Origin of the sequence: Methylacidiphilum caldifontis, assembly GCF_017310505.1 — a bacterium.
GTDB classification, from domain to species: domain Bacteria; phylum Verrucomicrobiota; class Verrucomicrobiia; order Methylacidiphilales; family Methylacidiphilaceae; genus Methylacidiphilum; species Methylacidiphilum caldifontis.
The window spans coordinates 1,440,263-1,497,933 of record NZ_CP065957.1; the positions used below are offsets into that span (position 1 = coordinate 1,440,263).

Genomic DNA, 57,671 nt, shown 5'->3' on the forward strand with positions numbered 1-57,671 from the left:
AATTGCTCTATGTTGGCCGGTCCTTAGTGAAGGAGCCTCCTGAGTTCAATCTTAACCCTAAGGTCAGAAGAATACTTGCTGAAAGAAAAGAGATGATTGAGGGCAAACGGCCCATTCTTTTACCTTTTGCAGAAACGTTGGCTTTCGGCACACTTCTTTACGAAGGCATTCCGGTTAGACTATCAGGTCAAGATAGTAGACGGGGAACATTTAGTCAAAGGCATGCTGTACTCTACGATACAAAAGTGGCTAAAAAATATATTCCTCTTGAACATATTCATCCCAATCAGGCTATTTTCTGCATCTATAACAGTCCACTTTCAGAGTATGCGGTTTTGGGTTTTGACTATGGCTATTCTTTAGATTACCCTGAAGCTTTGATTATCTGGGAGGCTCAATATGGGGATTTTGCCAATGGGGCACAGGTGATAATCGATCTTTATCTTGTCAGTGCGGAATCGAAATGGGGCGTTACATCGAACATTGTTTTGCTTTTGCCTCATGGATACGAGGGACAAGGGCCTGAACATTCGAGTGCTCGGGTTGAAAGATTCCTTCAGGCATGTGCAGAGGACAACATGGTTGTTGCCCATTGCACTACTCCAGCTAATTATTTTCATGTTTTAAGAAGGCAAGTGTTACGTGGTTTTTCTAAACCCCTTGTTCTATTTACTCACAAAAGCTTGTTGCGTCATCCTCAATGTTCATCCGAAATTACAGACTTTGTTCAAGGTTCCTTCGAGGAAGTGTTGCCTGACCCCCAAGTTAACCAGCCTGCTCCAAAGGCTATTCTATGTTGCGGAAAAGTTTATTACGACTTAGTGGAGTTTAGAAAAAGCATAGGCAAACCGGATATTCCCATCATTCGAATTGAGCAACTGTATCCTTTGCACGAGAAAAAATTAAAAGAAATCGTGTTACGTTACCAACCTCGATCGCTTGTCTGGTGTCAAGAAGAGCCTAAAAACATGGGTGCATGGAGTTATATTTTACCTAGGCTGCAGGAAATATTTTCTCTTCCTATATCGTATGCAGGTAGGGAAGCTTCTGCGAGCACCGCTACAGGGACTATGGCATACCACCGGATTGAACAACAAAAGTTGCTTTCAGATGCCTTTGAAGAATGATTTTTATAACCTATCCAATATTAATTTAATCGAGGAGTATTATGGCCATAGATATAAAAATGCCCTCTGTGGGAGAATCGATTGAATCAGGAATAGTGGGTAAATGGATCAAAAAAGAGGGTCAGAAGGTACAACCGGGTGAAGCTTTATGTGAAATTGAAACCGAAAAAATCACAACCGAGGTTTATGCTGAGCAAGAGGGAATATTGCACATCTTGGTCGAAGAAGGCAAAGAGGTTAAAGTGGGTCAAGTCATAGCTCAGCTTGAGGAAGTAGTTCAAAAAGTTGCTGAAGAAATACAAACGCAGCTTCCCACCGAAAGAGAAGAAAAGAAAGCCGATCTGATTTCTGAGCCTACTCTTGAAGAACCCAAGGAAACTTTGGAGCTGGAGAGAAAAGAAGAAGTTATTGAGAAAACTCCATTCAAGGAACCTTTAAAACAGCCGGCCAGGATGACCAGAGAAGAATCCTTGCGTCATTTGACTCTAGAAGAAGAAATCAAGGAAGAAATAAAAGAAAAAAAAGAGATCACTGCTAAACCTCAAGCTCAAAAAGAAGTTCAACCTCAGGCATGGGAACTCAGAGGAGTAAGAAAACCGATGAGTCCCCTCCGGATGAAGATTGCACAGCGATTGCTAGAAGCCCACGTGGGGACTGCTCATTTGACCACTTTTAATGAAGTGGATATGAGCACAATCATTGAACTCAGAAAAAATTATGGGAAACGATTCGAAGAAAAATATGGGGTTAAGCTCGGCTTCATGTCCTTTGTTGTTCGAGCAGTAGTTGAAGCTTTGAAAAAAATACCTGAAGTCGGTGCACGGATCGAGGGCCAGGAACTTGTTTATCCCTTAACTTTGGATTTGGGAATAGCCGTTTCTACTGAGCGTGGGCTTATCGTTCCTGTTCTTCGTGGGGCAGAAAACCTTAGTTTTGATGAAATTGAAAGGGGAATCCTCGATTTAGCTCAAAAAGCCAGGAATGGCAAAATTTCTCTGGAAGATATTGAAGGGGGAGTTTTTACGATAACCAATGGAGGAATATTCGGCTCTTTGCTTTCCACTCCTATTATTAATCCTCCTCAAAGCGGGATACTTGGAATGCATGCGATTAAAGAAAGACCAGTAGCCGTGGGTGGAAAAGTTGAAATTAGACCCATGATGTATCTGGCTCTGACTTATGATCATCGCGTCATTGATGGGAAAGAAGCGATAAGTTTCCTTGTACTTATCAAAGAATTTTTAGAACAACCCGCTTCTATTCTTCTTGGATTGTAATCAATTTTAACCCTTTTTTATCATCATAATGGATATATTTGATGTCGTTGTTATTGGATCAGGTCCTGGCGGATATGTTGCTGCCATTCGTGCTGCACAGCTAGGACTTAAAGTGGGCATTGTTGAAAAGGAAAAGAGCCTTGGAGGAACCTGTCTTAATGTCGGTTGTATTCCAAGCAAGGCACTTCTTTCTTTATCCGAATATTACCATTTTGCCCGGCATAAGTTTGCTGATAATGGGCTAATCATAGAAAAGCTGAGTTTTGATATCGAAAAAATTATGGCTAAAAAAGACCGCATTGTAAGCAGGCTTGTGCGCGGTGTCGATTTTCTGATGAATAAAAATGGGATCGAGAAGTTTCATGGTAAAGCTTCTCTTGCTGATCCACAAACTGTGATTGTGGAAGAAGAAAAGGGTGGAGAAATCAAAATAAAAGCCAAGAACCTTATTCTTGCCACTGGGAGCAGGTCAGCCACCCTTCCTTTTTTGTCTTCTTTTGATTCTCAAATCGTGGATAGCACGATAGCTTTGAGTTTTAAATCCGTTCCTGAAAGCTTGGCTATAATTGGCGCTGGAGCTGTCGGTTTAGAACTAGGCTCGGTGTGGAACAGGTTTGGATCCAAGGTTTATGTCATAGAACTTCTTCCCCGGATATGTCCGTTTATGGATTGGGAAGTTTCCAAGACTTTGGAAGCTTTTCTTAAGAAACAAGGCATTGAGTTTTTCCTTGAAACGAAGCTTTTGAGTGCAAAGAAAGAGAAAAATGAAGTAGTTCTTGAATTGATTTCGAAACTCAAAACTTTTTCCTTAAGTGTTGAAAAAGTTCTCGTTGCCGTGGGAAGGATCCCCTACAGCGAGGGGCTGAATTTGGAAAAAATAGGTATCAATAAAACCAAAAAAGGTTTTATCGAAGTTAATGCCTATTGGCAAACCAACCTTGAGCATATCTATGCAATTGGAGATCTCATAGAGGGCCCGATGCTTGCTCATAGAGCCCAGCAGGAAGGAATAGCCGTAGCCGAGATTATTGCTGGCCTAGAGCCAACTCCAATTGACTATTCAGCAATTCCTTCTATTATCTATACTTTTCCTGAGGCTGGAGGCATCGGTTTTACAGAAGAAGAACTGCAGGCTGTAGGCAGAAAGTATAGGGTAGGCCAATCGCGGTTTGTCTCCAATGGAAGGGCTTTGGCAGGAGATATTGCCGAAGGCTTTGTAAAGATTTTAGTCGATGATCTAACCGATAGAATTGTGGGGATACATGCGGTTGGACCTTCGGTTTCAGAACTTATATCCATGGCGACAATTCTTGTTGCAAAAAAAATAATGGCCAAGGATTTTATGCAGCTGCCTTTAGCCCATCCAACGCTTTCTGAAGTATTTCGAGAGGCAACTTTATCCGCTTACAAACAGGCGATTCACTCATAAAGGGAACATTCGTTTGATCGGGAGAGAAAATGACGGTAATTTCTGCGCACATTAGCATGGATGTTGGTAATAATTTCATAAGAAATTGTTCCGGAGAGCTTGGCTAATTCATCTGCCGTAATACTCTCTTTACCCTGAGTGCCGATTAACACCGCTTCGTCACCCACTTTACAAGAGGGAAGCTCGGTGACATCTACCATCATAAGGTTCATGGTTATGGCACCTCTTATTGGACAACGTTTCCCTTTAATAAGGACATAGGCTTTGTTGGATAGAGTCCTGAAATAGCCATCACCATAGCCTACAGACAGCACAGCTATTCTGCTGGGTTTTTTAAGTTTATAGCTTGCCCCATAACTGATGGGATGGCCTCGAGGGAGATCCTTTATAAGAACAACCCTGCATTTCCATGACATAACGGGTTTTAAAAATCTTCTGAGAAAGGTCATCGGGGCTATTCCATAGAGGGCAAGGCCAATTCGGACATAATCGCAAGCATATACACTTTTCCTCCATAAAGCAGCACTGTTGGCTACATGAATAGGAAATCCTTTAAAATAAGATCGGAATTTAAGCATTTCCAACCACTGTTTTTCTGTAAACTCGATATCTGTATCGGCTTGTGAAAAATGGGTGCAAATGGCAGCAATAGAAAGAGAAGAAAGTTTTTTTATTTTTTCCATCTCTTGGATGAATTGAAAGGGCATAAATCCTAACCTTCCCATACCGGTATCGATTTTAAGATGGACAATCGCCCTTTTCCCTTGGCGTTCTGCAGCTTCATTTAGCCACAAAGCTTCATGATAAGAAGAAATCACTACCCCTATGTCATGGGCAACAATGAAAGGAGCATCTGGGGCTAAAATTGGACATAAAATCAACAGAGGGGTTCTTATGCCTGCGTTACGCAGTTCTATCGCTTCATCAATATTATTTATACCTAGAATTTCAATGCCTGATTGTACAAGTTCTTTAGAGATGGGGATAAGACCATGACCGTAGGCTTCGGATTTGACAACGGCAATAATTTTGGTTTTTTTAGGAATTCTTGTCCTGGCTACTCGAATGTTAAACCGTAGAGCCCTTCCATCTATGTCTACCCAGCTTCGAAGATGGGGAAGAGGTGGGTAAAGAGGATACGACTCCTTGCTCATTTTCAAATAGGCCCCCTCAAATAAATAGGTTCTGGAAAGGGAATGTCATTAAAGGGAGGACATAAATCGGGCAAGAGAAAGAAATCTTCGGCTCTTGGATAAGCACGGATAATCTTTTCATGAATATCCTCAGGACTTACAGCTAAATCGAGGGTTTGCAGTGTTTCTAATAATTGATTTTTTGCGATAAGATAAGGTCCCTTGGCTAATTTTCCATAAGAAAATAGAGAGCAGAAAAGTTCTCCCCTTCGTGCATCGGAGAACACCCCCAAGGAGGGGACTTGAGCAAACTGTAAACCTATGGACCATACACTAGGAATGGAAAAAAGAGGGGCTTTTTTGGCTATTCCTAAGCCCTGAGCAGCGGCAATAGCTACTCTGATCGAGGAAAAAGAACCTGGTCCTATTCCAATCAATATTTTTTCAATATTTGACGTTGAAAGACTAAGTTCTTCCAAGCAACTGAACAGGGAAGAGAAATGGCGTTTACCCTTAAAAGAAGAGCGCCAAACAACGGTCCGGTTTTCCGCTAGTGCAACACTACCGATTTCAGAAGAGGTCTCTATCGAAAGAATCATAACTCAATCATGGTTAATATATTTGTAAAGGGAAATAAAAGAAAAGAGCGATCAGCGAAGGCGTATAATTTTTCTCTCATTTTCCGAAATGATGCTTATTTGCCAATATTGTGTCCAGGGAGGTAAAAGCTGTTCAATGCTTCCAGGCCATTCGATAAAACATATTTCTTTTGAATGTAAGATTTCTTCTATATAGAGACGCAAACTCCCCTCCAATTTTTCGATTCTGTAAAGATCGATATGATAAAGTGTTTTGTTTTTAGCTTCATAGCAGTGAACAATATTAAAGGTAGGGCTTGTCACTTCAGCTTCAATTCCTAAAGCGATCGCAGCCCCCTTGACAATTTGAGTTTTTCCTGCTCCCAACTCTCCTATCAAAGCAAAAACTTCTCCTCCCCTGGCATCTTGCACAAGGCTTTTCCCAAATTCGATAGTTTCTTTAGGACTTCTGGAAATGATCGAAACCTCTGAATTCATCAGGAAAGTCCAGTTTTCCTTTTTTGCTGAAAAAGCCAATTTTCTTGAGGGGAATTTCAAAAGGCCAATTTTCTAAAAGTTTTTCTTCTTTTTCTTTAGCAACAGAAAAGAGCAGTTCATAGTCTTCCCCGTCCGTTAAAGCGTTTTTGATGGAATAACCTTTGCGGACGGGAACTTCATCAAAGTCGATTTCGAATCCTATTGCTGAAGCCCTTGCCATTCTAGGCAAATCTTTGGCTAGTCCATCGCTTATATCCATCATTGCCGTTGCCCACTGCCCCTGTGCAAGCCACTTGCCTTCTTTTATTTTGGGTATGAATAGAAGGTGATGACCGCAGTCAAAACTTCCACCGAGAACTCCTGTGACAAAAAGACTGTCTCCATCGGTTGCTCCCGATCTTAATATCGGCTTATAGCCTTCGGTTTTCCCCCAGATACTGATGACTAAAAAGAGTTGTTCAGAAAGAGTGGTTTCGCCACCAATTATAAGAAGTCCAAAGGATTGGGCTAAAGCATTAATCCCCTCGTAAATTTTTTTTATTTTTCCTATTTTCTCATTTTTATTTATGCCTATCCCAACTAGGACATAAAGAGGATCACCACCCATGGCTGCGATATCCGAAAGAGCCCTTGCTAAGGCTTTTCTACCTATTAACTCGGCAGGACTACTCGGTTCGAAATGCACATTTTCCAAAGTGGCATCCACTTTGAATAGATAATAAAGGTTGTCTTTCTCAGCCCTGACCACGGCACAATCATCTCCTATCCCCACAATTCCAGGGCCTGGTTTGTGCATATCCTTAAAGAGAATTTCTAGAAGCTGATCTTCACTAAGTTCACTGAGGAGAGACTCAGTAGAAAAAGAAAGAAAAGAATGGCTATGTTGCACTTAAGAAATGAGCTTTTTTTTTAACAATTCCTATTGAATCGGAGAAGTCAAGCCTCAATCTTCAACCATATTTTGCCAATAACAGAAGACAGGCCGTAAAACCATTAAACCAGAAATGAACAGCCATGGATAGAATCAGACATCCGCTAAATTCATAGACTGTAGCTAAAATCATCCCAAAGATGAAAAGAGGAAGAAAAGTTATCCAGTGAATGTGAAGCAGGGCAAATACAAGTCCGCTGATGACTATTGCCTTGCTTCGGCTGAAATGATACCTCAGAAACTGATACAAAAATCCTCTAAAAAGCAGTTCTTCTCCAATAGGGGCAGCTACAAGGATCAAAGATAAAATAATAGCGATATCGATCGGTTTTGAAGCGTGCAAGAAAAGATCAACGGCGGGTTGCCTGGGAACAGGCAGATGCAAGGCCTTGCCGATGGTCTCGCTCAATCCGGCTAGCATTTGCAAAGGAAGATAGGCTGAAAGACATATCCAGAAGCTCAAGACAGCGATTTTTAAGGGGTTAAAAAGTGAAGCTCCAAAATATTCTGAAAGATTGTATCCATGTAATCGCACTAAAAGGATGATAAGAAGAATAGAAAAAATGCTTAATCCAGCGCTAACTCCAAGGAGAATCCCAGAAAAAAGGAAAAGACATACAGCCAACAACTCCCACCAGCTAAAAGGAATCACAACAAAATATCCAAAGGGATTAAACCCTTCTTTTTTCCAACGCAAAAGAAAAAGACCCATGAAGAGATCAGCCAAAAGGGTAAGAAAAACGAAACTGACAATAAGAGGCTTGTAATGAACGACAAGTCGTTGTGTTAGTTCATCCACTTTTTTCTCCTCGATTTACGTGGGGTTTATAAAAACCTTTTTTTAAAGCTTAGCTGGCTTGTTTAGCCTTTTAGCATCTTCTTAACTGAGAAGAAGTCACATTAACCCTTTATTTTCAATTTCGCCAGAGAGGATATAAAACCAGTCATATTGTTTTCAGGAGCTTAGTCCAAAAGCTTGTGGATATAAGTAGTAAAGTTGGCCAGAGGATAAGGGGAACCGGATCCCCGGATAGTTAAGCTCGATTTTTGGAGTCATTCCTCTGGAGAACACTCGAAACAAATTGGATATCCTAAATGGAGGGGTATAACGGATGAGACGAGCCGATTGCACTTTGGAAAGTTCCTTGCACTTGTTAAAGGCATCTTCAAAGTAGCCCAATCCATCAATTAACCCATTTTTTAAAGCATCTTGTCCCATGAAGATCCTTCCGTCGGCAAGATTGTTTTTAAGCTTGTTGATGTCGATATGTCTTTCTTTGGAGACGATCGACACGAACCGGTTGTAAGTTTCATCGATAAGCCCTTGAACAAAAGTTTGTTCTTCAGGGGTCATTTCTCTTGTAGGATTAAGCAGATCTTTCATTTTACCCGATTTAAATACGAAGGCTTTGACCCCTACTTTTTCCATCAAGTCCTTGACAAGAAACGACTCCATGATTACACCGATGCTTCCCGTAATGGTTAAATCATTGGCCATGAGATAAGTACCTCCCACAGCTGAATAGTATCCTCCAGAAGCAGCCATCGATTCCATGTAAATGACAACAGGCTTTACGTTACGGGTAAGTCGAATTTCATGATAAATAACGTCGCTTGCGTTCACTTCTCCACCAGGCGAATTAATAGCAATAATAATACCTTTGACTTTTTTGTCTTCTCGAGCGGCTTTAAGTTGAACTTTTATGTCTTCTACACTGTTTTGTGTAAAAGTCCCTGCTTCGTCCTGGCTAATCAAACCTCGGAGATGTATAAGAGCAATTTTGGAATCTTTTATGGCAAAATCTCCTCCTACAAATTCTTCTTCCAAGCTCGTGGGAGCACCCGTTGCTTTTTTAGATTGCAAAATCGATAAGAACATGAGGTTTAAAAGTAAACTGAAGCTTAAGATCAAAACTAAAAAAACGCTGAAACAGCCACCTTTCTTATTCATCGTGCATATCCTTCATTTGGCAGAGTAAAATATTTAGACTGTTCTGCAACATTAAAAATCGGATAATCAAAGCATTAATTTCTCATTCGTGGAAATAAGGGTGAGGAAGCTTTTATCCTTTTTCCAGCCAAATCCAGAGAATGAAAACTGCTATCTAAGTTCAAAGTCTTGTTTTCTACATCTAAAAGATCGAGTATTTTTTTACTGGTTTCGGGCATAACCGGCTCAATGAGCAGTGCATATCTTTTGATACATATACTAGAGACGAACAGAATGCAATCCAACCGTTGAGATTCTTTTGGATTTTTGGCCAATGACCATGGCGAACTCATATCGATGTATCGATTGAGCTTTCTAATATGATGCCAAATTTCTTGTAAAGCAGTGGCGATATCATATTTTTCAAAATGTAGGCAATATTTCTCAAGCAGGCCGTTTTCGAGCAGTTCTTTTTCATTTTCTCCTCTCATTGATTCCGTGCAGGAAGGAATGATTCCTGATCTATACTTGTGAATCATGACTATGATCCTTTGGACAAGATTACCCAGGTCATTGCAAAGATCACTTGAATATCGAGCAGCCATTTTTTCATCAGCAAAATCAGCGTCTTGGCCAAAAGCCATTTCCCTCAAAAGATAATAACGCAAAGCATCGGCTCCAAAGGATTCGAGGTAAGGGAGAGGATCAATAAAATTGCCCAGTGATTTGCTCATCTTTGCTCCCTTGTTCATCCACCATCCATGAATTAAAATGTGATGGGGCAGTTCTAAGTCCAAGGCCTTCAGAATAATCGGCCAGTAGATAGCGTGTGCAGGAATAAGGATATCTTTTCCAATGACCTGCAATTGAGCTGGCCACCAGCTTTGGTTCTCATTTTTTCTAGCAAAAGAAATATAGTTGAGTAAGGCATCAAACCAGACATAGGTCACATAATTTTCATCGAAAGGCAGGGGAATACCCCAAGACAGTCTACTGATGGGCCGAGAAATACAGAGGTCAGATAACGGCCTTTCTAAAGCCCCTAAAAGTTCTTTTCTTTTAACTTGAGGAATAAGCCAATTTTCATTGGATTTTATGAAATCATTTAGCCAGGGTCCAAAAGCGGATAATTTGAAAAAGTAGTTTGGTTCTTTGGTCTTGATGACTTCACCGTAGATTTCAGGCCATTTGCCATCAATTAACTCTTTTTCGGTAACAAATTGTTCCTGTCTTAAACTGTAATAGCCTTCATGTTCTTTAAAATAGATAAGTCCTTTATTTGCTAGTTTTGCGAGTGCCTCGCGAACATACTGGATGTGGGAAGGGTTGGTAGTTCGGGCAAAAGAATCATAACGGATATGGAGTTTTTCCCAGAGTTTAACGAACTTTTCTGTTTGGATATCGCAAAATTTTTTAACTTCTATTTTTTCCTTTTCCGCAGACTGTTGAACTTTTTGTCCATGTTCATCGACCCCGGTAAGGGAAAAAACCGAATAGCCCCTGTTTCTATAGTACCTAGCTATAGCATCGGCCAATATTTTTTCATAAGCATGACCGAGATGAGGAGAACCGTTAACATAATCGATAGCTGTGGTAATGAAAAAAGAATTGGGCATGGTTTAAGAAAAAGAAACTTTACTTTTTTATATTCAATATCCCTTATTCATAAAATTTTTTTGGAATCATATTGAGAACAAGGAAAATATGTTATCTTTTATTTTGATCATTATCAGTTTAAGCATAGTCTAAATAAGAGAGGGAAGAATCCATCAGAAAAGAAGAAGGTAATATGATATGGGGAATTTGACAAGAAGAGATTTGGTTGTCAAGGTTTCAACGAAAACAGGTTTGCCGCAGCAAGAGGTAGCTAAGGTCTTTGAGGAGATTCTTGACGTATTTATGGAGGTATTTAAGAAAAAAGAAACAATCGAGCTGCGCAATTTTGGGGTTTTTGAAGTGACTTTGAGAAAGGCCCGAATTGGCAGGAACCCAAGAAATCCAGAGCGAGACATCCTTATACCTCCAAGGGCTGTAGTTCGATTTAAGCCAGGCAAGGAAGTTAAAGGCATTCTTAATGCGATTACGAAGGATCTCCTCAAGGAAGAAGAAGCAAAAAAGAAAAAAAAGGCTTAACTTCTTTTTTGCTTTTTGAAAAACTACACCCTGGTCTATAAGCCTCTTATTTCTATGCAGCCATTGCCAGGATTTCGTGATTTTTATCCTCCTGATTGTGCTTTCAGGAATTTAATTTTCTCTCGTTGGAGAGAAAGTTGTAGGCGTTTTAATTTTGTTGAATATGACGGTCCTTTGCTTGAACCTATAGAACTTTACCAAAAAAAATCTGGGGATGAAATTTTTGGCCAAATTTATCACTTTATCGATAAAGGCAGCCGTGCTGTGGCTTTGAGGCCAGAGATGACTCCAACCTTAGCGAGAATGATTGAAGCTCATTTTAAAGAATATCGAAAACCGATCAAATGGTTTTCCATCCCCCAACTTTTTCGTTATGAACGAGCCCAGAGGGGACGATTGCGTGAGCATTATCAACTGAACTGTGATATTGTGGGTGAAGCGGGTTTAGAAGCAGACATCGAGCTTATCAATCTGGCTATTGATATTCTTCTTTCTTTTGATTTAGGCAAAGAAGATTTTGTTGTACGCATTAGTGATAGACATTTCTGGACGGAGTTTTTGAGAAAAAAAGGGATCTCAGAAGATAATTGGTATGCTTTTTTCCAAGCCATTGATAAGATCGAAAGAGAGCCCAAAGAAGAGATAGAAAAACGATTGGGTGCCTTGGCCAAAGAGGTGTTTGAGATTCTTGAAAATCCTCCCTGTTGGGAAAGATTTGATATCATTCTGGAGGGACTTCATAATAGAGGACTTGGAGAGTTTGTCCGCATCGATCTTGGTATTGTTCGTGGACTCGCTTATTATACGGGAGTCGTTTATGAAGTTTTTGATAGGTTGGGAAAATTCAGAGCAATAGCCGGGGGAGGAAGATATGATGATCTTCTTAAACAGATTGGGGGAGAAGACATAGCCGCTAGCGGATTTGGAATGGGAGATGTTGTTCTAGGTGAAATTCTAAGGGAAAAGCAAATCATCCAACCCTCTTTTCCAAGGTTGGATGTTTACGTGGTGTTCCCAGAAGGGGAAAAAATACCAAAAGGGTTACTGCTCATAGAAAAATTAAGAAGAAGTGGATTTTCAGTAGATTTTTCTTTCTATCCATCGAAATTAAAAAAGCAGTTAGCTATTGCCCAATCCCTAAATGCACGTTTTGCGCTCTTTGTGTCTGAAAGCATAGAGGAAGGAGTTGTTGAGATTAAAAATATGGATGAAAGAACCCAGTTTTCCCTGCCGGTTGATAAGCTTATTGAGTGGCTTAATCAAAGGGCTACATAGAGGGGCTGGCTTCATTTTAATTTTTGGCTAAAAGGTTGAAGCCAAGGGAATGATCAAGCTATAAAAGCGTATTAATAAAAAGAAAAGTCATTCATAAAATGATCTTAGGAAATATTGAGGTTTAGATGAAAAAAGGAGATTTTAAAGCTTACAGAACTCACCATTGCAATGAACTCAATATAAAATGGGTGGGCAAAAGGGCTAGGCTTTGCGGTTGGGTTCATTCGAAAAGAGATCATGGAGGTCTTTTATTCGTCGATTTAAGGGATAGAGAGGGGCTTACGCAGATCGTTTTTCATCCTGAGAAAGATCCCTCTCTTTTTGCTTCGGCAAAACAGCTTAAAGATGAATATGTCATAAAAGTTGAAGGACAGGTCGTGGAGAGACCCGCCGGGACTAAAAATGAGGCTTTAGCTACGGGAGAAATTGAGTTGGAAGTCGATTTTCTTGAAATACTTAATCCTTCCCAGCCGTTACCTTTTAACCTGGATGAAGATATAGAAAATGAAGAATTAAGACTTTCGTTTCGTTTTCTTGATTTAAGAAGGAAAAAGATTCTTCATTGTTTGAAGGTACGTCATCAAGTCTCATCACTAGTCAGGGAATATTTGTCGAAGGAAGGGTTTCTTGAGGTCGAGACTCCTATTTTATCTAAGAGTACACCTGAAGGTGCTCGAGATTTTCTTGTTCCAAGCCGGCTTTCACCGGGCAAATTTTATGCCTTACCCCAAGCTCCTCAACAATACAAGCAGTTATTGATGGTAGCGGGCATAGATAAGTATTTTCAAATTGCACGCTGTTTTAGAGATGAAGATCTCCGTTCAGACCGTCAACCGGAGTTTACCCAGATAGACCTCGAAGCCTCATTTGTGCAAGTCGAAGACATTATGAACTGGATTGAGGAGATGATTCAGTTGATTTTTTTAAAGGTTCTTGGCATTGAACTGCCTTTGCCTTTTGTCCGACTGAGTTATGATCAGGCCATAGACAATTATGGATCGGATAAACCAGATTTAAGAGTCGAGTGGAAAATTCAAGATGCAAGCCAACTGTTCAAAAATACCGAATTTAGATTGTTCCGGGAAGTTGTCGAGAAAGGAGGAGTAATCAAAGCTCTGAATGCCAAAGGAACAGATCCAATGATCAGTGCATCTGTACTCGAAGAGCTAGTAGCTATTGCAACCTCTCTTGGAGCAAAGGGCTTGGCTCATATCAGGGTGGAAGGGGAGCAATGGAAATCGCCCATCGTAAAATTTTTCTCGGCAGAGGAACGCAAAAACCTGCAACTGCTTCTCAATATGGAACCTGATGACTTCATTTTGTTTAGTGCCGGACCACGGGAGCAGGCTTGTTCAATTCTAGGTAAGATTCGTTTACGGCTAGCCGAGATAACCCAAAGTATTGCTAAAAACCAATGGAAATTTGTTTGGGTCACAGATTTTCCCCTCTTTGAGTACAGCCCATTAGATCAGAAATGGAATAGTGTACATCACCCTTTTACCCGGCCTCATTCCGAAGATTTGACTAAATTAGATGATGGTCGCTACAATGAAATTAGGGCTCTTGCTTATGATATTGTGCTTAATGGAGTTGAACTGGGAGGAGGAAGTATCCGTATACATGAAAGAGAGCTACAGGAAAAGATCTTTTCCATTCTAGGGATAGATAAACAAAGACAGGAGCTTCTTTTTGGTCATCTTCTGAAAGCTTTTCAATATGGCGCTCCACCACATGGTGGCATTGCCTTGGGACTCGATAGATTCGTGATGTTGTTAACGGGATCTGAATCCATAAGGGATGTTATCGCCTTTCCTAAAAATAGGCATGGAGTAGATCTTCTTACTCAATCCCCATCCGAAGTTGAATATCAGCAACTTAAAGAGCTTAACATTAAATTGAGTTTTCCTTCCTTGAAAATAGAACCTTAAATTTATATTGGATCAACCCTTAAAAGAAAAATCGAATTATGATTCCTTTTAAAAACTGGAAACGGCGTACTAAAATCATAGCTACTTTGGGACCTGCTACAGAGTCTGGGGAAAAAATTTTTTCTCTTATAGAAAAGGGAGTTGATATTTTCCGTTTCAATATGTCTCACGGAAACCCGAACTGGGTAAGGGAAAAAGTGGGGATTATCCAGGAATTTTCAAAACGCTTAGGTAAATATGTAGGGCTGCTTCTGGATACTCAAGGTCCAGCTATCAGAACGGGTGATCTTCCCGACCCCATGCAATTAAAACCAGGAGACATTTTTACTTTTACGGTGAGAGGAGAGAAAATAGAGGATCTTCATTCGGTTTCGGTTAATTATGACGATATTGTCAATGACATTCATGTGGGAGATGTAGTGCTTGTTGATAATGGGAACATCCAGATGAAGGTCATATCAAAGGAAAAAAATCTTTTGCGTTGTGAAGTTTTAACAGCGGGAGTAATGAAAAGCAGGCGCCACATTAATATTCCTGGAGTAAGAATAAATCTACCCCCGCTTACCAAAAAAGATCTCAACGACATCCAGCTAGGCATAGAATGTGGGATGGATTTCTTTGCTTTGTCTTTTGTCAGGGAAGCCAACGATTGTGATCTTTTAAGACAAATTCTTATTTCTAAAGGATCCCAGGGAAAAGTGGTTGCGAAAATAGAGGACCAGCTTGCGGTAAAAAACCTCTCCCAGATTATCGACTCTTCAGATGCGATCATGATCGCCCGAGGGGATTTAGGCATAGAATGCCCTTTTGAGGAGTTGCCTATCATCCAAAGGCGAATTGTAAAATCCTGCATCCAGAAAAGAAAGCCAGTCATTGTCGCCACACATCTTTTGGAAAGCATGATCATGAATCCTGCGCCCACGCGTGCTGAAATCACGGACATAGCTAACGCCGTTTATGAACAAGCTGATTGTATTATGCTTTCTGGGGAAACAGCTTCCGGGAAATATCCTTTGGAATGTATCTATATTCTGGATCGGGTGGCCGTGAGGACTGAAAAAAGTGGAGGGGCAGGGTATGCTTCCCTTGTTGAACTGGTTAACGACGAAGAAAAGTTAGCCAAAATCGCTGTGCATCTTGCCGATGACGTAGGTTCTCCTGCTATATGCGTGTTTACCCGTTTCGGACACCTAGCCACCTTGATTGCTGGATTGCGTCCTCGTTACTCTATAATCTATTCTTTCTGTCCCGATGAAGAAGTTTGTAGGAAACTTACCCTCCATTACGGGGTTGAACCTTGTTTGGTGGTGTTTCCTAAAAGCCAGGAAGAAAGTATTGAGATGGTTGAACAGCATTTAAAGAAAAAAGGAATAGAAAGTGGCCAAAAGATTGTCTTGATTTCTGAAATTCCTTTAAGAGGGGAAAGGGATCGGTATATTTTACTCCATCAGATTCACTAGGCTTGAGCTTTGATTTATGAAATCCTTCAGAGGAATGACAGCTTTAGTTACGGGAGCTTCTTCTGGATTAGGTTCGGAATTTGCGCGGCAACTTTCTTTAGAAGTAAGTCAACTGTTGATTACCTCTAGAAGAGTCGATCGATTGCAAGCACTTTCCGAAGAAATTCAAAAGAAATCTCCCCACCTTAAGGTTTTTTATATGCCCGCTGATTTAAGTTGTCAGGAAGGAAGAGATATTCTTTGCGATTGGTTAACCGCAGAAAGAATGGACATAGACATTCTCATCAATAATGCCGGCTGTGGAGATTATGGACTTTTTGAAGAATCTCGATTGGATCGGCTAAGGTCTCTGTTGGAACTGAATGTGATTACCATGACTTATTTAACCCGGTTAGTCTTGCCTCAAATGATTCGAAAAAAAAGGGGAGTTATTATTAATGTGGGATCTATTGTGGGCAGGAAACCGATTCCCATTTGTGCAGCCTATTCTGGATCCAAAAGCTTTGTTCATGCTTTTTCTGAGGCTTTAAGGCTAGAAATCGAAGGCAGAGGGGTGACCGTGACGGTTATAGCTCCTGGACCATTAAATACAGAGTTTTTCTATAGAGCTTCCCGGAATAATGTCGATGAGAAACCTTTTGTGCCTCCATTCATGTGGGTTCCACTAGAAAAAGTGGTTAATGATGCATTAGCTGCGGCTAAAGCGGGTAAACCCTTTTATGTCCCTGGATTTTATACCCGTATAGCTTCTTTTTTACACTCTTTAACCCCTTCTTTTTTGTTAAGACCTATTTATCGAATCCTTTTGCCAATACAATGTAAAAGGAGTACTTCAAAAAAAGACAACTTAAGCTGTTCTCTACATCAATAATAAACGCTGAATAAAAGGTTATTCTTTGAGAGAGACTTGACAGCCAATTTTCCTCTCGTTAAAAAAGAAGCAATATGAAACATACAATTCCTTCAGAAATTCGAAATGCTCATGGAGAACGGTTGGATTTTGTTTATACACCTGGATCTGCAGATAACAATACCCTTGTTATTATTGCTCATGGTATCACTGCACATAAAGACCGGCCAATGCTCGTTACATTATCTAACTGTCTCGCAAAAAATGGGATACACTCCGTTCGGTTCTCATTTTCAGGACATGGCAAATCTGAAGGGAAATTTGAAGAATTTAGCCCAACTAAGGAAGTTGGGGATTTGGAATCGGTGTTTAATGCTTTTGCAGGATGGACAAAATATGGGTATGTGGGGCATAGCTTGGGAGCTGCTGTGGGTGTATTATTTGCAAGTAAAGACCCAAGAGTTTCTTTTTTGATCTCATTAGCAGGAATGGCTTACACCGCTGCGTTTGCTCAACGTGAATTTGGAACAGTTACCCCAGGTCAAGGTTACATGTGGGACATGCCGGAGTTTCCTCTTTCCAAAGTCTTAATAGAGGATATGAATCGTATAGACAATGTGAAGGAAGCAGCAAAGAAAATCCGTATTCCTTGGCTTTTTATTCATGGTCTGGCTGATGATGTTGTTCCTCCCCAAGATTCCAGGGATCTTTTTGCTCTTGCTTCTGAACCCAAAAAACTAGTTGAAATTCCAGACTGTGATCATCTTTTCCCTCCTCCCCATGACTCTTTCATGGCTGAAACGGTGGTCAATTGGATAAAAGAGCTGAAGTTGATAGCCTAACTAGTCGTTTTATTCGAATTCCAGGGTAAAAACCCTCAAGAAGTTAAGGTCCAAATAGATGATTGCCAATAGCTTATAGCGTGGAAATCGATTTGGAAAAAAGATTTTTGTAATTGAGAAGAAAAGGAAGAAAAAGTAATGGGAGTACATTCCGATGATTGGATCAGGCAAATGGTAAGGCAACATCGGATGATCGAGCCTTTTGAAGAAGGGCAGGTAAGAAAAAAAGTTGATGGGTCAGCTGCGATAAGCTTTGGTCTTTCAAGTTACGGATATGATTTGAGAGTTTCTAGGGAGTTTAAAGTATTTACCAATGTTTTTAATAGCATTGTTGATCCTAAGGCTTTCGATAACCGCTCTTTTGTTGAAATAGAGGCAGACAGCTGCATTATACCGCCTAATTCGTTTGCCTTAGCTAGAAGTGTGGAATACTTTAGAATACCCAGGGATGTGATTACAATTTGTTTGGGAAAATCCACTTATGCCCGCTGTGGTATTATTGTCAATGTTACTCCTTTTGAACCTGAATGGGAAGGCTATGCCACACTGGAAATTTCAAATACCACCCCTCTTCCTGCAAAAATCTATGCTGAGGAAGGTCTTGCCCAGGTCATTTTTATCCAGGCCGCTGAGCCCTGTTCTATATCTTATGCTGAGAGAAGGGGAAAATATATGTATCAGAAAGGAGTTACTGTCCCGCGGTTATAGTTTGATCTTTTAGTTGTTTTTATCAAATTCTAATAGGTGAAATTCTTTCTTGATCAATTACCCTCTGAATGGGATTTTTTCAGTTCTCAACCTGAATATAGGGCAAAACAAGTCTCGGAATGGATATTCAAAAGAAAAGTATTTTGCTTTTCTTCGATGACTAATCTTCCCAGTGAGTTGAGGAAAAAGTTAACTGAAAACTATCAAATTAGATCCTTGGAATTAATTCAAGAAAAACAATCACAAGATGGGACAAGAAAATTTTTATGGCAACTTTTCGATGGTTATACGATAGAAACCGTTCTTATCCCCTCAATAGATACAAGGGAAGGAGCAAGGCGACTAACGCTTTGTGTGTCTACCCAAGTGGGATGTGCTTTAAGATGTGGCTTTTGTGCTAGTGGCCTTTTTGGATTCGAGAGAAATCTTTCTTGTGGGGAAATTGTTGAGCAGATTCTTCTTTGCGAATCCACTATTAAAGAAAGAATCAGTAATATTGTGTTTATGGGTATGGGGGAACCCCTTCTCAATTATGATCAACTGATTAAATCCATCCGACTCATTTCTTCTCCATTGGGTATAGGAATGAGCCCAAGGAAAATAACCATTTCTACCAGTGGTGTGGCTCCGCGTATTAGAAAACTAGCTAATGAAACTTTGCCTTTTCGTCTTGCTGTTTCTCTTCATGCCACGACTGATGAGTTGCGCAGCAAGATCATGCCCATAAACCTAAAATACCCATTAAGTGAGCTTATTAAAAGCTGTGAAGAGTTTTGTTCCAAAAGAAAACAGAAAATAACCCTGGAATACATTCTTATTGCTGGTTTTAATGATAGCTTAGATGATGCGGACCGACTAGCTGGAATAGCTCGGTCTCTTAGGGCTAAAGTAAATCTTATTCCTTATAATAGAGTTAGCCTGTTCCCCTGGAAATCACCAGATAGAAAAGAACTTCTCTGTTTTTTGCGTTGGATCGAAAATAAGGGCGTTGAGGTGTCTGTAAGAAAAGAACGAGGCAGGGATATCGATGGAGCCTGTGGGCAACTGAGACTTCGTTATATCTCGAAAGAAAAAGCAAGTTAATGAGGATAGTAGGGGTAAAGACATCGCTATTTGTGCTTTTTTGTTAAAAATGGGCTCTTGGGATTTTGTAAACTTTTGACAAATATAAAGCTATTTCTTCAGGTTCATTGAGGAAAAATCTGTTCCCATATTGGTGGACTTTGAAAGGCAAAGAAAAACTGGGAGTCTTATCGAAAAGGATAACTGGGCAAGACTGGTTTTCTTCCCCAATGAGTTCGATAATTTGGTGTCTGGGTTTTACGAAATCCACGTGACGGACTTCTAATTCTTGGGTTAATTGTGGATAAACTTTTAATACGCCTTCAAAAATCATACAATAGGGACAATAAAAAGGATCACCTAGTCCGTCGTAAAACCCTGGTTTTAAAAGAAAAAGTATGGGTTTCATAATTATTTTTTATTAACAATCTAACTCTTTAGAAGCTATAGACAAACTCCAAGCCGACGAAATAAACCGGTCCATTCGACGTTCCTAGGAGAGCTGTTGGGCTACCCGTGGGGTTTTGGAAAGGATAACCGTAGTAACCGAGCACTCCTTTACCCCAATCCATCCGGTACTCAAGCCTAATCATGAAGTTATCCGCTAAATCAAACGCCATCGTCGCCGTGTACGCCCATATGTCAGTCGGTGCGTTATGCCCAGCCAGAATCGAGTTCCATCCCGACTCCATCCAGTCCATCCTTTGCGCTATGCTGATAATATCCGTTATCTGGTATTTCATGTGCACTGATGCCCCATACCAGTTCGATGGTCCACTGGATAAATCCAGCGGCAACCCACTCACAGCCGCCGGCACTACCGTCACGTTGTTGTTGTAAAATCCCCCCGTAAACTCAAACCCCAAGAGCAGCCGATCATGCGCAAACTTCGGCGCCCACGATCCCCATACATCCCCTAGAAAAAATGCATTGTTCTGGTTAAATGGCCCTTCTCCCCTTATCCCTTGCGCTATCCCATAAGGCTGCGCTACCCCATCTATCGGTGAGGCTCCAAAACCCGGAGGATTTACCCCGTTAAACCCATACATCAACGTCGCACTAAGCGTCGCATTCTTCCCCTTCGCATCCCACTGGCTGTTCAAAAATAAAAGGTAAGCATCGTTGTTATTGATCATGTTGTTGAGATAACCAAAATATTCCATCCCCCCACGCGACACATTAAACCCTCCATCGGCTATCCCAAACCGGCTCGTCCATTGATCATCCCACCGGTAAATCGCTTGCATCCCCGTTAGCGTCGTCGGCAAAAGATTGGCAAACAACAGTCCATAGGTAAAATCAAGGTTCACCGGCCGCTCCACCACCTCGTAACCCGCTGGATCCACAAACTTCCCAATCTTTATGTCCAACCCGTTACCCACCGGTGCCCGGAATATCACGTAAGCTTGTTCAAGCCAAAAACTTGAAGTGTTAAACGAATACCAGGAACTGAAAGGTACCCCAAGACCCGTGATCGCATCCGGAGCTCCAACAACCGCATCCTGTCCCACGATGAGATCAGCCCTAAAACCTGCCTGCCAACGGTTTTCATCGGTTAGCGGCTTTTCCAAGGCAAGCTTGAAAGCGTTCATGTTAAAGCCTCCCCCCGGTATCGCATCCACCGGTTCCCTGCCCGGTATCGCCGGGTAACCCTGGGCAAACCCTGCCGTATTGGTCGGTCCTACATAGCCCGGTGGAGGAACAAAACCGGGTACCTTGTTAAAAGCCGGTGCGTTAATGAAATTGTAGGTGTAGCTAGCGTCCACATAGCCACTGAGCACTATCCCCTTGGTGTTCGCCTGCACCGGTATACCTTGGTCTTCAAGTTTCTTTGTCAACTCCTCGATCTGCTTGTCCTTCTCCTCAATGATGGCGTTATCTATAGAGTTGTTAGGGTTGTTTTTCCTTTTGTCTTTCTTGGAAGTTTTCTTTTTGGCTTGAGGAGGGTTTTGTGGGTTTGAATCTTGGCCTAGGGCAGATAGGGAAAAGCTAAGAAGAAGGATTAGACCCGTGCAAGCATAGAAAGAGGATAAAAGAAATCGGTAGGTAAAATTAAAAAATAAATGCTTCACGGCGATTTGCTTTTAAAAAAATCTCAAACTAAGAGCCTAGTTGTCAATACGGAAATGAAACATTAATGACCTAGAACTATGTTAGGAATAAATTAAAAAGAGAGATTTAATTATAAAAGAAATCTTTTTTGAAGTACCCATGATAGGATTATTCCGCATGAACAAAAAGATGGGTGCGTGCAGATTGGCGGTATTCTGTTTAGGCTTTTTTTCCCTTTGTTTTTCTTTTCTCCAAGCGCAGACAGTAAAAACGGAGAAGGAAAAAATCATTTATGTTATACCCATTAAAGATGAGATCGAACAATCCATGGTTTATGTCGTCAAACGAGCTGTCAATGAAGCGATCAGGAGTGGAGCTCAGGCATTAGTTGTTGACCTGGATACTCCAGGAGGTCTGGCTCAGTCAATGGAAAAAATCATTAGGGAAATTGAACGGTTTCCTGCCCAAGAAAACACTTATGCATTCATAGATCACAAAGCTTATTCGGCTGGGGCTTTTATTGCTGCTTGTTGTAGGCACATCTATATGGCTCCAGGTTCTGTCATTGGAGCGGCTAGCCCTGTTCTTTTTTCCCCTCAAGGAGGAGTACAAAACCTGCCTGAAAGTTATGAAAAAAAAATTCTTTCTGCATACCAAGGACTGATCCGTGCTATTGCAGAGCGGCATGGTCATAATCCAGCGGTTTTCAATGCCATGGTGGATAGGGATAGCGGGCTTGTTATCGATGGGATTGAAATTCTTCCCAAGGGGAAAATTTTGACTTTAACCGACTCCGAAGCTTGCAAGCAATATGGACATCCTCCAAAAGCCCTTTTGGCAGAAGGTATCGTTCAAAATCTTGAAGAGTTGGCTCAAAAAGCTATCGCTTCAGCCCTACCCTATAAACTGGTTATACTGAAACCAACCGGGTTTGAAAAAATAGGTAGAATCATGACGTTGCTTGGCCCTATTTTTTTAACTCTCGGATTAATCTTTGGTTATTTGGAATTACAGACCGGTGGGATAGTTTTAGGCTTACTTAGTCTATTGTTTTTTTCTCTCTATTTTTTAGGTCATTATCTTGCTGGATTGAGTGGTTGGGAACCTTTTTTTCTTTTTCTTTTGGGCTTATCCCTTATTCTCTTTGAGTTTTTTGTTTTTCCCGGACTTGTCATTCCAACATTAATAGGTTTTTTGATCATTCTCGTTGCCTTACTTGCCGCTAACTCTGAAAAAATACCCTCTGAAAGTTTCGGCAGCTGGCTTTCTCGAATAAAAGAAGCGATACTTTCTCTTGTTGTTACTTTGGGCATTTCATTGCTGCTCATTTATATTCTATCCCGTTTTATTCCTGCCAAGACCCACATGATATTAAATGAAGTATCCAAAGATAGGAATGAGGGAGTTTCTGGTCTTACAACAGGGATGATAGGAGAAGCGCTCACTGTTCTCAGACCAAGTGGGCTTGGAAAATTTAATGGGAAAATCGTTGATGTCATTACTCCGGCTAAATTTGTTTCTGCAGGGACACCGATCCAGATTGTACAGATTGAAGGCATACGGGTTGTAGTAGAACCTCTGAAAAAAAGAAAGTTTAGGACAACTTAAGCAATCAAGCTAAAAACTGTTTTTTTGTCGTTTAATATTTACCGAAGGATCATTTTTCCAATCTTTTTCCTCAAGAAAGCTCAAGGATTTTTTAGGGTTATTATAGCTCATTTCGGTCAATATAATATGACCTCTTTCAAGATAAAAGTTTGGAACGAACCCCCCTGCCAGCCATGAAGGTTTGGTGAGAAGATGTCAAAAAGATTAGAGGAGCTATCTAAAATAGGATATATATTGATCAAGCTTTAAGGATAAACGGGATTATATATAAAGAGAAAAAAGTTGCTATTAAGAGCAGAAAAAAAGAAGGGCAGCAGTGTTGGCTTTTGATGAGTTAGATTGTTTTAAACCGAAGGGAAAAGAATGATAGGATGGATTTTGATCGGCTTTTTGGTTGTTGTCCTGCTTATTGTTGCAGCCATTTTGTTTAATTTCATCGGGCTTTGGATAAAAGCGATGATTACAGGGGCTGCAGTCAGCATCTTTAATCTTGTAGCCATGAGACTTCGAGGCATCCCTCCTTCTTTAATTGTCAATACCAGGATTACGGCTGTTCGTTCTGGTCTTTCTATTTCGACGGCACAATTGGAATCTCATTTTTTAGCAGGGGGCAATATTGAGCATGTGGTTAGAGCTTTGGTTGCTGCCGATAGGGCTGGAATTCCCCTGACTTTCAACAGGGCATGTGCCATCGATCTGGCCACGATAGGAACGGGGAAAAGCGTTTTTGAGGCTGTGCGCACTAGCGTTAATCCCAAGGTTATCGATTGTCCTTTCCAAACCGGTGGTGGTCCTACACATATCGCTGGAGTAGCAAAAGATGGAATAACGGTTAAAGTCAAAGCACGAGTGACGGTCAGAACAAACTTGGAAAGGTTTGTTGGGGGAGCAACCGAGGAAACGATTGTGGCTAGAGTTGGAGAGGGGATAGTGACGACTATTGGAATGGCTAATACATACAAAGAAGTGTTAGAACATCCTGACCGGATTTCTAAGATCGTCCTCCAGAAAGGGTTGGATTCAGGTACAGCGTTCGAAATTTTATCCATCGATATTGCCGAGGTGATCATTGGGGACAATGTGGGAGCAAAGCTACAAGCTGAACAAGCCGAGGCGGATAAAAGGGTAGCCCAAGCGAAGGCAGAAGTCAGAAGGGCTGCTGCTGTGGCTTTGGAACAGGAGATGAAAGCAAAGGTAGAAGAAATGAAAGCAAAAGTTGTAGAAGCTGAATCTCAAATTCCGGTGGCTATTTCAGAAGCATTTAAAAAGGGTTATCTGGGGGTGATGGATTATTACCGGTTGCGGAATATCCAGGCTGACACCCAAATGCGGACGAGTATTTCAGCAGAAGGCTCTTCTGCTAGTCCGACTTGATTTAATTTGTACGGGTTATGAGAGATTTGGTTCCTTTCCTTTTTTTTGTGTTGTTGGTGGCACTGCAGCTGCTTTATGGACTGAGAAGAGGCAGTAAAAAACAGGAAGGTCCTACGGCTCGTAAACCTTTTCCTTGGGAAAAGGAGGAATCGAAGAGTCTTGATCAACTCAAAACCGAATCGGAACAGGAAGGGAAAGCATCCTCTTTAGAAAAGGAATTTTCTATTGTCTATACGAAGGCCCATCAACTTCAGGAAGAGAAAAGCACCTCAACCGTTTTTGAAGAGGTAAAAACTGAAAATAAATATAGCTGGGAAAAGGATTTTGATAAAAATGAACCACCGCCAAAAGAATTGAAAGCAAAAAAAATAGCCCTTTTTTTGAAAAACCAAGCAGCTTTAAAAAGAGCGATTATAATGGCTGAAATCATTGGTCCCCCTCGATCGATTCAAGACAAAGATCCATTTATGGAAAAATGGTAAAAATCAGATGCATTGCTATTGCTTATTAAAGGGTTATTGTTTCAAAAATCACAAAAATGATTAATGGAAGGAATGAAAAGATTAATTAAATTCTCATTTTACTTCTTTTATATCTTTTTATTTTTCTTGCTTCACGTTCTCTGGTCAGAAGAAAAAAAAACTGAAATTCTCTATTATACCTGCACGATGCATCCCAGTGTCAAATCAAAGACCCCAGGCAAATGTCCTATCTGTTCAATGGACCTTATCCCTGTCTATTCAACAAGCTTGGAGACTCCAAGCGCTGAAAAAATCCAAAAAGAACCGTCCCAAACAACTCCTTTTTTTATTCCTCCCGAACGGCTTCAAACCATTGGGATCAGGACCGAAGAGGTAACTGTCCTCCCCTTGAAAGCTGAAATTAAGGCACCAGCCATTGTCTCTATTAACGAGTCTCAAGTCTATGACATCAACGTCAAGGGAGGAAATGGTTATGTCATAAAATTATATGCAAATTACGTGGGTAAACATTTTTCGAAAGGAGAAGTTCTTGCCACCATATTAAGCCAGGATTGGGTACAGGCTCAAATGGACTATGTAAAAGCCTATAGGGCATGGAGAAGAAGCCTGTTAGTTAAAAAAGATAACCCCATACTGCTTGATCAACAATTTTACCATGTGAGAGCAAGGTTGAGGGTATGGGATCTTGATGAGGAGCAGATTAAAGAACTTGAGAAACGGGCATGGGCGATGTCTGTCACAGACGTCCGGACAGCTAAGGGTATACGTGGCAGTTTTGACCTTCATTCGCCTGTAGAAGGGCATGTGCATGAAAAAAATATTTATGAAGGAATGTATTTTACTGCTGGCCAATCTTTGTTAAGGATTGTGGATCTTAGGACAGTATGGATTTTAGCTGAATTGCCAGAAGATCAATCACGCTATATAACCGTGGGACTTCCTTGTGAAATAACTTTCCCAGCCTTTCCTGGAAGGATCTTTCGATCAAAGATCGATTTCATTCAACCTCATTTTGAAGAAGAAACCCGAAGACTGCAGCTTAGGGTTGTTCTCCCTAACCTCAATCACATGTTTCATCCCGGAATGTATGCTGATTTTAAAACGATCATCGATTTTGGCAAAAAACTTGCTATCGCTGAAGATGCTGTTATTCCTACCGGGGAAAAATTTGTTGTGTTTTTAGATCATGGGGGAGGTCATTTGGAACCTCGATTCGTTGATCTGGGAGAAAAAATCGAAGGTTATTACATCGTCCGCGGGGGATTGAAAGAAGGTGATCAAGTAGTCAGTGGGGCTAATTTCTTGATTGATGCAGAAGCTCGAGTCCAGGGAGCATTGAAAATATGGACAAGAGAAAATATGAAAACTACGCCTGAACAAAACAAAGCACATCCTCCCATGGAACATAACCCTATGCATGGGATGCCTGGTCATATGCATGGAATGCCTGGTATGTAACCGACAATGATCAGCCGAATCATACAGTGGAGTGGGAAAAATCCTTTTCTAGTTCTCCTTTTTGTTTTTTTAGGCACAGTCTTAGGGATCTATTCTATTTTTCATGTTCCTCTTGATGCGATTCCCGATCTTTCTGATGTCCAAGTGATCGTCTATACCGAATGGCCAGGAAGAAGCCCAACCCTTGTTGAAGATCAGATTACATATCCAATTTCGACTCTTTTTATATCGGCTCCCAAAGTCAAGTATGTAAGAGGGGAGTCGATGTTTGGTAAATCTTTTGTCTATGTGATTTTTGAGGATGGGACAGATCTTTATTGGGCTAGGAGCAGGGTGCTCGAGTATTTGAATACGGTGCGTACAAAACTCCCTTCTAATGTTACTCCGACGATAGGACCCGATGCGAGTGGAGTAGGTTGGGTTTTTGAATATGTTTTAGTCGATACTTCTGGAAAATATACCTTGGATCAGTTGCGTTCCTTCCAGGATTGGACCTTGCGTTATGCGCTTGGGACAGTGCATGGGGTTTCAGAGATAGCCAGTTTTGGCGGCTATGTTCGGCAATATCAGGTTAATGTAGATCCTAACAAGCTCTTGGCTTATGGAGTCCGTTTTGGTGAAGTAGTCGAGGCAATACAAAAAAGCAATCGAGATGTAGGGGGCAAAAGCATCGAGGTTTCCACGGTGGAATTTTACATAAGAGCTAAGGGTTATTTTAGGAATCTGCAAGACATCGGCAATGTCGTTGTAAAAAGGGGAAGGCAAGGAGTGCCTGTCCTTGTCCGCCAGCTTGGAGACCTATCCCTTGGTGGAGATTTTCGATTTGGGGTGACTGATTTTAACGGACTTGGAGAGGCGGTGGGTGGGATTGTGGTCATGAGGTACGGAGAAAATGCCTTGCAACTGATCAATGGTTTAAAAAAGAAAATCAAAAGCCTGGAAGCTTCTTTTCCCCCAGGAGTTAAACTCATTCCGGTTTATGACCGCTCCGAGCTTATATACAGATCGATTGATACACTTAAAAGAAAGCTTATTGAAGAATGTCTTATTGTCAGTCTTGTCTGTGTTGTCTTTCTTTGGCACATACGCAGCTCGCTTGTTCCGATTCTTATGTTGCCGACCGCTGTTATCTTATCGTTCATTCCATTTTCTAGTTTTCATCTGACCGCTAATATCATGTCACTGGGGGGTATAGCTATAGCGATAGGAGCGATGATCGACGCAGCCATTGTGATGGTTGAAAATGCCCATCGCTCGCTAGAAGAATACAAGGTTGCTAGTGGTCTTGAGCCTAGTGGTTCTGTCCGAAGAAAGTTATTGCTTGAAGCTTCAAAAAATGTGGGTAGACCCCTATTTTTTTCCCTGCTTGTCATTACCGTTTCCTTTTTACCCATTTTTGCTTTGGAAGACCAGGAAGGAAGACTATTTAAACCCCTTGCTTTTACAAAAACCTTCTCCATGTTTTTTGCTGCCTTGCTTTCGGTTACCCTTGTTCCCCCTCTTATGCTTGGGTTTGTGAGAGGCAAGATCATCCCTGAACAAAGAAACCCACTCAACCGGTTTCTTTTTTTTATCTATACTCCACTGCTTGAGCTGAGCTTAAAACATAGGTTTGTCGTTATAACCCTAGCTTTACTTATTTTAGGCTCTACTTTTTATCCTTTGTCAAAATTGGGGGCAGAGTTCATGCCTCCTCTCAATGAAGGGACGATCCTTTACATGCCCACAGCAGTACCCGGAATAAGCATCTCTGAAGCTTCTCGCTTTCTTAATCTGCAGGATCGCTACTTGATGACCTTCCCTGAAGTAGAAATGGTTTTTGGAAAAGCGGGAGGGGCGGATACAGCAACCGATCCAGCTCCCCTTTCAATGACCGAAACGGTTGTAACTTTAAAGCCTAAGGAGAAATGGAGAAAGGGTATGGATTGGGACAAGCTGATTGCGGAAATGAATCAAAAGTTGCATTTTCCAGGCGTAGCTAACGTGTTCTGGATGCCTATCCAAACAAGGATCCAGATGCTTACGACAGGATTTCGATCCGTCTTGGGAATCAAGATCTTCGGCAAAGATTATGAAGAGTTGAACAGGCTTGGGGAAGAAATAGAAAAAGTGCTCTTGGAACTACCCGAAACCCGTAGTGCTTATGCGGAGAGAATTGAGGGTGGGAATTATATCGATATCATTCCACGCAGGGAGAGACTGGCTCGCTACGGATTAACAATCGAAGATGTGGATCAAATCATAGAGGGAGCCATTGGAGGAAATCCTGTGACCACAGTAATAGAAGGAAGAGAGCGTTATCCAGTCAGTGTCAGGTACAACCGGGATTTTAGAAAAGATAGTGCTGCACTGTCTCAGATTCTTGTTCCTCTTCCTCCACAACCCCCTTTACCGAAACAGATGACTGGGCAGGAGGCTATGGCTGCTGCAGTGTTTACGACCTCGCAGGTTCCTTTAGGAGAAATAGCTGATATTCGGTTTAACCAAGGCCCTCCGCTTGTCCGAAGCGAAAATGCACAACTGGTCAATTTTGTTTTTGTAGACACGGCTGAAAAAGATCTAGTCGGATATATCAAGAAAGCGGGTCAAAAGATAGGCATGAAAATCTTTTTCCCACCAGGTTATTATATTGAATGGGCTGGCAGCTACCAATATTTCCTGCGGGCCAAAGCCAAATTTTCCATTCTTATTCCTTTAACCTTGTTTATCATTTTTGTCCTGATTTACATCAATACGGGCTCTATCAAAAGAGCGGTTATTGTCCTTCTGGCTTTTCCTTTTTCGTTAGTTGGAGCATTCTGGTTTCTGTATATCTTGGGTTATAACTTGAGTGTTGCTGTTGCAGTCGGTTTGATCGCTTTGGCTGGAATTGATGCTGAAACCGGTGTAATCATGCTTCTTTACCTTGATCACGCTTTCATGGAAGCTAAAAAACAGGGAAAATTGAATTCAATGGATGATCTTTTAAACGCGGTAAAGGAAGGAGCCGCGGGTAGAATAAGACCAAAGGTGATGACAGTCTGCGCCATTCTGTTTGGCCTTTTACCTATACTTTGGAGTCAGGAAACGGGAGCGGATGTGATGAAAAGGATAGCTGCACCAATGGTCGGAGGAGTGATTACTTCAGCTATATTGGAGCTTATTATCTATCCAGTGATCTATATTTATCTTGAGAGAAGATCGGTTGTTGTATCTCAAAAACTGAAGGCCATAAACAAATAAAAAAACTAAAACAACCCAAAAATTTCCTTCAGTCGAAGGAAAACCTTGGCTCTCGCTAAAGGGCATTCAAATTATAATAAAAAGGATGAAGCGGACTCCTCCATACCAGAGTCCGCTTCCAAGTAAAGGGTCATTTGACCGAATGCATTTCGGCTACAAGATTAATATAATCTTTGGCTTTGTCTGCTAACCTATGGGTATAAGTCATTTCAGAGCTTTCCCCTAATCCCTTCTGATGTAGCTCTTTCATTGTTTTACTGGCCAAGACCCGGTTTATCAAATTTTGAGCTTCCCTAATGTGATGTCTTCCATGTTCTATCGACATTTCATCAATACCCGGCGACATGCCCATCTCTCCCAACATGATCAGGTTAGAGCCCTCTGCAGCCATCTCCACGGCATGATTAATCATTTCATGCATGTGGTGGAATTTCATTGATGTTCCCTGTTCATGATGGTGCCGATGCTGCTGGGCATGAAGGGGAATAGTCGCTGTCCCAAACCCTAAAAAAGCAAGCGATGACAATATATAAATCATTTTCTTCATAAGTTCCTCTCTCTTTTTTCTTAATTAGGAGGTCACTCTCTAAGAATTTCATGGAGAATGACTTTATTCTAACTTTAAATCATTTGCTTAAAAATAAAAAGTTGAAATATAATTGGAATAAAACAATTTTCTTGGAATAAAATCAGGATTAAGAGATTTAATAAAAAGCAGCTGGTATAAAAAATGCTTTGAAAAGATTGCTGTGGAGACCATAAAACCATTGATACCTCCTCTAATGGGCCATAACGCGATCTATTCAATGTCGTTTTAAATGGCCTCCACAGCTTTTCTAAGCAGAAGTCTTTTTATACTTTTTACCGACGAGTTAAATAAGGTTGGGATTTTGATTCTTTTCTGTTTTCCTTGTTTTTTGAACTCAAAAGAGCATATTCTCTAGTCAATTCGGCTCCAAAGAAAAAAATTTGCGAACAGTAAAAGATCCAGAGCAAAAGCATGATCACAGAGCCCCCTGCTCCGTAAATAGAGGCTACGGCACTTTTTCTCAGGGATATCCAAAGCAGTGACTTTCCTGCAAAAATGAGTAAAGCCGAAAACAGGGCGCCAAACCAAACATCCTTGAACTGAATTTGGCTGTCGGGTAAAATTTTATAAAGTAATGAAAATATAAGGAATTCTGCAAGAAAGCTGGCAAGCTGGATACCTTCAGGGATATATTTTTTTAATTCTGGAGAAAACTCTCTTAAAAAAGTGGCGGTCTCTAAAAAAGTAGTTGAAAGCAATAGGAAAAGCAGAAGTAGTAATCCTAATAAAAAGATAATAAGGAAGGAAAAGAATTGTTTTTGGACAGCATGCCATAATCCGGCTTCTTTGCCAGGAACTATTTCCCATATTTCATTGAGAGATTTTTGCAGTTCAATAAAAGCTCCTGAAGCACCAAATAACAAAGAAAACATAACCATCGACAGTTGCTGAGGATTGCTCCAGAATCCAACAGGAGCATGAATTTGATAGCTCTTTAAAATATTGATAGATTCCTCTCCTAAAATCTGCAAAAAAATGAAAATAATTTGGCGATTGACCTTAATTGGATCAACAAAAAGACTAGCTATAGAAACCAGGACCAATATAAGGGGAATTACGGAAAAAAGGATGTAACAAGAAAGCGCAGCACCCATTTTTGAGCCATTGTGGGCAATCCAACCTCCAATGGCTCCTTTAAAAAGGCTAAAAAGAAATCTCATAAAGACAATTGTTATGAATGAAGTTGTCCTTCTTTACCTGAGCCGTCCTTTGGATAAAATAATAAAAGAACAGTTAGTTTTGAAGGGTATTTCTCTTTAAAAGGATTGTTTTAGTTCTATAAAAAAAAATGACAAAAACCGTTAACCTTATCATCATCCTTCTTTTCACAATAATCATGATCCTTTTTTTATGGCAAGACATCGCCTCAAAAATTGAAATGAAATATGACTCCTATATAGCCGAATATGCCCATGAGTATGGGGTTGATCCGCTCCTTATCAAAGCGGTTATCTGGAAAGAAAGTCGATTTAGACCCAAAAAGATTGGAAGGTCAGGGGAAAGAGGACTGATGCAAATCAGAGAGCCGGCTGTCCAAGATTGGGTTCAAAAAGAGAAAACTTCTCCGATCCCTATTGATAATTTATTGGATCCTCAATTAAATATTCAAATTGGCAGTTGGTATTTAGGACAGGCTCTTAAAAGATGGCAAAACACAGATAATCCTACCGTTTTTGCTCTTGCCGAGTATAATGCAGGCAGACGCAATGCACTTCATTGGGTAGATCCCCAAAATCCGACCAGTGCTAGCGCTTTTTTAAGAAAGATTGATTTCCCTTCGACCAAAAGCTATATCTTAAAAATTCTTGAAAGGTATAAAGAATATAAAGGGGGCTTTTTTTGGCTTTCTTGGAATGAAGTCCTTACCTTTATTGGAAGCGATGAGTCTAGAGACTACAATTCAACAAAAAAAAATAAGTAGTCTTGTTTCACAAAGAGAAATTTTGTTGGTAAAAGGGCCCTTAGCTCAGCGGATTAGAGCGGCTGACTACGGATCAGCAGGCCACAGGTTCAAATCCTGTAGGGCCCATTGGAAAAAACAAACATTGATGTTTTGCACTTTTTTCTTTTTATAGGTAACAAAAAAGGCTATGTAATGAAGGGTAAACAAAAAATTGATTTGCGCTTTTATTTGATCATATAAAAATATTGGTAATTTTAAACTCAACTATTCGTTTAAAAAGGACAGATCTAGAAGCGGGTGTAGTTCAATGGCAGAACGGCAGCCTTCCAAGCTGCACACGAGGGTTCGATTCCCTTCACCCGCTCCATTTTTTTTCTAGTAAACTTTGCTTTTTTCCTTCTTATTGATTAATAAGTAGTTCTTGTTTTGAATCGATGTATAAAAAGTTTAAACCAATGAACCCTAAGTCTAAAAAAAGACTGTTATCTATCCTTCTTCTTTTATGTTTGCCCTTTGTTTTAAGTTCAATCAGAGCTTTTGCTGAGGATTTGGCAAATGAAGAGGCTTCTGTAACCAATACTGAAGATCGGCAAGAAGAAAACCAAGCCGACTTAGGGTCAAATCCTCCGAGTGAAAATGCTCTTGAGGCTCAAGAACTGTCCCCTGAACAAGCCAAAAAGATTCTGAAACAGAAAGAAAAAGAAGAGAAAAAGAGGCTTAAACAGTTAGAAAAAGAAGAAAAGAAAAGGAAAGAGGAAGAAAAGAAAAAAGAGAAACTGGAAAAGAAACAAGCTGGATCTAATGTTACGAACTCACAGCCCGAAAAAAAACCCGGAACCGAAAGGGTGTATGTCATTAGTAGGATTTTGCCCGCTATTTGGTGGAATGTTAATCCTTCCGAGAAAGTGACCAAACTTGAAATCGTTCTGAGTGAACAAAAGCTCTATGTTTATCAGGGTGGAAGGCTAGCAGCCATCGCTCCCATCTGTTCGGGAACAAAAGATCATCCTACCCCTGTTGGTCATTTTAAAGTGATTAACAAAGAAATTCTTCACCGGTCAAACAAGTATGGATGTTTTGTCGACTCAAAGGGCAAGATCATTTATGCTAATGCTACTGTTGGGATGATTCCACCAGCAGGTCTTCATTACGAGCCTGCTGATATGCCTTTTTTCCTTAGGCTTACCGACGATGGAGTCGGTCTTCACGGAGGTTATTTGCCCGGTTATGCGGCATCCCATGGTTGTGTGAGGCTCCCTAAAAGTTTTGCTCAAGATCTCTATCCCCTCGTATCCTTGGGGACTCCCGTACTGGTTAGGAATTGATTAACCTAAAGGCAGCTTTTCAAAGAAGTTTGATTCGGACCTGATTTTTTCAAGAAAAAAGTAAGGATCGATTTTTTGGATCCTTTTATCTACGATTTCTTTACCTACCGTAAAGTGGTACAAAGATTGCCACCTTTGGTCTTTTATACCAACTATCCTATGCACTTCATCATCAAAAAAACACCCAATGCCAGTAGCCCTGAATCCAACTGCTTCTGCCTCTAGATACAGGAACTGGCCTAGCAGCCCACATTGCCAAAAGAGTTCTGGATAGAGGGTTGGTCCATAGGTTTTGATTGGATCTTCAAATTTGACGATCATTCCCAAAGAAAAAAAACTGTCAGCCGCAATCGACTGGTAGCAATGAACCATCTTGGCTAAAGTATCTGTTTTTAGGGGTTGCATGGAGAAAAAGGGAATGGAGTCGAAAATCTTTTCCCATAAAAAGCTCCCATGAAAACTTTGCTTGATTTCTTCTAGATCAGATTGCAACTCCAAGAAATAGATCCCTTGAGCTAATCCTTCAACGTGGTTGATGAAAAAGAGAAGAGCTATGATAAAATTTTCTTTAAAAAGGTCAAAAGGAAAGAGCTTGTTTTTTAAGTTGTTATAAGTCTTTTGTAAAAGAAACTGGAATTTGTCTCTAGGGCATTGTGCCGATTTATCCATGGCTTGTGCACTTCTCCTTTGGTGGATGATTTCTCTTGCGTAAACTTGACGGACTAAGGAAGAAGTCAATGAAGAGTGGCTTGGTGAGATTGTTTTGGCCAATTTGATTTTCAAAGGGAAAAAAGAAGTTCTTTGGCAAACAGCAGCTATCTTTTCAATTTCTGGCCAAGGAAAATGTTCCTTGCTCAATGAGTTAGGCTGTCCGAACAGAGTGCGAGGAATAAGCCTTTTTAATTTTTCCTCTTCAATGGTCAATTCAACGCTTTTCTTTTGCAACGGTACAATCAATAAAAGGATCTCTGGATATTCCTTTTCTGGACCTTCTTGGGAAGCAAGACCAAGGATAGAGCCAAGAAGCTCCGTCCCTATTCCTTCGACTAAATAGCTTTCCCACCCGAGCAGGGATGCCGAAAAACGGATTGTTCCTAGAACATGTCCAATGTCTAACTGGCAATACCTATAGGCCCGCTCTCCGTACTTCCAAGACTCCCTCCAGTATATCGAGCTTATCCCCACAAAGAATCCCTGAGCTGGAAGACCAAAATCAGCTAACAAGTTTTTTCCAAGCGTTGCTCTTTTTTCAAGACAATGGAACAAAGGACAGTAATGGTATAAGGCCGTTTCATTCTGCTCTTTTCCAAAACTATCGATGATAAGATAAACTTCTGTTGGATGGAGGTTGCCGCTTGAAGGATTTATTCTTAGGCTCCATGGAGAAAGCCCTGGAGCTCTTTTCCAGGCTGAAATTGACAAACTATCTAGAAGAAAAAGACTAAGCGTTTGTTCGTCCAAGGGTTTGGTGGGAATCTCTTCTGTACCAAGACTGTCGAAATAAGAAGAACCGCTTTCTTTAATGAGAGCTAGCCCTATTTTAGGGCTTCCTTCATAAATCCTGAAAGGGAATGGTTCATTTTCCCAATCAAGAAACATGGGTGAGGGAGCATAAGCTTCAAGTCTATGCTTTGTCCTTTGGTGATAATCAAAGACAATATTATCCCCTAATCGAATGTTTTTTTCCATTTTGTTCTATAAACTCAATGAGAGGGATGAACAAACAGAAAATATCAATGAATGAAACGAAGAGATTTTTTAGGATGAGGACGATGAGTGTGAGATCTTAGCTCTTCAACCGCTTTTTTAATATCATTGTACAACACATCAGCCATATCCCTGGAAAATCCCTCCCGAATGACTATTCTAATCACAGCGGTGTTCTGGGCATCAGGAGGCATAAAATAAGCCGGAATCTGCCATCCTTTTTCCCTGAGCTTATGCGAAAGATCGAACACGCTAAAAGGCTCTTTAGATTTAAGCTCAAAGCATATGACAGGAATATCTTTTCCCTGGCTAATCATTTCAAATATCCCCAAGGAGGCAATTTTTTCAGCTAAATGCAAACTTATGGTTTGCATCGACTTAAGGATCTGGGTGTAACCTTCTTTGCCCAGTCGAAGGAAGTTATAATATTGGGCGATAACCTGGCTGCCAGGTCGAGAAAAATTCAAGTTAAAGGTAGGAAGCTCTCCTCCCAAATAACTCACCTTGAATATGAGTTCTTCGGGTAAAGAAGACTCATTTCTCCAGATAACCCATCCCACCCCGGGATAAACCAACCCGTATTTATGACCAGATACATTGATCGATTCAACAAAAGGGAGCTGGAAATCCCATTTGAGCTCGGGGTGTATGAAAGGGGCAACAAAACCACCGCTTGCTGCATCGATATGAAGAGGAATCTTTATACCCTTGGTAATCGAAAAATCTTTGACAACTTCATGAATTTGTTCGATGGGCTCGAACTCACCTGAATAGGTGGTTCCCAAAATGGCTACCACTCCAATTGTATTTTCGTCTAGATATGAAGCGACTTTATCTGGATTGGTCACATAACTTCCAGCAACGACAGGAATGAACCTTGGTTCAACTTCAAAATACCGGCAAAATTTCTCCCATACGACCTGGACATTCGTTCCCATCACCAAGTTAGGCGCATTGAAAGGTTTTGCTGATTGTTTTTGTCTTTTTTTCCAATTCCATTTCATGGCCAATCCAGCAAGCATAATCGCCTCTGACGAACCAACGGTAGAAGTGCCAATAGGCTTTTCAGCATCAGTGCCATGGAAAAGACGAGCAATCATCCGTACGCACCGTTTTTCAATTTCGGCTGTTTTCGGGTATTCGTCTTTATCAATCAAGTTCTTGTCATAGGTTTCGGCCATAAGTTCTCTTGCTTCTTTTTCCATCCAGGTCGTTACGAATGTGGCCAAGTTTAATCTTGGATTGCCTTCGAGCATTAATTCATCTCTTATAATCTGGGCAGCAACTTCAGGGGGCATGCCTTTTAGGGGGAAATGGTATTTTGGAACGGGCTCCACCATGGACCTTTTGGCATAGGCGGGATAAATCAGTTCTTCGATGGTGTTATCATGATTATCAAAAAACTTGTGCATGAGTTGTTGCCTTTTTTAGTTTCAACAGATAAAGGGAGGATAAAGTTTCAAGCAAATTATTTTTTTTAAGCCTAGGCTCCATGATTTTTGACTGGGATGATCACAGATCGAGCTATCCACTAATCAATAAGTCAAGAAGACCGTAGCGAAGACCTCTAATGCTTGAAATAATGGTACTTGACCCGAGTACAACAAGAGTACTAAATACGACAGCCATTCCTGGAATGATGATTTCGGTCCGGTTATGGGGAAGTCCAGGAACTGTCCTTAGCTTTTCTAGATCGTAGCGAGCAAACTCTTCTATCTTTTTTAGAATAGAATCTGTATCCATGGGGAAGAGATGAGTTTTCAAGAAATCTTCCTTTGAAGATTGCTGAAAAATGTTAGCCATCGTTGAGATTGTGCCGCCTGTGCCTATAACCCCTTGGCAATCTATCCTTATATCTTTTAATTGTTCTTGCAGTTGTTTTTCTAAGCAAAGAAGCATCTTAGCAACGGTCTTGGTCCCCACCGGGTAGCCCTCAATAAAACGATCTTTTATCCTGATTGCACCCAGAGGCAGGCTAAGAAAATACTCGGGGATTTTATCTTTTCCCCGAATCCACTCTGAACTTCCCCCTCCTACATCGACAACGGTAAGGGGATCTGTTTTGTCTTGCAACAAGGGATCGGAACTCACCCCTCGGTAAATGAGTTTAGCTTCGTCATCCCCGCTTAAAAGAATGATCTTATGACCAAGGATTTCTTCTGCTTGTTTTAAAAAATTTTTCCGGTTTTTGCTGTCTCTCACTGCACTGGTAGCAGCAGCGATACGATGAGTCAGCCCTAGTTCATCGGCACGACGACGAAGCAAACCGAGTATATCCAGTGTTCTATAGATGGCTTCTTGACTAAGTTCTCCTGTAAAAAAAAGGCCTTCGGCAAGTCTTGTGGTATAACTGAGATGAAGAAGATAATCGAGCTGGTTGTCCGATTTAAGCCGTGCAGCAAGGAATTTTATCGTATTACTGCCAATGTCGAATACACCGAAACCTTTTGTGTCTTGAACCAAGGGATAATACCGGATAACTCTTTCTTTTTTTTGAATGAACTGATTTTGCTGCGGAAAGATCATGAATGTTATCTCTTTTATTTGATCTGTTTTTGTAGGGAAATGATAAAAGAAGAGATCTTTAGTTCCTTGCTGTTTTTTTCAAGCATTTCTGAAAGAAAACCGATTAAAGAGTCTATTTTTTTTAAATCCTTTCTTCTGCCTTTTTCGGGACGAATCTGTATTTCTTCGAGGATTTCTAGAATTTGACTCAGTAACTTCACTTTTTTTTGGCTGTCCGCTGCATGGTTATTGAGAAGAGAAATTTGCAGAGCAAGGTTTTCTATTTCCCTGTGTAACCGTGAAAGGTAAGCAGCACTAAGTTGATCAAGTTGGACAGATATTTCAGAGAGTTTTGCGCGAATTTTCTCTTCCAAGGCTGAAGAGAAAAAAGCTGGAGATAACTCTTTCATCACTCTTTTCTTATATCAAATTGAAGTTTTCCTTCCCTGAAGTCAATGAAAACCTGATCATGTTCGTTAATCTCACCACTAATAATTTTTCTGGAAAGAGGGGTTTCTAACTCTTTCTGGATAACTCTCCGTAGAGGCCTTGCTCCATAAACAGGACTGTAGCCTTCCTGTGCAAGATGGGATTTAGCAGGATCTGAAAGCTCGATTTCAATATATCTTTCCTTGAGCCTATTTTTGAGAAGAGTTAGCTGGAGATCCACAATCTGTTTAATTTCTTCTAGGCTCAGGGGTTTAAAGATCACCACTTCATCTATCCGATTGAGAAACTCGGGGCGAAAGACAGCTCTGAGCTCTTCCATGATTTTATGGCGGACGTTTTCACTGATGACTCCCCCCGCAAGTGCAGCCTCGGTAAGATAAACACTGCCTATGTTAGAAGTCATGATGATGATGGTGTTTCTAAAATCTACTGTCCGACCATGACCATCAGTCAGTCTTCCATCTTCAAGAATCTGCAGGAAAAGATTGAAAACTTCGGGATGGGCTTTTTCAATCTCGTCGAGTAAAATGACCGAGTAGGGTTTACGACGCACAGCTTCGGTAAGCTGTCCTCCTTCTTCAAAACCTACATAACCCGGAGGTGCACCGATAAGACGGGCAACGGTATGTTTTTCCATGTATTCGCTCATATCGAGCCTGATCATATTTTCTTCACTATCAAAGAGAGCTTCAGCTAGAGATCGAGCAAGTTCGGTTTTCCCGACTCCAGTAGGTCCTAAAAAGATGAAAGAACCAATTGGTCGTTTGGGATCCTTTAGACCTGAACGGGCCCTGAGAATGGCTTCCGTTACCGCTTGAACAGCTTCATCTTGTCCTACAACTCTTTTATGAAGGATCTGGTCAAGTTTAAGGAGCTTTTCTTTTTCTCCTTCAAGCAGCCGACTAACAGGAATACCCGTCCAGCGTGAAACAATTTCAGCGATTAAGTCAGGAGTAACCTCTTCCTGAATCATTCGGTTTTTAGACTCTCCCCGTTGAGTTATTTTTGATTCGAGCTCTTCTATCTGCTTGGAAAGAACGGGAATTTTCCCATAGCGTAATTCAGCGACTTTATTCAAGTCATATTCTCTTTGAGCCTTTTCTATCAGCTGTTCGGTCTTTTGGAGTTCTTCGCGCAGTTGCTGAAGCTTTAGAATTGCTCCCTTTTCTTCTTCCCAATGGGCTTTTAGCCTATCTTTTTCAGCCTTTGTATCGGCAAGTTCTTTTTCCAATTCAGCTAATCTGAGTTGGGAAGCCTCGTCTTTTTCCTTTCTTAAAGCTTCCCTTTCGATTTCAAGTTGTAAAACTTTTCTCTCTAAAGACTCAAGTTCTTCAGGCATGCTTTCTATTTCAGTCTTGAGCTTGGCTGCGGCTTCATCAACCAGATCAATGGCTTTGTCAGGCAAGAATCTGTCCGAGATGTAGCGGTGGGATAGAGTAGCTGCAGCAACAAGGGCACTATCCCTGATCCTCACGCCATGGTGGACTTCATATCGGTTCTTCAGTCCACGGAGTATCGAAATCGTATCTTCGACACTGGGTTCTTCTACGAGCACAGGCTGAAACCTTCTTTCCAAGGCTGCGTCCTTTTCAATATATTTACGGTACTCATCCAGGGTCGTTGCCCCAATACAATGAAGCTCGCCACGAGCAAGCATCGGTTTAAGCATGTTGCCTGCATCAATAGCTCCTTCAGCCTTGCCCGCTCCAACCACCGTATGGATTTCATCAATAAAAAGAATAATCTGGCCTTGGGAGGAGCTGATCTCTTTAAGGACAGCTTTTAGCCTTTCTTCGAACTCTCCCCGGTATTTTGCCCCTGCGATTAATGCACCCATATCCAAGGCAATAATCCGGCGACTTTTTAAACTCTCAGGCACATCTCCTTTAACGATCCGTTGAGCAATACCTTCGACTATAGCCGTTTTCCCTACCCCAGGTTCACCGATCAAAACAGGATTGTTTTTTGTCCGCCGGCATAACACCTGAATTGTTCTTCGGATTTCACTGTCTCTGCCAATGACCGGGTCGAGTTTGCCCAGTTCAGCTAGTTTTGTTAGGTCCCGACCATACTTTTCCAATGCTTCATAGGTGACTTCCGGGTTGGGAGAAGTGACTCTTTGCGATCCTCGTACCTCGGTTAATACGCGTAACAAAGCTTCCCTGCCTAATCCATAGGTTCTAAAGAGTCTGCCCACCACCGTTTTTGAGGGTTCTTCGAGCATTGCCAAAAGCAAATGTTCAACACTGACGTATTCATCTTTAAGTCTTTTGGCTTCTTCTCTTGCTTTAACCAATAGCTCGCTGAATCGTTGACTGATGTAACTGCCTGTGGTGGCCGCTGTGCCCGTTATTCGGGGGAATTTTTCAAGTTCAGTTTCAAGTTCTTCACGAAATATTTTTAGGGGGATGCCACATCTTTCCAAAATTCTAGGAATCAGTCCTCCTTCCTGGATTATTAAGGCTTCAAGCAGATGTTCGACATCGACAACTTGATGGCCATATCTTGTGGCGATTGCCTGGGACTCAGCGATGGCTTCCTGTGCTTTTTCAGTAAATCTATTCATTGCTTTTCCCTTTACCTTTAGTTGATTTCATTAAGCTTGTGGCTATCAATCAGGGATTTTTCTAAAAAGAAATTCAATCCCTAACCCTAACCATCCAACAATGAAAGCCACTCCACCAAAAGGAGTAAATTTTGCCCAAAAGAACGATTTAGTTATAACCAAAATATAAAGAGAGCCACTGAAAAAAACAATGCCTAGAAGAAACAAAATAAAGGGAATCCCAAATCCCTTTTTCTGGGAACCCACAAAGAGGAGCGTAAGGACATGAAAAAAATGGTATTGAACAGCTGTTTTCCACATTTCCATGTAATGCATTTCTTGTGGGGCTAATTTTAATCCGTGCGCCCCGTATGCCCCACAGATCACAGCAAGACAACCAAGGAAGGCAGCTAATGATACTTTAAGCCTGTTCATCGTTATATGTCAGTTGTTTCAAAAGTTTTAGGATTGTAACTGAGTTAGAAAAGAAAAGAAAAGTGAATTTTTGGATTTTACTCACCCCATGTTTTTATGGTTTTCAAAAAAAAAACTTTTACCTTGTGACTTAATCTTTTTGATCGAAAAGTGAAGGGAACAGTGAAGGACCCTCTGAAGGTTCTTTTCTTTTCTTGGAATTTTTCTTTTTTTGTCCCGACTCCATAATGGAAAGGATTTTTTTTGCTTTTGCTATCACTCTATCCGGAATGCCTGCTAGTTTTGCAACATGAATCCCGTAGCTTTTATCCATGCTCCCTTTGACTACTTTTCTTAGAAAAACCACATTCCCCTCATTTTCCCTGACAGCCATGGAATAGTTTTTGATTTCTGGATAGATATCAGCCAGCTGTGCCAGTTCGTGGTAATGGGTGGCAAAAAGAGTCAAAGACCTGTTTGTCTTGTAAAGCTCTTCCACAATCGCCCAAGCCAGGGACAGCCCATCATATGTACTTGTTCCCCTGCCCACTTCATCAAGGATAACGAGGCTTCTTGAAGAGGCATTATGAAGAATATTTGCCGTTTCATTCATTTCTACAAGAAATGTGCTCTGTCCCATGGCCAGGTCATCGTTAGCCCCAATACGGGTAAAAATTCTATCCAAAATGCCGATTTTGGCTTTCTTTGCAGGAATAAAAGAACCGGTGTGCGCAAGTAAACAAAGAAGGGCGACTTGCCTTATATAAGTGCTTTTGCCAGCCATGTTAGGACCAGTAATTAACAAAATCCGTTGACCGGGGCCAAGATGAGTCGAATTCGAAACAAACTCTCCTGGAGGCAGGCATTGTTCAACGATGGGATGACGACCCTCTTCGATTTCGATCAGGGGTTCATCGACCATTGTGGGTTTACAATATTTTCTTTCTTGGGCTAAATCAGCAAGTGAACTGATCACATCAAGTTTGTTGATTGTTTCCATTGTTTTTTGGATTGAGGGAATCCTTGAAGCGATCTTTTCTCTTAAAGCCCTGAATAGATCCTGCTCAAGTTCGTTTGCCCGGTTTTTTGATCCTAAAATTTTAAATTCGATTTCTTTTAGCTCCCGGGTGATAAATCGTTCCACGTTGGCCAGGGTTTGGCGCCTTTCGTAATGGGGTGGGACTGCCTTTGATTGACTGTGGCTCACCTCGATTAAATAACCAAACACCTGGTTATATTTTATCTTAAGTGTTTTTATCCCTGTTTTTTCTCTTTCTTTTTGTTCATAATCGATAAGCCACTTTTGGCCTTGTTCAGATAGCTCCCTGAGTTCATCTAGTGCCTGACAATACCCTTTTTTTATTATTCCCCCCTCTTTATTCGAAAGGGGAGGATCCTCTTCAATTGCCTTGTCAAGCTCCTCTACAATATCCCTTTCCAAGGATATTCTTTCAGAGACTTCGCTTGTTGTTTCATCGCAAAGAGAACTGAGAAGGTTTTTTATAAGGGGAAGCTGACTTAAAGAGAGCTTGATGTTCAAGAGTTCCCTTGGATTAACATAACCTTGAGAAACTTTGGAAAGAAGCCTTTCTAAGTCACCAACCTTTTCGAGTATTTCCCGGAGTTCTTTTCTTGGCTTGGGATGATCTACCCAAAAAGAGATCGCCTGCTGTCTTTCTTCAATCACGGCAAGCTCTTTGGAAGGTTCAATAAGAAACCGTCGCAATAGCCTTCCTCCACCGGGGGTAACGGTTCTATCGATGACCTCGAAAAGGCTTTTTGCTGATTTTGACTGGGAATGGATAATTTCAAGGGTTCTTTGAGCAATCGTATCAATCCAGAGTATGTTAGCTGGAATGAGCTGTTGAATAGGACCGATGTGGGAAATGCTTTGGTGCAGTTCTTCACCCAGGTAGCGAAGAAGAGCTCCAGCCGAGCAAACCGCTGCTGGCAACTCTCCAAGGCCATATCCTTCTAAAGAAGACACCCTAAAATGGTTAATCAGGAAATTTTTGGCTTCTTCATAAGAAAATGCCCAGGAAAAATAGCGATGAATAAAACAATCACTGCTGAGGCCATCCAAGACTTCTTTACCCTGTTCATTGCTCTGAATGAAAGAAAATTGCTCGCCTTGGGGAATAATGATTTCCAGGGGGCTATAGCGGTTAAGCATTTCGAAAAACTCTTTTTCTCCATCAACCTGTCCAGAAAGGAATAAGCCGGTAGTAATATCGATGAAAGAAATCCCAAATTTGTTTCTCCAGGGGACCAAGCTCATGCAAAATTGGTGTTCTTTGGGATGAAGTAAAGAGCCATAACCATTGCTACCCGGGGATATGATTCTAACAATCTCCCTTTTGACAAGCTGACCGGGCTTGGGTTGTTCAACTTGATCGCAAAGGGCAACCCTTTTTCCGGCTTTGACTAGCTTAGTGATATAGCCTTCAATGTTTTCGGCAGGAACACCGCACATGGGTACTCCCTGTCTCTGGGTCAAAGCCAAGTTGAGTATCTTTGCTCCTTCCTTCGCATCATCCAAGAACAGTTCAAAAAAATCACCGAGCCTGAAAAGCAGAAAGACATCGGGAGGTAGTTTTTGTTTAGCCTCCCAGTACTGTTTCATCATCGGGGTCAGATTTTCTATTTCCTTCATTTCTTTGTTTATTATTTTTGTCGGAATCTTTGAAATTTGATATTAATTTTTTGTCCAAAGATGCAGCTTTATCTTCAACTTCTAGAAAAGGTCCTTAAACAGGGTATACCCAAAAGGGACCGGACGGGTATTGGAACCTATTCCCTTTTTGGAGAACAGATGAGGATCGATCTTACTCAAGGTTTCCCGCTGCTTACAACCAAAAAACTTTATTGGAAAGCAATCGTTTATGAGCTCCTGTGGTTTCTAAGAGGTGATACCAACACCCGCTATCTTCATCAAAATGGCATAACCATTTGGGATGAATGGGCAGATGAGAACGGTAACTTGGGAAGAATATACGGCGCACAATGGAGGAGCTGGAGGGGAGCTAACGGAAAAACGGTTGATCAGATAGCATGGGTCATTGATCAAATAAAGAAAGATCCCGACAGCCGAAGGCTCATTGTCAGTGCTTGGAATCCAGCTGAGCTAGAGGAGATGGCTCTGCCTCCCTGCCATGTTCTTTTCCAATTTTATGTTCATTACCCTTATCTATCCTGTAAACTTTATCAAAGAAGTGGGGATATATTTCTAGGAGTTCCCTTTAACATCGCCTCTTATTCACTGCTTACCTATCTCATCGCCCAAGTTTGTGGCCTAATACCAAAAGAGTTTATCCATAGTTTTGGAGACATTCATCTTTATGCAAACCATGTAGATCAAGCCAAAATCCAGTTGGGAAGAGAACCTAAGCCATTGCCCAAAGTTTACATCAATCCAAAGCTTAATTCGATAGATAGCCTTTCTTTTGAAGATATTGAATTGGAAGGCTATGATCCCCATCCTGCGATCAAGGCAGCCGTTGCCGTTTGAAAGAACATAAGTTTTGTGGAGTTTATTGAAATCTACTGCTTGGATAAAGAAAGGGTTTTAAGAAATTTAAAATTGACCATCTTTTTGCTTTCTTCATCCCACAGCTGAAGGTTTATGGTTTTAAGGCTTGAAGGAAGGGTTAAAGTGGTGACTTTTTCAAACAAGGGGAGGTTTTTATGGCATTGGCTGAGCCAATAGTTTGGGATTCGGGGACTTAAATGATGGACATGATGATAACCAATACTTGCCGTAAACCATTCTAATAGCTTGGGTAGTTTATAATAAGAGCTCCCTTGAAGGGCGACTGATTTGTAATCCCATTTTTCAGATTTTTCCCAGTAAACTTCTTCAAACTGGTGTTGAACATAAAAAAGCCATATCCCTGCTGCAGCGGCAAGGAAAGCAACTGAAAGCTGAATGAGGATATAGGTTTGCCAACCAAAAAGCAGGCTTAAAACAATACCCATTACAAGAATCCCCATGTTGGTTATTAAAACCGATAGGTGTTCTTTTTTACCTGATTTTTTGGAAGCAAATCGATATTTGACCAGAAAGAGACCTAGAGGAGATAGTCCAAACAAAAATAGGGGGTGACGTAGAATCCGGTAGAGAAGTTTTTTCCACCAGGGAGAGCTAAGATATTCTCTAACCGTCCATGTCCATAGATCTCCGATACCTCTTTTATCTAAATTTCCTGCGCTACGGTGATGGATGGAATGTTCCCATCTCCAATGGTGATAAGGAGTAAAAACGAGTATTCCAAGGATAGTTCCGACAATCTCGTTTGCTTTCTCTGACTTAAAAAAGGAGCAGTGACAGCAGTCATGAAAAAGGGAAAAAATTCTGACTTGAAAAGCTGCACATAAAAAAACCAGTGGAATAACGATAAGAATAGAGATGTGCCAAAAGAAATAGATCAAGTACCAAAGTGCTGCATAGGGCAGTAAAGTATTTAAGAGTTGTCCAATGCTTTTACTGGCTGAAGGATTTTGATAAGACCTGATTTTTGCTTTCCACGCCTGAGTATGAGAGTCTGAATTGGATGGATGCATAAAAAATGTAAAGTAGGAGTTAGTAAAAAAATGAGAAAAAGAGTTATATAAACATTTTGATGATTTATAAAGAAAAACTTATTATAAGTTCGCTTTGATTAAAGCAATTGTAAAGAGAACTTTATTTTTTAAGTTTTTAATCTCCGTTCTTGAAGGATAAAACAAAAAGAAGGGCTAACTCAAGGCTAGAGTTTTAAAGCTTTTGGACTGTCGCTCGATGGAATGGAAACAATTCAGCTGATCCATTCTTCTGCTTATGGTAGGTGGGTTTCAAATACCAAGCTAGGAAATCAATTGACATTCCTGGAGCTCTTTTCTCCTATTTTAGTTATTTTAATGCTAATCTTGGATTGATTACATGTGTGTGGAATTTTGGATGAAATGGGCAACCTTTCGGCGTGGTATCCAGCGCTATATACTGATTTTGGAGGGAGCCATTTTTAACTACATGTAGCAAGGAGCGGTTGCTGCCCGGCAGTATCTAGGGGATGTGGGGGTGGGGTTGGATATTATTCCCAAATATGAGACGACGATCAGTGCGATGGCGGCCTTGCCTGTGATGGCGATAAATGTGCCTGTTGATCAAAGAAACTATGCAACGGGAGCCAGAGCGACGATTCAATTTGGCTTTAGACAGAATTCTAGTGATTTGTTGTGAAATTAACAAAAATACCAAAACCAGAGGGATGGGGAGGTGTTCAGAAGTGGATGAAAAAAAGATAAAAAAGGTTTAATGGATCAGAATATAAGGGGAAAAAATGTTTGAGATTTTAATTTTTTTTGACTAGATAACTACTTTTTTGAGATATAAGCAAAAAGGAGGAAAGTCATTGAAAAGATTATTCTTAAGGAAACTATATAAAGCAATTTTGGTATTGGCGGCATCCCTTTGGATAGGGCTGGGGGCAAAGGGATGGGCAGTTCCTGGATTAGGCCAGTTGCCAGGACATGGAACAATAGCAACAGGTTCTGCGACGTATCAAAATGTTACACAGAATGGATTTACTAATGCGGCTACACTTACGGTGAGTGGAAATACGGCTATTTTATGGGGGAGTAGTGGGGGGACATTGAATGTTACAGGGAGTGGTTCAGGCTTTAATGTGGGATCTTCTGCTTACTTGAGTATAACGGCTGCTAGTAATGGTAGTAGCCTATTAAATGTAGACACAACAGGCAGTCCTTCCTACATTATGGGAACAATAAATGTAACAAGTGCTATCCCATTGTTTGTGGCTAATGGAAGCGGGGTTGTTGTAGGTCCTAATGCTATAATTACGGCTCCTGGAGGACTTGGACTTTTAGGTTATGATCTAAGTGGTCAAGCTTCGAGTTTTAATGGAACAGTGAGTGTGACGCCCACGACAGTGGGGTCATTTGTTAATGTACAGTCAGGGGCTACTCTTAATGCTTCTGGAGCATCACTATTAATTGCGGCACCTACGGTGAATGTGGGGATTGCTACATCAACTTCTTTGGTTGGAACTTATGGTCCTAATCCAATCAGTATTTTAGCAGGCTATTATTTTAATCAGTATTATCCTTCAAGAGGTAGATATGCAGAATATGGCGCTCCTACACCAATAACCAATGCGATAGCTGGAGCGACTCCAGGATCCATTACAATTTCAGGTCCTACTTCTGGTTTTTATGCTTTTCCATCTGGTAATCCGACTGGTACACTTCTGCTTTCTTCAGGGAACATTATTACAAGTGGTAACTTGAGTTTAAGTGGTGTGGGTCGGTTGGAATGGGGTACGTTTAATCCTTCAAACTTAGCTGCTGCTACCTTTACGAATAATGGGACTATTGTATGGACTGCTCCAGGTATAACACACCAACTGACTACGGGATCGCTTGTAAATAATGGAACGATTCAAGCGGGTACAAGTGATGTTATAATTAATGTAGGTGGGAGTATAACAAATAACTCTGGCGCTACTATTGATGGGGGCGGGTTTAATGTAGCATTACTTGCTGGTATATCTTCTTCTCCTGGAAATGGGATAGGAGGGGGGATTGTTAATTTCGGGACTATCAATGGATATAATTACGTAAGGCTTGTTGCTTCTAATGAGAATGGTATTGGGCCATATCCAGGTGGTGGAATCTTTAGTAACGGAACAATATCGATTACCAACCCAAATGGGTTTAGTTCGACGGTCATTAACCCTGTTTCATTCTTATTTGAGGAGTTTGGAGGTCCAATGGTGGGAACTGGGACTGGCAGCTATCTTAATGTAGGAAGTCGCACAGGAAATGTTTTCCTTGGAGGGACAATTAATGTTGCAGATCCAAAAGGTCTAGGGAGAGCGATTTTTGCAGCTGGGTATAATCCATTTACAAATGCTTTTACAACAGCATCACAACAGTTCACTCTCGCAACGAATATTACGGCACAAAACGTGTTCTTCGGGGGTGGAAGTCTAGTTGGACCAGCTGTAGTCACGACTCAGAACATGGTGATTGCGGCTAGAGGTAATGTTAATAATAGGACAGGGAGTGATCCTTTAAACAATAGTTTTCATCTTTCTAATGGACCATGGGCTGCAACGACTAACGTAGTGATTAATGCCATAGGGACAACGGGTAAACAGGCGATTAACCTTGCAATAAATGGGAACGCGACGGTCAATTCTGGGCAGACTTCTACGTTTCTCCATAATGATACTATTGGATTGAGTTTGCCCACTCCCAATGCAGGGAGTAATCTGCTTGTGAATGCTTCTGGCAATTTGACTATTAACCCAAGTATGGTTATTGAATATTTGGCCTTTGACCCATATACGCTCAGTAAATTCGTATTTCATGTACCTGGCTTTAGTTTTCCGGGTGGGATAGTGTTTATGTCTGGGGGGACGCTAAAGATCAATACCATTGTTGATAATGGATATACATCACAAGCGGTGGCAGGACAGGGAATATTCTTCCAAGCTCCTAAAATCGTGACGACGAGTCCTGTGATTACCAGTGGGAATACGTGGGTAAATTTCAGTACGACACCCACTACGGTGCCTGCTATTTATTCAGCAACTCCTGTATCGAAAATTACGCCAAATATATTTAATGTGGCACTGAATCCCAGTGCTTATCATGTCAGATCTTTTAGCCCATAAAGGGTGATTTAAAAGGAGATGCATAGAAAAAGGAGGCAATAGCTAATTGCCTCTTTTTTTATTATTTAAATCATTAGGCAAATTTTGTTTATTTTTGTGAAATAAAAAAATGAGTGTTGCTTTACTAAAAGAAGTTATTTAAAAGATTTTCTTTTTGGTTTTTTCTATTCTTCAGCATAGCGAAACGCTATAGCATGATAATAAGGAACAGTCCTATTTAGGTTAGTGTCATACATTCCCCCTGCCGTATTCATGACAAAAGGATTAGCGATCGGAATGGACTTATCTTCGATGATTAGCCCTTGAGCCCCAAGTTCTCTTGCTTTCATTGCAAGAGCTCCAATAATCTCTGTTTTTGGGGTGCCTTCTGCACCCCTGGCATTAAGTTCAGCAATTTTATAATACTTGCGTTTTGGAGGCTGGGTCATAATATCAAGATAGCGGGTAGGACTGTAAGTCTTGGAGCTGAGCCGTTTGACACTAACCGATTCCTGGTGGACACAGCTTAATAGAAAAAAACAAAAAAGAAAAGTCAGTTTGGCCAGTGTAGGTTTTTTGGTATTCATGGATTTAAACAGTTAAGGATTAGCTGTTGTGATAGGCAAAGGAAAGATTTGAACTTGTCCTGATGACACAAGTTCCTGAACATGTTTTTTAAGGTTTTCCTGCTGGATCTGTTGGATTAGAGCCGGTTTAAGTTCTTCAAAAGAAGGGATTTTGTAAGGACGCACGGCCAACAGTTCAATGACTTCCCAACCAAGGGAAGAAAGAATAGGACCCCCTACTTGGCTAGGTTTTAACTTTTCAACAAGAGAAAGAGCCGAAAGTACGAGATTTTGACTATTGATCCAGCCCAGTTCACCCCCTCGGTCAGCTGTTCCTTTCTCAAGAGATTCGGTAGCTAGCAGAGAAAAATCCTCTCCTTTTTTTAGTCTTTGCATGATTTCAAAAGCTTTTCTGCGGGTAGGGAGAACAATATGCCTGATTTTGTATTCGAATTTGGGAGCTGTTTTTAAGAACTCTTTGTATTTGGCATAAAGTTCTTCTTGAGAAGGTAAAGAGCTGTTCACTACTTTTTTAATGAGCAGTTCAGCGAGTATTTTGCGGTTTAATTCATCCTGAGTTCTGATCGCTTCTTTGGATCTATCCAGCTCCAGTCTTTTGGCTTCTTGCACCAGTAATTCTTGCTGGACAATGGTGGCTAAAGCATTTTGTATGGCTTGAGTATCGGGGTTGGATACTCCTGCTTTCTTAAGCTCATTTAAAACAAAGGATTTATGGATTTCAACGCCATTGACAATCGCAAGAACTTAATAAAGAAAATAAAAGATTATTTTTTGGTGGTTTGCGTTATTGGCAAGTTTATGGGCAGCAGGTGGCTTATGACGATGAATCTTTGAAATGGACTTTTGATGAAGCCCTTACGTTAACGAATTTTCAGGATTATTTTATTTTCCAGCACCTGTATGCCCAGGATTATAACACTTTAAGTTTTGGTTCTAACTTAAGCCAAAGTTTTAGAGCCATTGGGTCGCCCGCTTAATGGGATGGGGGAGTTCGTATAATCCATTTTTTTGCCCATGGCGAGTTCAAAATCTTAAATCAAATATGGACATGTGGATTTTGGGGGGATGGATAATCTTTTGGCATGGTATACCGTGGTACTTTTTTGGAGATACGGGTTTTATTGGAAGAACGGTACTTCATTCATCAACATGAAAGGTATGGGATTTTACAATCCGCAAGGAGCCGTTGCTGCCTGAGAGTATCTAGGGGATGTGGGGGTGGGGCTAGATATTATACATAAATATGGGACGACGATCAGTGCGATGGCGGCATTTCCAGTGATAGCGATCAATGGGTCCCTGGATCAAAGGTGCAACGAAAGGCAGGGTGGCGATTCAATTTGGCTTAAGATAGAATTTTTAATGAGTTGTTGTGTTATGAACAAAAAAATGAGTAAAAACCAGAGTAATAGGGTAGAGTTTGGAACTGAGGAAAAGAAATGAGGATAAAAAATGATTTTGTGGACTAATTAAAGGGAAGAAATTTTTAAGATTTTTATTTTTTCTTTAACAATATTAAAAAATCTGTGATAAAGATTAATACATTTTTGAAATATAAATACAAAAACAAAGAAGGTCATTGAAAAGATTGTTCTTAAGGAAACTTTATAAAGCGATTTTGATATTGGCGGCATCCCTTTGGATAGGGCTGGGGACAAAGGGATGGGCAGTTCCTGGGGCTGGTCAATTGCCAGGACATGGAAGTGTTGTATCTGGTTTGCCAGGGACGACCTATACTCAAGCTGCTGGGACTAATACTGCTACACTCACAATTCCTGCTGGTAGTAATACAGCTATTTTATGGCAGAGTAGTGGAGGGACATTAAATGTTGCTGGAAGTGGTCCAGGTTTTAATGTGGGATCTGCTGCGACCTTAATTATAACAGCTGGTGGTGCTGGAAGCAGCTTATTAAATGTGGACACCACAGGCAGTCCTTCTTATATTATGGGAACTCTTACTGTAAATTCTTCAGGTGGTAATACTCTACCAGTATATGTGGCCAATGGAAGTGGGATTGTTGTTGGTCCTAAGGCATCAATTACGGCTCCTTTGGGGCTTGGACTCTTGGGTTATGATTTGAGTAGTCAAGCATCGAGTTTTAATGGAACAGTGAGTGTGGCGCCAACGACCGCGGGCTCATCGGTTACTGTACAATCAGGAGCTACTCTTAATGCGACTGGAGGAGCGGTTACAATTGCAGCACCTACGGTGAATGTCGGGATTGCTACACCAACTTCTTTTGCTGGGGTATGGGTTAATATTTTATCTGGCTATGCTTTTACTACTGGTTTAGGTGCAAATATTTTATTATTTTCTCCAATAACCAATGCGACTGCTGGGGCGACTGCGGGTTCTATTACCATTTCAGGTCCTGCATCTAGTTCTTTTATCTTTCCTTCAAACTCTTATCTGCTTTATTCTGGGAACATTACCACAAGTGGGATCCTAGATCTCTCTACTCTTGGTGTGTTGCATTGGGGTACATTTAATCCTTCAAACTTAGCTGCTGCTACCTTTACGAATAATGGGACCATTACATGGGCTCCGAATAATTTCCATGTAATAAACCAATCTAATTCAGGATCACTTGTAAATAATGGATCGATTCAAGCTGGGACAGCTGATCTTGTCATTAATGTTGGGGGGAGTATTACCAATAATCCAGGTGCTACGATTGATGGGGGTGGGTTTAATGTAAAATTGTTAGCAGGTACGACATCTGCCCCCGGAAATGGGATAGGAGGAGGGATTGTTAATCATGGAACCATTAGTGGATTTAATTCAGTCCAACTTTTTGCTTCTAATGTCAATGGGATTGGACCTTATCCAAAGGGGGGAATCTTCAGTGATGGAACCATTGCGATTACCAATCCAGCAGGGAATGCCAATGGTAGCACTCTTATTGTAAAGAGTGATAGCGGGAATGTTTTCCTTGGAGGAACAGTGAATATTGCTGATCCAAAGGGTCTAAACGCTGCGGACCTATCAGTACCAAGTGGTCAATTTTTCACCCTGGGAACGAATCTTATGGCTGAATTCGTGGCCGCTTTTGGTGGAAGTTTTGTGGGGCCTGCTACAATTACGACCGAGACCATAATTTTTGATGTTACTGGCAATGTCAATAACAGGACAGGGAATAATCCATTAAACAATGGCTTTCATCTTGCTAACGGACCCTGGGCTCCCAACACTTCTATATATGTTACTGCTAATGGTGTGGGCAAGCAGGCGATTAACCTTGCTATTAATGGGAATGCATCGGTTACCTCTGGTTCTACTTATACGTTTGCTAATTCAAGTAGTACAATTGGTGGAGTAACTACACCAGCTCCCAATGCAGGAAGTAATCTGCTTGTGAATGCTTCTGGAATTTGACCGTCAACGGAAGTTTTCCTTTTCCTCATGCTTCACTCAGCAATTTCGTATTTACATCTGCTGCCTTTAACTTTCCGGGCGGGATAGTATTTATGTCTGGTGGAACGCTAACGGTCAACACCATTGTTGATAATGGGTATACAGGGACAGCGGTAGCGGGACAGGGAATATTCTTCCAGGCTCCCACGATTGTGACAACAAGCCCAGTGATTACCAGTGGAAATACATGGGTAAACTTCAGTACGACGCCCAGTACGGTACCCGCTATTTATTCAGCAACTCCGCTGACGACAATTACACCAAATATATTTAATGTGGCATTGAATCCTGGTGCTTATCATGTCAGACCATTTAGCCCATAAAGGCTGATTAAAAATGAAGATGCTTTGAAAAGGGAGGTATTCACTCATTGCCTCCCTTTTTTATTGAAGCATTAGGCAAATTTTTTTATGTGAGAGAAAAAAAAGCTTTTGCTTTTCTTAAAAATAGTAATGAAAGATTTTTTTAGGTATGAAACATAAAGATTGACATGAGGATTACGATTTTGTAAAAGGGATGTCCCTAAACTCAACCAAGGAAAAAGTTGAACAGGAGAATATTAACAAAATTAAGGAAAATAATTTTTTCTACAGGCTTACTGTTCTTAATCAAGCTATCTTTTATCAAAGCCTATGCTTTTGTTCCTCCTGCTCCAAATCAGCTACCTGGCCATGGTTTAGTTGTGAGTGGGTCTGCTTCTTTAAATCCACCTGGCAACACTCTTCATCTTGGATCTCAAAACACCTCTATTTTATGGGGTGGAACTTCTTACAACCTGAATCCCAATCAACCGGGAGGGTTTAATATTGGTTCTAATGCTCATTTTGGAATTGTAAAAAATTTTCAAGGCTCAGCCTTAGCTACAGTACTTAATGTAGATGTAAGCGGTAACCCCTCTCAAATTTATGGGAACCTTACTGTTGCCGGTGATGTTGTGTTCTTTCTTGCCAATGGGAGTGGAATCATTGTTGGTCCTTCTGGTACTATTAATGCACCGGCTGGAATTGGTCTTTTTGGGTATTCGTACAATGCAGCCAATTTCAATGGTACTGTATCTATAGCGAAAGATAGTCCGGGAAGTTTTGTTCAAGTGATGAGTGGAGCGACATTACGTACTGAAAAGCCTGGAGCCATGATCCTTATTGCTGCTCCAAGCTCGGTTAATGTGGCTGCTGCAAGTGCTGAATCTGGAACGGGAGGGATAGTCGCCAAAGGTGGGTTAATCTCATAACAGGCTATGCCATCAGTGGATATAATGGTTACACCTTTTCCATACCTTCCAATGGTGCGTTTACAACACAAGGAAGTTTAACCATTACGGGTCCTACGGGTAATGATCCTTTTGTAATTGCCACAGCGATCAGTAATGGCAGCATAACGACAAATGGCACTGTGTTACTTCCTCCAACGGGTGCTCCTGGTCCAGGAAGCTTGGTTTGGGCTACCACTCTAACCAATAATGGTACTCTTGCTTTCTCTGGTCCTTTGTCTTCCGCCAATAGATCTTTTAGCGGTTCTTTAATCAATAACGGTTCCATTGTATCGTTTAAAGATCAAGATGTGATGATTAATGTTAATGGATCTATTGTGAATAATTCGGGTGGGTTAATTCAGGGAGGACAACCGGGAGAAGATATCGACAACAATGTAGTTCTACGAGCATGGCAAGGGGGACTTGTTAATTACGGTACGATTAGTGGTCATAACAGCATCATTTTGGCCGCGATGAATACCACGGGTAGCGGTCCTTATTCTGGAGGAGGCATTTTTAGTAATGGAACCATTAATTTTAGTGCTGATTCAGGATCCTCTTCCTTTGTTTTTAGAAGTGTTACGGGCGCGGCTTTCTTGGGAGGAACAGTTCATTCATCGAACGAAAATGGAATTACGAATGGATATTTCCAGAGTAGCTCTTCTCCTGTTGCCCCTTTCACCCTTGGAACTAATGTAATGATTCAAAATGTGACCTTTAATGGAGGAAGCCTAGTGGGGTCTGGAGTGCTGACCACCGAGTCCATTAATATTACAGCTACAGGTAATGTAAATAATAGGGTGGGGTCTAATCCCCTTCAAAATGGGTTTCACTTAGCCAATGGGCCATGGGCTCCAATAACGAATATTACGATTAATGCCGTTGGATCAGGTCCTCAAGCGATCAATCTTGCCATTGCGGGGAATGCCTCGATCAATTCGGGGAACACTTCAACGTTTTTAGGTACAAGTAGTTCCCCCAGTGGACTTACTCTTCCTGTTCCTAATGCGGCAAGTAACCTGCTTGTTAATGCGAGTGGTAATCTAACAGTCGATCCCAGCTCAACTGGTCCAGCCCATGAATCAATGAGTAACTTTATATTTGGCGTTAATGGCTTTAGTTTTCCAGGAGGTATTGTGCTTATTTCAGGGAGCGCATTGACTCTTAACACGATTGTTGATAATGGGTACACAACTTCAGCTAAGGCAGGTCAAGGGATATTCTTCCAGGCTCCAACAATTCATACGACTAGCCCTGTGATTACCGATGGAAATACTTGGGTGAATTTTAGTACACAACCTTCTTCTGTTCCTGCAATCTATGCAATCAGTCAAGTTGCTTCTGGAGTTTACAATGTTACTCTTAATCCTGGAGCCTTTCATATCCGTTCTTTTAGTCCTTGAAAGCTGACTGAAAAATAAATCTTTAAAAAAAGGGAGGGAAAATTGTCCCTCTCTTTTTTTTGGGTTGAAAAAGAAAAGAAGGAAAATCATAGTCCTAGAAAATGGAAAATTCGGTTAGTAACAATAAGAGGGTTTGGGATAAAGAATATAGTTGGCCGGAAGATGGTGAAGAATGGAATGGACAAGCAAAGGTTTGTGGTGTGCCTTACGAGCTATGGAAACAATCGATCATTGATACATTTTTTCTTCCTCATATTACAAACAACTCTGTAGTGCTCGAAATCGCTCCTGGGCATGGACGATGGACCTGTCATCTTTCAAAGCTTTGTAAAAAACTTGTTGTTGTGGATTTAAGTCCAAACTGTATTGAGTATTGTAAGAGAAGATTTTCTGGTTGTAATAATATTTTGTATTATGTCAATGACGGTCTTTCTTTAGGAATGCTTGAAGACCAATCGATCGATTTTATTTGGTCTTTTGATGCATTTGTTCATATGGACGCTTCGGTCATTCAAAGTTATTTTTATGAGTTTAAAAGAGTTTTAAAGAAGAATGCCAAGGCTATCATACATCATGGGGGAAGAAATCATTTGAGTTTATTTTTAGGGTTTTTAAAAGATTTGCACCCTAACACAAGAAAACTCTATCGATGGATCTCCATGGGATACTCAAACGATGACGATGGATGGCGATCGGTCGTTTCCAAGGAGCTGGTTTTAAAAATGGCTAAAAAGGCCCGCCTTACTGTAGAAAAGCAGATTCAAAGATGGGGTAAAGGAAATATTTTTGGCGTGCCCCGGTATAATGATTGGATTACGATCCTCTTGCAATAGGTTAGTTTTGTTTTATGTCCAAAAAAAAGCGATCGATATGCTTGGTGTGTCCTCAAGGAATTGACCAAGATAGAAATATTCGTTTTAGGTTTTTTTATGAATCATTGGCTTTGGATCTTGCTGAGGGGGGATATGAAATTTTTCTTCTTTATTATTTAACTTCTCCTTTAAAAAAAAGCTCATTTGTTTTCCCAAAGAACCTTTTCGATCATTACGGAGTCTATCCTTGTTTCATAGAAAACGAGATAGAGGGAGTTGGTATCTGTGATCCCATTCCCATCAAGGTTTCATATACTCTGTTTTTGTGGCTTAAGGAAAGAAATTTTGATTATGTCCATTTTCCCTTTGAGGGGGGAGTGGGATACTATTCAATTCTAGCGAAGTTTGAAGAGCTAGCTTTTCAGAACACATGTCTTGGAATTAATCTCTTTTCTTTGCCTTTATTAACAAGAAAAAATAAAGAATACAGTTTTATTAGATCTGTTGAAAATTTATACGAAGATTACATGGAAAAGGAGAGTGTTAGATGGGGAGATTTTTTGGTTACAACCAACTCCTTTTTTTTGAAAACCTTAGAAACAACTGGATGGTCACTGCCAGAAAAAAAGGGTTGTCTTGGTTATCCATTCCATCCCTCAATCATTCAAAACAAGGCATGGAGACAAACGATTCAGCGGTTAAATATTCCCATGCAGATTGTTTGTGTTGGAGGATCGGAAAAAAAAAAAGAGATTAACAAAGCTTTCTTAGAAAAATATCCACACCAATTCGACAAGATTTATTTTTTAGATTTTTTTAAAGGACTAAAAGAGAATGTAAAAGATAATGAAGTAGGTATAGAAGAAATACAAAACTTATTGTACCTATTGCCCAACCCTCTTCTTATTGCCCTGGAAGGCAAAGAAGGATTAGAAATTGTCTTTTTAACTGCTTTAGTTTTGGACATTCCCATGATGGTTAGTCTCGAGGCAATTGGATATTTTCCTTTTGAATCGATGGCAAGGGAAAGACTTGTTTTCGAAGACCTGAACGATCTATTTATAAAACTGGAGTTGATCCTGCAAAGAGAATGGCTTTTGGGTTTTGATGAAAAAACTTTTAGGGGAAAATGGGTACAGTGGCATAAGGAATTTCCATTGTATTCGAAAATGACCCAAAATATAAGAATAACGGATCGTCAACCTAAAATTTCAGTTGTCCTCGTTCACCATGACAGACCTCGATATCTGGAACAAGCCATAAACTCTCTTTTAGTCCAACGCTATCCGAACTTCGAAGTTGTTCTTATTGATGATGGAAGTGAGAGGGAAGAAAGCCAAGTCGCTTTGAAAAATTTTGAGAAGATTTTCAAAGAAAAAGGATGGATTCTTTCCAGGGAATCCAACCAATATCTAGGAGCGGCTAGGAACCGTGGAGCAGAGCTAGCTTCGGGAGAATATCTTTTGTTCATGGATGATGATAATATCGCAAAATCGAACGAATTAGAAATTTTTGCTCAAGTGGCAATTTGGACCGGTGCTGATATTTTGACAGCGGTAAAAGACTTTTTTACTGGAGAAGAGCTTTTCAAAGATAAATCTATTCGGTTACTGAGTATTCCTTTGGGAGGGGACTTGGCTTCGGGTTTTTATGAAAATCGTTTTGGGGATGCCAACGCTCTTGTCAAAAAAAAGGCCTTTGAAGAGTTGGGAGGGTTCACGAAGGATTTCGGAATTGGACATGAAGACTGGG

The 57,671-nt window shown here is 40.8% G+C and carries 52 protein-coding genes and 2 tRNA genes (2 of these 54 running past the window's edge); 32 read left to right on the forward strand and 22 right to left on the reverse strand.

The features are described 5' to 3' along the window. The 3 genes in view from IT6_RS06745 to lpdA are tightly spaced (at most 41 nt apart) and all read left to right on the forward strand, a layout consistent with a single transcriptional unit that may run on beyond the window. On the forward strand, positions 1 to 1,127 hold the 3' end of the coding sequence (locus IT6_RS06745; protein ID WP_206825695.1) for a 2-oxoglutarate dehydrogenase E1 component. It extends 1,642 nt beyond the left edge of the window; the window shows 1,127 of its 2,769 coding nt (coding positions 1,643-2,769); its start codon lies beyond the left edge, outside the window; it ends in the stop codon at positions 1,125 to 1,127. 41 nt (positions 1,128 to 1,168) lie between these two features. Continuing rightward, positions 1,169 to 2,404, forward strand: coding sequence for a 2-oxoglutarate dehydrogenase complex dihydrolipoyllysine-residue succinyltransferase (gene odhB, locus IT6_RS06750; protein ID WP_206825696.1), 1,236 nt, complete (start codon positions 1,169 to 1,171; stop codon positions 2,402 to 2,404). 28 nt (positions 2,405 to 2,432) lie between these two features. Then, positions 2,433 to 3,833: a dihydrolipoyl dehydrogenase gene (gene lpdA, locus IT6_RS06755; protein ID WP_134439805.1), complete on the forward strand. Its 1,401-nt coding sequence runs from the start codon at positions 2,433 to 2,435 to the stop codon at positions 3,831 to 3,833. Here the strand turns inward: lpdA and alr are convergent. The 7 genes from alr to metG form a co-directional block, all read right to left on the reverse strand. Continuing rightward, the gene (gene alr, locus IT6_RS06760) at positions 3,824 to 4,987 is read right to left on the reverse strand and encodes an alanine racemase (RefSeq protein ID WP_206825697.1); all 1,164 of its coding nucleotides are present in this window, start codon (positions 4,985 to 4,987) and stop codon (positions 3,824 to 3,826) included. The genes lpdA and alr overlap by 10 nt on opposite strands. Positions 4,988 to 4,989: 2 nt before the next feature. After that, positions 4,990 to 5,565, reverse strand: coding sequence for a tRNA (adenosine(37)-N6)-threonylcarbamoyltransferase complex dimerization subunit type 1 TsaB (gene tsaB, locus IT6_RS06765; protein ID WP_134439807.1), 576 nt, complete (start codon positions 5,563 to 5,565; stop codon positions 4,990 to 4,992). A 51-nt stretch (positions 5,566 to 5,616) separates the two neighbouring features. Further along, a complete protein-coding gene (gene tsaE / locus IT6_RS06770; RefSeq protein ID WP_134439808.1) occupies positions 5,617 to 6,042 on the reverse strand; it encodes a tRNA (adenosine(37)-N6)-threonylcarbamoyltransferase complex ATPase subunit type 1 TsaE in 426 nt (141 codons plus the stop codon). Next, complete coding sequence (thiL, locus tag IT6_RS06775) at positions 6,005 to 6,931, reverse strand: thiamine-phosphate kinase (protein ID WP_206825698.1); 927 nt, start codon at positions 6,929 to 6,931, stop codon at positions 6,005 to 6,007. Before thiL ends, tsaE begins: the two co-directional genes overlap by 38 nt. Positions 6,932 to 6,992: 61 nt before the next feature. Further along, entirely contained in the window at positions 6,993 to 7,772 is a 780-nt protein-coding gene (locus IT6_RS06780) for a CPBP family intramembrane glutamic endopeptidase (RefSeq protein ID WP_134439810.1), read from the reverse strand. 156 nt (positions 7,773 to 7,928) lie between these two features. Then, positions 7,929 to 8,924, reverse strand: coding sequence for a signal peptide peptidase SppA (gene sppA, locus IT6_RS06785; RefSeq protein ID WP_206825700.1), 996 nt, complete (start codon positions 8,922 to 8,924; stop codon positions 7,929 to 7,931). A 74-nt stretch (positions 8,925 to 8,998) separates the two neighbouring features. Further along, complete coding sequence (metG, locus tag IT6_RS06790) at positions 8,999 to 10,519, reverse strand: methionine--tRNA ligase (protein WP_134439812.1); 1,521 nt, start codon at positions 10,517 to 10,519, stop codon at positions 8,999 to 9,001. Between the two features lie 178 nt (positions 10,520 to 10,697). On the opposite strand from metG, the gene IT6_RS06795 reads away from it, so the two are divergent. The 8 genes from IT6_RS06795 to rlmN all read left to right on the forward strand — a co-directional run bounded on the left by IT6_RS06795 (position 10,698) and on the right by rlmN (position 19,182). Further along, entirely contained in the window at positions 10,698 to 11,036 is a 339-nt protein-coding gene (locus IT6_RS06795) for an HU family DNA-binding protein (protein ID WP_134439813.1), read from the forward strand. A 54-nt stretch (positions 11,037 to 11,090) separates the two neighbouring features. Then, positions 11,091 to 12,311, forward strand: a complete 1,221-nt coding sequence (gene hisS, locus IT6_RS06800; protein WP_206825701.1) for a histidine--tRNA ligase — start codon at positions 11,091 to 11,093, stop codon at positions 12,309 to 12,311. Positions 12,312 to 12,436: 125 nt separating this feature from the next. Further along, complete coding sequence (gene aspS, locus IT6_RS06805; RefSeq protein ID WP_206825702.1) at positions 12,437 to 14,239, forward strand: aspartate--tRNA ligase; 1,803 nt, start codon at positions 12,437 to 12,439, stop codon at positions 14,237 to 14,239. Between the two features lie 38 nt (positions 14,240 to 14,277). Beyond that, the gene (pyk, locus tag IT6_RS06810; RefSeq protein WP_206825703.1) at positions 14,278 to 15,699 is read left to right on the forward strand and encodes a pyruvate kinase; all 1,422 of its coding nucleotides are present in this window, start codon (positions 14,278 to 14,280) and stop codon (positions 15,697 to 15,699) included. A 16-nt stretch (positions 15,700 to 15,715) separates the two neighbouring features. After that, positions 15,716 to 16,570, forward strand: a complete 855-nt coding sequence (locus IT6_RS06815; protein WP_134439817.1) for an SDR family NAD(P)-dependent oxidoreductase — start codon at positions 15,716 to 15,718, stop codon at positions 16,568 to 16,570. A 74-nt stretch (positions 16,571 to 16,644) separates the two neighbouring features. Beyond that, positions 16,645 to 17,391, forward strand: coding sequence for an alpha/beta hydrolase (locus IT6_RS06820; protein WP_134439818.1), 747 nt, complete (start codon positions 16,645 to 16,647; stop codon positions 17,389 to 17,391). 138 nt (positions 17,392 to 17,529) lie between these two features. After that, entirely contained in the window at positions 17,530 to 18,099 is a 570-nt protein-coding gene (gene dcd, locus IT6_RS06825) for a dCTP deaminase (protein ID WP_134439819.1), read from the forward strand. A gap of 36 nt (positions 18,100 to 18,135) precedes the next feature. Then, positions 18,136 to 19,182, forward strand: a complete 1,047-nt coding sequence (gene rlmN, locus IT6_RS06830; protein WP_206825709.1) for a 23S rRNA (adenine(2503)-C(2))-methyltransferase RlmN — start codon at positions 18,136 to 18,138, stop codon at positions 19,180 to 19,182. 43 nt (positions 19,183 to 19,225) lie between these two features. Here the strand turns inward: rlmN and IT6_RS06835 are convergent, their stop codons facing one another. Further along, a complete protein-coding gene (locus IT6_RS06835) occupies positions 19,226 to 19,570 on the reverse strand; it encodes a DUF3088 family protein (protein ID WP_206825712.1) in 345 nt (114 codons plus the stop codon). Between the two features lie 28 nt (positions 19,571 to 19,598). After that, the gene (locus tag IT6_RS06840; protein WP_242524139.1) at positions 19,599 to 21,233 is read right to left on the reverse strand and encodes an outer membrane beta-barrel protein; all 1,635 of its coding nucleotides are present in this window, start codon (positions 21,231 to 21,233) and stop codon (positions 19,599 to 19,601) included. Positions 21,234 to 21,402: 169 nt separating this feature from the next. Here IT6_RS06840 and IT6_RS06845 point away from each other — a divergent pair, with 169 nt between their 5' ends. The 5 genes from IT6_RS06845 to IT6_RS06865 all read left to right on the forward strand — a co-directional run bounded on the left by IT6_RS06845 (position 21,403) and on the right by IT6_RS06865 (position 29,357). Then, the gene (locus IT6_RS06845) at positions 21,403 to 22,821 is read left to right on the forward strand and encodes an NfeD family protein (RefSeq protein ID WP_242524140.1); all 1,419 of its coding nucleotides are present in this window, start codon (positions 21,403 to 21,405) and stop codon (positions 22,819 to 22,821) included. A gap of 363 nt (positions 22,822 to 23,184) precedes the next feature. Then, on the forward strand, positions 23,185 to 24,195 hold the full coding sequence (gene floA, locus IT6_RS06850; RefSeq protein ID WP_134440213.1) for a flotillin-like protein FloA: 1,011 nt from the start codon (positions 23,185 to 23,187) through the stop codon (positions 24,193 to 24,195). 17 nt (positions 24,196 to 24,212) lie between these two features. After that, positions 24,213 to 24,677, forward strand: coding sequence for a hypothetical protein (locus IT6_RS06855; protein WP_134440214.1), 465 nt, complete (start codon positions 24,213 to 24,215; stop codon positions 24,675 to 24,677). 72 nt (positions 24,678 to 24,749) lie between these two features. Further along, positions 24,750 to 26,135, forward strand: coding sequence for an efflux RND transporter periplasmic adaptor subunit (locus tag IT6_RS06860; protein ID WP_242524141.1), 1,386 nt, complete (start codon positions 24,750 to 24,752; stop codon positions 26,133 to 26,135). 6 nt (positions 26,136 to 26,141) lie between these two features. Beyond that, positions 26,142 to 29,357, forward strand: coding sequence for an efflux RND transporter permease subunit (locus tag IT6_RS06865; protein ID WP_206825716.1), 3,216 nt, complete (start codon positions 26,142 to 26,144; stop codon positions 29,355 to 29,357). Positions 29,358 to 29,487: 130 nt separating this feature from the next. Here IT6_RS06865 and IT6_RS06870 read toward each other — a convergent pair whose 3' ends face one another. Together IT6_RS06870 and IT6_RS06875 are read right to left on the reverse strand one after the other, a co-directional pair. Continuing rightward, complete coding sequence (locus tag IT6_RS06870) at positions 29,488 to 29,904, reverse strand: hypothetical protein (protein WP_134440217.1); 417 nt, start codon at positions 29,902 to 29,904, stop codon at positions 29,488 to 29,490. Positions 29,905 to 30,218: 314 nt separating this feature from the next. After that, on the reverse strand, positions 30,219 to 31,106 hold the full coding sequence (locus IT6_RS06875; RefSeq protein WP_206825718.1) for a YihY/virulence factor BrkB family protein: 888 nt from the start codon (positions 31,104 to 31,106) through the stop codon (positions 30,219 to 30,221). Positions 31,107 to 31,234: 128 nt separating this feature from the next. Here IT6_RS06875 and IT6_RS06880 point away from each other — a divergent pair, with 128 nt between their 5' ends. From IT6_RS06880 to IT6_RS06895, 4 genes are all read left to right on the forward strand, one after another. Beyond that, positions 31,235 to 31,867, forward strand: a complete 633-nt coding sequence (locus IT6_RS06880) for a lytic transglycosylase domain-containing protein (RefSeq protein ID WP_134440219.1) — start codon at positions 31,235 to 31,237, stop codon at positions 31,865 to 31,867. A 34-nt stretch (positions 31,868 to 31,901) separates the two neighbouring features. Next, a tRNA-Arg gene (locus tag IT6_RS06885) sits at positions 31,902 to 31,975 on the forward strand. 167 nt (positions 31,976 to 32,142) lie between these two features. Continuing rightward, positions 32,143 to 32,216 (forward strand) — tRNA-Gly (locus tag IT6_RS06890). Between the two features lie 88 nt (positions 32,217 to 32,304). After that, positions 32,305 to 33,174, forward strand: coding sequence for a L,D-transpeptidase family protein (locus tag IT6_RS06895; RefSeq protein ID WP_134440220.1), 870 nt, complete (start codon positions 32,305 to 32,307; stop codon positions 33,172 to 33,174). On the opposite strand, the gene IT6_RS06900 is transcribed toward IT6_RS06895, so the two are convergent. The 7 genes from IT6_RS06900 to mutS form a co-directional block, all read right to left on the reverse strand. Then, positions 33,175 to 34,863: a nitroreductase family protein gene (locus IT6_RS06900; RefSeq protein WP_206825720.1), complete on the reverse strand. Its 1,689-nt coding sequence runs from the start codon at positions 34,861 to 34,863 to the stop codon at positions 33,175 to 33,177. 44 nt (positions 34,864 to 34,907) lie between these two features. After that, a complete protein-coding gene (locus IT6_RS06905) occupies positions 34,908 to 36,293 on the reverse strand; it encodes a glutamate decarboxylase (protein ID WP_134440222.1) in 1,386 nt (461 codons plus the stop codon). A 112-nt stretch (positions 36,294 to 36,405) separates the two neighbouring features. Next, positions 36,406 to 37,407, reverse strand: coding sequence for a Ppx/GppA phosphatase family protein (locus IT6_RS06910; protein WP_206825722.1), 1,002 nt, complete (start codon positions 37,405 to 37,407; stop codon positions 36,406 to 36,408). 14 nt (positions 37,408 to 37,421) lie between these two features. Next, a complete protein-coding gene (locus IT6_RS06915) occupies positions 37,422 to 37,796 on the reverse strand; it encodes a hypothetical protein (RefSeq protein ID WP_134440224.1) in 375 nt (124 codons plus the stop codon). Continuing rightward, the gene (clpB, locus tag IT6_RS06920) at positions 37,796 to 40,402 is read right to left on the reverse strand and encodes an ATP-dependent chaperone ClpB (protein WP_206825725.1); all 2,607 of its coding nucleotides are present in this window, start codon (positions 40,400 to 40,402) and stop codon (positions 37,796 to 37,798) included. Before clpB ends, IT6_RS06915 begins: the two co-directional genes overlap by 1 nt. Before the next feature lie 45 nt (positions 40,403 to 40,447). Continuing rightward, the gene (locus tag IT6_RS06925) at positions 40,448 to 40,816 is read right to left on the reverse strand and encodes a DUF423 domain-containing protein (RefSeq protein WP_206825732.1); all 369 of its coding nucleotides are present in this window, start codon (positions 40,814 to 40,816) and stop codon (positions 40,448 to 40,450) included. A 130-nt stretch (positions 40,817 to 40,946) separates the two neighbouring features. After that, a complete protein-coding gene (mutS, locus tag IT6_RS06930; protein ID WP_206825733.1) occupies positions 40,947 to 43,448 on the reverse strand; it encodes a DNA mismatch repair protein MutS in 2,502 nt (833 codons plus the stop codon). Between the two features lie 60 nt (positions 43,449 to 43,508). On the opposite strand from mutS, the gene IT6_RS06935 reads away from it, so the two are divergent. Further along, the gene (locus IT6_RS06935; protein WP_206825735.1) at positions 43,509 to 44,303 is read left to right on the forward strand and encodes a thymidylate synthase; all 795 of its coding nucleotides are present in this window, start codon (positions 43,509 to 43,511) and stop codon (positions 44,301 to 44,303) included. 32 nt (positions 44,304 to 44,335) lie between these two features. Here the strand turns inward: IT6_RS06935 and IT6_RS06940 are convergent, their stop codons facing one another. Continuing rightward, positions 44,336 to 45,355: a fatty acid desaturase family protein gene (locus tag IT6_RS06940; protein WP_206825737.1), complete on the reverse strand. Its 1,020-nt coding sequence runs from the start codon at positions 45,353 to 45,355 to the stop codon at positions 44,336 to 44,338. A gap of 490 nt (positions 45,356 to 45,845) precedes the next feature. Between IT6_RS06940 and IT6_RS06945 the strand changes: the two genes are divergently transcribed. After that, positions 45,846 to 46,013, forward strand: coding sequence for a hypothetical protein (locus IT6_RS06945; RefSeq protein ID WP_206825739.1), 168 nt, complete (start codon positions 45,846 to 45,848; stop codon positions 46,011 to 46,013). Positions 46,014 to 46,230: 217 nt separating this feature from the next. Continuing rightward, the gene (locus IT6_RS06950; RefSeq protein ID WP_206825741.1) at positions 46,231 to 48,471 is read left to right on the forward strand and encodes a beta strand repeat-containing protein; all 2,241 of its coding nucleotides are present in this window, start codon (positions 46,231 to 46,233) and stop codon (positions 48,469 to 48,471) included. Positions 48,472 to 48,635: 164 nt separating this feature from the next. On the opposite strand, the gene IT6_RS06955 is transcribed toward IT6_RS06950, so the two are convergent. Further along, positions 48,636 to 49,037 (reverse strand): hypothetical protein, encoded by a 402-nt coding sequence (locus tag IT6_RS06955; RefSeq protein ID WP_206825743.1) that lies wholly within the window; start codon positions 49,035 to 49,037, stop codon positions 48,636 to 48,638. A 12-nt stretch (positions 49,038 to 49,049) separates the two neighbouring features. Beyond that, complete coding sequence (locus IT6_RS06960; protein ID WP_206825744.1) at positions 49,050 to 49,646, reverse strand: peptidylprolyl isomerase; 597 nt, start codon at positions 49,644 to 49,646, stop codon at positions 49,050 to 49,052. A 170-nt stretch (positions 49,647 to 49,816) separates the two neighbouring features. Here IT6_RS06960 and IT6_RS06965 point away from each other — a divergent pair, with 170 nt between their 5' ends. The 6 genes from IT6_RS06965 to IT6_RS06985 all read left to right on the forward strand — a co-directional run bounded on the left by IT6_RS06965 (position 49,817) and on the right by IT6_RS06985 (position 53,683). Further along, positions 49,817 to 50,014 carry a hypothetical protein gene (locus tag IT6_RS06965; protein WP_206825745.1) on the forward strand — a complete coding sequence of 66 codons (198 nt, stop codon included), beginning with the start codon at positions 49,817 to 49,819 and terminating at the stop codon, positions 50,012 to 50,014. 88 nt (positions 50,015 to 50,102) lie between these two features. Next, complete coding sequence (locus IT6_RS10520; RefSeq protein WP_256433988.1) at positions 50,103 to 50,234, forward strand: hypothetical protein; 132 nt, start codon at positions 50,103 to 50,105, stop codon at positions 50,232 to 50,234. A 21-nt stretch (positions 50,235 to 50,255) separates the two neighbouring features. Further along, entirely contained in the window at positions 50,256 to 50,480 is a 225-nt protein-coding gene (locus IT6_RS06970; protein ID WP_206825746.1) for a hypothetical protein, read from the forward strand. A 181-nt stretch (positions 50,481 to 50,661) separates the two neighbouring features. Continuing rightward, positions 50,662 to 52,413 (forward strand): beta strand repeat-containing protein, encoded by a 1,752-nt coding sequence (locus IT6_RS06975; protein ID WP_206825747.1) that lies wholly within the window; start codon positions 50,662 to 50,664, stop codon positions 52,411 to 52,413. A 92-nt stretch (positions 52,414 to 52,505) separates the two neighbouring features. Continuing rightward, a complete protein-coding gene (locus IT6_RS06980) occupies positions 52,506 to 52,775 on the forward strand; it encodes a hypothetical protein (RefSeq protein WP_206825748.1) in 270 nt (89 codons plus the stop codon). Between the two features lie 221 nt (positions 52,776 to 52,996). Beyond that, on the forward strand, positions 52,997 to 53,683 hold the full coding sequence (locus IT6_RS06985) for a filamentous hemagglutinin N-terminal domain-containing protein (protein WP_206825749.1): 687 nt from the start codon (positions 52,997 to 52,999) through the stop codon (positions 53,681 to 53,683). A 28-nt stretch (positions 53,684 to 53,711) separates the two neighbouring features. On the opposite strand, the gene IT6_RS10525 is transcribed toward IT6_RS06985, so the two are convergent. Next, a complete protein-coding gene (locus IT6_RS10525) occupies positions 53,712 to 53,843 on the reverse strand; it encodes a hypothetical protein (RefSeq protein WP_256433989.1) in 132 nt (43 codons plus the stop codon). A 1-nt stretch (position 53,844) separates the two neighbouring features. Between IT6_RS10525 and IT6_RS06990 the strand changes: the two genes are divergently transcribed. From IT6_RS06990 to IT6_RS07000, 3 genes are all read left to right on the forward strand, one after another. Further along, complete coding sequence (locus tag IT6_RS06990) at positions 53,845 to 55,107, forward strand: hypothetical protein (protein ID WP_206825750.1); 1,263 nt, start codon at positions 53,845 to 53,847, stop codon at positions 55,105 to 55,107. A 101-nt stretch (positions 55,108 to 55,208) separates the two neighbouring features. Further along, on the forward strand, positions 55,209 to 55,940 hold the full coding sequence (locus tag IT6_RS06995; protein ID WP_206825753.1) for a class I SAM-dependent methyltransferase: 732 nt from the start codon (positions 55,209 to 55,211) through the stop codon (positions 55,938 to 55,940). Positions 55,941 to 55,954: 14 nt separating this feature from the next. After that, positions 55,955 to 57,671, forward strand: partial view of a glycosyltransferase family 2 protein gene (locus IT6_RS07000; RefSeq protein WP_206825755.1) — the 5' portion only. It continues 458 nt past the right edge of the window; the window shows 1,717 of its 2,175 coding nt (coding positions 1-1,717); it begins with the start codon at positions 55,955 to 55,957; its stop codon lies off the right edge, out of view.

What these genes read in the sequence shown, in the direction of transcription:
- odhB (WP_206825696.1), top strand. Translation starts at nt 1,169, where the DNA reads ATGGCCATAGATATAAAAATGCCCTCTGTGGGAGAATCGATTGAATCA.
- lpdA (WP_134439805.1), top strand. Translation starts at nt 2,433, where the DNA reads ATGGATATATTTGATGTCGTTGTTATTGGATCAGGTCCTGGCGGATAT.
- alr (WP_206825697.1), bottom strand. Translation starts at nt 4,987, where the DNA reads ATGAGCAAGGAGTCGTATCCTCTTTACCCACCTCTTCCCCATCTTCGA.
- tsaB (WP_134439807.1), bottom strand. Translation starts at nt 5,565, where the DNA reads ATGATTCTTTCGATAGAGACCTCTTCTGAAATCGGTAGTGTTGCACTA.
- tsaE (WP_134439808.1), bottom strand. Translation starts at nt 6,042, where the DNA reads ATGAATTCAGAGGTTTCGATCATTTCCAGAAGTCCTAAAGAAACTATC.
- sppA (WP_206825700.1), bottom strand. Translation starts at nt 8,924, where the DNA reads ATGAATAAGAAAGGTGGCTGTTTCAGCGTTTTTTTAGTTTTGATCTTA.
- metG (WP_134439812.1), bottom strand. Translation starts at nt 10,519, where the DNA reads ATGCCCAATTCTTTTTTCATTACCACAGCTATCGATTATGTTAACGGT.
- IT6_RS06795 (WP_134439813.1), top strand. Translation starts at nt 10,698, where the DNA reads ATGGGGAATTTGACAAGAAGAGATTTGGTTGTCAAGGTTTCAACGAAA.
- hisS (WP_206825701.1), top strand. Translation starts at nt 11,091, where the DNA reads ATGCAGCCATTGCCAGGATTTCGTGATTTTTATCCTCCTGATTGTGCT.
- aspS (WP_206825702.1), top strand. Translation starts at nt 12,437, where the DNA reads ATGAAAAAAGGAGATTTTAAAGCTTACAGAACTCACCATTGCAATGAA.
- pyk (WP_206825703.1), top strand. Translation starts at nt 14,278, where the DNA reads ATGATTCCTTTTAAAAACTGGAAACGGCGTACTAAAATCATAGCTACT.
- IT6_RS06815 (WP_134439817.1), top strand. Translation starts at nt 15,716, where the DNA reads ATGAAATCCTTCAGAGGAATGACAGCTTTAGTTACGGGAGCTTCTTCT.
- IT6_RS06820 (WP_134439818.1), top strand. Translation starts at nt 16,645, where the DNA reads ATGAAACATACAATTCCTTCAGAAATTCGAAATGCTCATGGAGAACGG.
- dcd (WP_134439819.1), top strand. Translation starts at nt 17,530, where the DNA reads ATGGGAGTACATTCCGATGATTGGATCAGGCAAATGGTAAGGCAACAT.
- IT6_RS06835 (WP_206825712.1), bottom strand. Translation starts at nt 19,570, where the DNA reads ATGAAACCCATACTTTTTCTTTTAAAACCAGGGTTTTACGACGGACTA.
- IT6_RS06845 (WP_242524140.1), top strand. Translation starts at nt 21,403, where the DNA reads ATGGGTGCGTGCAGATTGGCGGTATTCTGTTTAGGCTTTTTTTCCCTT.
- floA (WP_134440213.1), top strand. Translation starts at nt 23,185, where the DNA reads ATGATAGGATGGATTTTGATCGGCTTTTTGGTTGTTGTCCTGCTTATT.
- IT6_RS06855 (WP_134440214.1), top strand. Translation starts at nt 24,213, where the DNA reads ATGAGAGATTTGGTTCCTTTCCTTTTTTTTGTGTTGTTGGTGGCACTG.
- IT6_RS06860 (WP_242524141.1), top strand. Translation starts at nt 24,750, where the DNA reads ATGAAAAGATTAATTAAATTCTCATTTTACTTCTTTTATATCTTTTTA.
- IT6_RS06865 (WP_206825716.1), top strand. Translation starts at nt 26,142, where the DNA reads ATGATCAGCCGAATCATACAGTGGAGTGGGAAAAATCCTTTTCTAGTT.
- IT6_RS06870 (WP_134440217.1), bottom strand. Translation starts at nt 29,904, where the DNA reads ATGAAGAAAATGATTTATATATTGTCATCGCTTGCTTTTTTAGGGTTT.
- IT6_RS06875 (WP_206825718.1), bottom strand. Translation starts at nt 31,106, where the DNA reads ATGAGATTTCTTTTTAGCCTTTTTAAAGGAGCCATTGGAGGTTGGATT.
- IT6_RS06880 (WP_134440219.1), top strand. Translation starts at nt 31,235, where the DNA reads ATGACAAAAACCGTTAACCTTATCATCATCCTTCTTTTCACAATAATC.
- IT6_RS06895 (WP_134440220.1), top strand. Translation starts at nt 32,305, where the DNA reads ATGAACCCTAAGTCTAAAAAAAGACTGTTATCTATCCTTCTTCTTTTA.
- IT6_RS06900 (WP_206825720.1), bottom strand. Translation starts at nt 34,863, where the DNA reads ATGGAAAAAAACATTCGATTAGGGGATAATATTGTCTTTGATTATCAC.
- IT6_RS06905 (WP_134440222.1), bottom strand. Translation starts at nt 36,293, where the DNA reads ATGCACAAGTTTTTTGATAATCATGATAACACCATCGAAGAACTGATT.
- IT6_RS06910 (WP_206825722.1), bottom strand. Translation starts at nt 37,407, where the DNA reads ATGATCTTTCCGCAGCAAAATCAGTTCATTCAAAAAAAAGAAAGAGTT.
- IT6_RS06915 (WP_134440224.1), bottom strand. Translation starts at nt 37,796, where the DNA reads ATGAAAGAGTTATCTCCAGCTTTTTTCTCTTCAGCCTTGGAAGAGAAA.
- clpB (WP_206825725.1), bottom strand. Translation starts at nt 40,402, where the DNA reads ATGAATAGATTTACTGAAAAAGCACAGGAAGCCATCGCTGAGTCCCAG.
- IT6_RS06925 (WP_206825732.1), bottom strand. Translation starts at nt 40,816, where the DNA reads ATGAACAGGCTTAAAGTATCATTAGCTGCCTTCCTTGGTTGTCTTGCT.
- mutS (WP_206825733.1), bottom strand. Translation starts at nt 43,448, where the DNA reads ATGAAGGAAATAGAAAATCTGACCCCGATGATGAAACAGTACTGGGAG.
- IT6_RS06935 (WP_206825735.1), top strand. Translation starts at nt 43,509, where the DNA reads ATGCAGCTTTATCTTCAACTTCTAGAAAAGGTCCTTAAACAGGGTATA.
- IT6_RS06940 (WP_206825737.1), bottom strand. Translation starts at nt 45,355, where the DNA reads ATGCATCCATCCAATTCAGACTCTCATACTCAGGCGTGGAAAGCAAAA.
- IT6_RS06955 (WP_206825743.1), bottom strand. Translation starts at nt 49,037, where the DNA reads ATGAATACCAAAAAACCTACACTGGCCAAACTGACTTTTCTTTTTTGT.
- IT6_RS10520 (WP_256433988.1), top strand. Translation starts at nt 50,103, where the DNA reads ATGGATAATCTTTTGGCATGGTATACCGTGGTACTTTTTTGGAGATAC.
- IT6_RS06980 (WP_206825748.1), top strand. Translation starts at nt 52,506, where the DNA reads ATGTCTGGTGGAACGCTAACGGTCAACACCATTGTTGATAATGGGTAT.
- IT6_RS06995 (WP_206825753.1), top strand. Translation starts at nt 55,209, where the DNA reads ATGGAAAATTCGGTTAGTAACAATAAGAGGGTTTGGGATAAAGAATAT.